At 61.5% G+C, this 56,117-nt stretch carries 55 protein-coding genes (1 of these 55 running past the window's edge); 30 read left to right on the top strand and 25 right to left on the bottom strand.

The annotated features are described in order from the left end of the window. Positions 1–44, top strand: the final stretch of a protein-coding gene (locus JQ624_RS13330) for a YkgJ family cysteine cluster protein (protein ID WP_212419347.1). 271 nt of this gene lie to the left of the window's left edge; 44 of the gene's 315 nt are visible here — the last part of the coding sequence; its start codon lies off the left edge, out of view; it ends in the stop codon at positions 42–44. Between the two features lie 113 nt (positions 45–157). On the opposite strand, the gene JQ624_RS13325 is transcribed toward JQ624_RS13330, so the two are convergent. Both JQ624_RS13325 and JQ624_RS13320 read right to left on the bottom strand, forming a co-directional pair. Next, positions 158–562, bottom strand: a complete 405-nt coding sequence (locus tag JQ624_RS13325) for a hypothetical protein (RefSeq protein ID WP_212419346.1) — start codon at positions 560–562, stop codon at positions 158–160. A 196-nt stretch (positions 563–758) separates the two neighbouring features. Further along, positions 759–1,112, bottom strand: coding sequence for a DUF3307 domain-containing protein (locus JQ624_RS13320; RefSeq protein WP_212419345.1), 354 nt, complete (start codon positions 1,110–1,112; stop codon positions 759–761). A 418-nt stretch (positions 1,113–1,530) separates the two neighbouring features. Between JQ624_RS13320 and JQ624_RS13315 the strand changes: the two genes are divergently transcribed. Further along, positions 1,531–2,931, top strand: a complete 1,401-nt coding sequence (locus JQ624_RS13315; RefSeq protein ID WP_212419344.1) for a TAXI family TRAP transporter solute-binding subunit — start codon at positions 1,531–1,533, stop codon at positions 2,929–2,931. A gap of 2 nt (positions 2,932–2,933) precedes the next feature. Here JQ624_RS13315 and JQ624_RS13310 read toward each other — a convergent pair whose 3' ends face one another. Together JQ624_RS13310 and JQ624_RS13305 are read right to left on the bottom strand one after the other, a co-directional pair. Then, the gene (locus tag JQ624_RS13310; RefSeq protein WP_212419343.1) at positions 2,934–3,809 is read right to left on the bottom strand and encodes a DUF6537 domain-containing protein; all 876 of its coding nucleotides are present in this window, start codon (positions 3,807–3,809) and stop codon (positions 2,934–2,936) included. 18 nt (positions 3,810–3,827) lie between these two features. Continuing rightward, positions 3,828–4,493, bottom strand: a complete 666-nt coding sequence (locus JQ624_RS13305) for a Crp/Fnr family transcriptional regulator (protein WP_212419342.1) — start codon at positions 4,491–4,493, stop codon at positions 3,828–3,830. A 313-nt stretch (positions 4,494–4,806) separates the two neighbouring features. Here JQ624_RS13305 and JQ624_RS13300 point away from each other — a divergent pair, with 313 nt between their 5' ends. Both JQ624_RS13300 and JQ624_RS13295 read left to right on the top strand, forming a co-directional pair. After that, positions 4,807–5,919 (top strand): cyclic nucleotide-gated ion channel, encoded by a 1,113-nt coding sequence (locus JQ624_RS13300; RefSeq protein ID WP_212419341.1) that lies wholly within the window; start codon positions 4,807–4,809, stop codon positions 5,917–5,919. A 118-nt stretch (positions 5,920–6,037) separates the two neighbouring features. Continuing rightward, a complete protein-coding gene (locus JQ624_RS13295) occupies positions 6,038–6,814 on the top strand; it encodes an enoyl-CoA hydratase/isomerase family protein (protein ID WP_212419340.1) in 777 nt (258 codons plus the stop codon). Between the two features lie 15 nt (positions 6,815–6,829). Here JQ624_RS13295 and JQ624_RS13290 read toward each other — a convergent pair whose 3' ends face one another. Together JQ624_RS13290 and JQ624_RS13285 are read right to left on the bottom strand one after the other, a co-directional pair. Continuing rightward, entirely contained in the window at positions 6,830–7,264 is a 435-nt protein-coding gene (locus JQ624_RS13290) for a DUF6157 family protein (RefSeq protein ID WP_212419339.1), read from the bottom strand. 25 nt (positions 7,265–7,289) lie between these two features. Next, positions 7,290–7,934 (bottom strand): glutathione S-transferase family protein, encoded by a 645-nt coding sequence (locus JQ624_RS13285; RefSeq protein WP_212419338.1) that lies wholly within the window; start codon positions 7,932–7,934, stop codon positions 7,290–7,292. A gap of 87 nt (positions 7,935–8,021) precedes the next feature. On the opposite strand from JQ624_RS13285, the gene JQ624_RS13280 reads away from it, so the two are divergent. Then, positions 8,022–9,050: a YafY family protein gene (locus JQ624_RS13280; RefSeq protein WP_212419337.1), complete on the top strand. Its 1,029-nt coding sequence runs from the start codon at positions 8,022–8,024 to the stop codon at positions 9,048–9,050. Between the two features lie 103 nt (positions 9,051–9,153). After that, the gene (locus JQ624_RS13275) at positions 9,154–9,399 is read left to right on the top strand and encodes a hypothetical protein (RefSeq protein ID WP_212419336.1); all 246 of its coding nucleotides are present in this window, start codon (positions 9,154–9,156) and stop codon (positions 9,397–9,399) included. 93 nt (positions 9,400–9,492) lie between these two features. Here the strand turns inward: JQ624_RS13275 and JQ624_RS13270 are convergent, their stop codons facing one another. The 3 genes from JQ624_RS13270 to JQ624_RS13260 form a co-directional block, all read right to left on the bottom strand. Continuing rightward, positions 9,493–11,403 (bottom strand): propionyl-CoA synthetase, encoded by a 1,911-nt coding sequence (locus JQ624_RS13270; RefSeq protein WP_212419335.1) that lies wholly within the window; start codon positions 11,401–11,403, stop codon positions 9,493–9,495. A gap of 171 nt (positions 11,404–11,574) precedes the next feature. Next, complete coding sequence (locus JQ624_RS13265) at positions 11,575–12,933, bottom strand: tetratricopeptide repeat protein (RefSeq protein WP_212419334.1); 1,359 nt, start codon at positions 12,931–12,933, stop codon at positions 11,575–11,577. 122 nt (positions 12,934–13,055) lie between these two features. Next, positions 13,056–13,820, bottom strand: coding sequence for a tetratricopeptide repeat protein (locus JQ624_RS13260; RefSeq protein WP_212419333.1), 765 nt, complete (start codon positions 13,818–13,820; stop codon positions 13,056–13,058). Positions 13,821–14,048: 228 nt separating this feature from the next. On the opposite strand from JQ624_RS13260, the gene JQ624_RS13255 reads away from it, so the two are divergent. Next, complete coding sequence (locus tag JQ624_RS13255) at positions 14,049–14,819, top strand: hypothetical protein (RefSeq protein ID WP_212419332.1); 771 nt, start codon at positions 14,049–14,051, stop codon at positions 14,817–14,819. A 113-nt stretch (positions 14,820–14,932) separates the two neighbouring features. Next, positions 14,933–16,477, top strand: coding sequence for a sodium:proton antiporter (locus JQ624_RS13250; RefSeq protein ID WP_212419331.1), 1,545 nt, complete (start codon positions 14,933–14,935; stop codon positions 16,475–16,477). 15 nt (positions 16,478–16,492) lie between these two features. Here JQ624_RS13250 and JQ624_RS13245 read toward each other — a convergent pair whose 3' ends face one another. The 4 genes from JQ624_RS13245 to JQ624_RS13230 all read right to left on the bottom strand — a co-directional run bounded on the left by JQ624_RS13245 (position 16,493) and on the right by JQ624_RS13230 (position 21,022). Further along, the gene (locus tag JQ624_RS13245) at positions 16,493–17,299 is read right to left on the bottom strand and encodes an SDR family NAD(P)-dependent oxidoreductase (RefSeq protein ID WP_212419330.1); all 807 of its coding nucleotides are present in this window, start codon (positions 17,297–17,299) and stop codon (positions 16,493–16,495) included. Positions 17,300–17,406: 107 nt separating this feature from the next. Beyond that, positions 17,407–17,820, bottom strand: coding sequence for a DUF1850 domain-containing protein (locus JQ624_RS13240; protein WP_212419329.1), 414 nt, complete (start codon positions 17,818–17,820; stop codon positions 17,407–17,409). Further along, entirely contained in the window at positions 17,781–19,889 is a 2,109-nt protein-coding gene (locus JQ624_RS13235; RefSeq protein ID WP_212419328.1) for a TRAP transporter permease, read from the bottom strand. The genes JQ624_RS13240 and JQ624_RS13235 overlap by 40 nt, the downstream gene beginning before the upstream one ends. Positions 19,890–20,074: 185 nt before the next feature. Further along, positions 20,075–21,022: a TAXI family TRAP transporter solute-binding subunit gene (locus JQ624_RS13230; protein ID WP_212419327.1), complete on the bottom strand. Its 948-nt coding sequence runs from the start codon at positions 21,020–21,022 to the stop codon at positions 20,075–20,077. A gap of 197 nt (positions 21,023–21,219) precedes the next feature. Between JQ624_RS13230 and JQ624_RS13225 the strand changes: the two genes are divergently transcribed. The 3 genes from JQ624_RS13225 to JQ624_RS13215 all read left to right on the top strand — a co-directional run bounded on the left by JQ624_RS13225 (position 21,220) and on the right by JQ624_RS13215 (position 25,925). Continuing rightward, positions 21,220–23,247 (top strand): TRAP transporter fused permease subunit, encoded by a 2,028-nt coding sequence (locus JQ624_RS13225; RefSeq protein WP_212419326.1) that lies wholly within the window; start codon positions 21,220–21,222, stop codon positions 23,245–23,247. Between the two features lie 26 nt (positions 23,248–23,273). Beyond that, positions 23,274–24,239 (top strand): TAXI family TRAP transporter solute-binding subunit, encoded by a 966-nt coding sequence (locus tag JQ624_RS13220; protein WP_249129780.1) that lies wholly within the window; start codon positions 23,274–23,276, stop codon positions 24,237–24,239. A 468-nt stretch (positions 24,240–24,707) separates the two neighbouring features. Next, positions 24,708–25,925 (top strand): EAL domain-containing protein, encoded by a 1,218-nt coding sequence (locus JQ624_RS13215; RefSeq protein ID WP_212419324.1) that lies wholly within the window; start codon positions 24,708–24,710, stop codon positions 25,923–25,925. Between the two features lie 7 nt (positions 25,926–25,932). Here the strand turns inward: JQ624_RS13215 and JQ624_RS13210 are convergent, their stop codons facing one another. Continuing rightward, complete coding sequence (locus tag JQ624_RS13210; RefSeq protein WP_212419323.1) at positions 25,933–26,412, bottom strand: hypothetical protein; 480 nt, start codon at positions 26,410–26,412, stop codon at positions 25,933–25,935. A gap of 200 nt (positions 26,413–26,612) precedes the next feature. On the opposite strand from JQ624_RS13210, the gene JQ624_RS13205 reads away from it, so the two are divergent. Then, positions 26,613–26,915, top strand: a complete 303-nt coding sequence (locus JQ624_RS13205; RefSeq protein ID WP_212419322.1) for a hypothetical protein — start codon at positions 26,613–26,615, stop codon at positions 26,913–26,915. A 133-nt stretch (positions 26,916–27,048) separates the two neighbouring features. On the opposite strand, the gene JQ624_RS13200 is transcribed toward JQ624_RS13205, so the two are convergent. The 3 genes from JQ624_RS13200 to JQ624_RS13190 form a co-directional block, all read right to left on the bottom strand. Beyond that, on the bottom strand, positions 27,049–28,245 hold the full coding sequence (locus tag JQ624_RS13200; RefSeq protein ID WP_212419321.1) for a hypothetical protein: 1,197 nt from the start codon (positions 28,243–28,245) through the stop codon (positions 27,049–27,051). A gap of 86 nt (positions 28,246–28,331) precedes the next feature. After that, the gene (locus JQ624_RS13195) at positions 28,332–29,312 is read right to left on the bottom strand and encodes a tripartite tricarboxylate transporter substrate binding protein (protein WP_212419320.1); all 981 of its coding nucleotides are present in this window, start codon (positions 29,310–29,312) and stop codon (positions 28,332–28,334) included. Between the two features lie 141 nt (positions 29,313–29,453). Then, on the bottom strand, positions 29,454–30,083 hold the full coding sequence (locus JQ624_RS13190) for a CoA pyrophosphatase (RefSeq protein WP_212419319.1): 630 nt from the start codon (positions 30,081–30,083) through the stop codon (positions 29,454–29,456). An 80-nt stretch (positions 30,084–30,163) separates the two neighbouring features. On the opposite strand from JQ624_RS13190, the gene JQ624_RS13185 reads away from it, so the two are divergent. From JQ624_RS13185 to JQ624_RS13175, 3 genes are all read left to right on the top strand, one after another. Next, entirely contained in the window at positions 30,164–30,589 is a 426-nt protein-coding gene (locus JQ624_RS13185; RefSeq protein ID WP_212419318.1) for a PaaI family thioesterase, read from the top strand. A gap of 139 nt (positions 30,590–30,728) precedes the next feature. Further along, positions 30,729–31,751: an aldo/keto reductase gene (locus JQ624_RS13180; protein ID WP_212419317.1), complete on the top strand. Its 1,023-nt coding sequence runs from the start codon at positions 30,729–30,731 to the stop codon at positions 31,749–31,751. A gap of 119 nt (positions 31,752–31,870) precedes the next feature. Beyond that, positions 31,871–32,116 (top strand): PilZ domain-containing protein, encoded by a 246-nt coding sequence (locus JQ624_RS13175; RefSeq protein ID WP_212419546.1) that lies wholly within the window; start codon positions 31,871–31,873, stop codon positions 32,114–32,116. Between the two features lie 102 nt (positions 32,117–32,218). On the opposite strand, the gene JQ624_RS13170 is transcribed toward JQ624_RS13175, so the two are convergent. Both JQ624_RS13170 and JQ624_RS13165 read right to left on the bottom strand, forming a co-directional pair. Beyond that, positions 32,219–32,509, bottom strand: a complete 291-nt coding sequence (locus JQ624_RS13170) for a hypothetical protein (protein ID WP_212419316.1) — start codon at positions 32,507–32,509, stop codon at positions 32,219–32,221. A gap of 325 nt (positions 32,510–32,834) precedes the next feature. Then, entirely contained in the window at positions 32,835–33,023 is a 189-nt protein-coding gene (locus tag JQ624_RS13165; protein ID WP_214489358.1) for a hypothetical protein, read from the bottom strand. 258 nt (positions 33,024–33,281) lie between these two features. On the opposite strand from JQ624_RS13165, the gene JQ624_RS13160 reads away from it, so the two are divergent. From JQ624_RS13160 to JQ624_RS13150, 3 genes are all read left to right on the top strand, one after another. Continuing rightward, on the top strand, positions 33,282–33,572 hold the full coding sequence (locus JQ624_RS13160; RefSeq protein ID WP_212419314.1) for a hypothetical protein: 291 nt from the start codon (positions 33,282–33,284) through the stop codon (positions 33,570–33,572). 224 nt (positions 33,573–33,796) lie between these two features. After that, positions 33,797–34,381 (top strand): LysE family translocator, encoded by a 585-nt coding sequence (locus JQ624_RS13155; RefSeq protein ID WP_212419313.1) that lies wholly within the window; start codon positions 33,797–33,799, stop codon positions 34,379–34,381. A 1,478-nt stretch (positions 34,382–35,859) separates the two neighbouring features. Continuing rightward, positions 35,860–36,156, top strand: a complete 297-nt coding sequence (locus JQ624_RS13150; protein ID WP_212419312.1) for a HigA family addiction module antitoxin — start codon at positions 35,860–35,862, stop codon at positions 36,154–36,156. Between the two features lie 119 nt (positions 36,157–36,275). On the opposite strand, the gene JQ624_RS39305 is transcribed toward JQ624_RS13150, so the two are convergent. Continuing rightward, positions 36,276–38,882, bottom strand: a complete 2,607-nt coding sequence (locus tag JQ624_RS39305) for an EAL domain-containing protein (protein ID WP_212419311.1) — start codon at positions 38,880–38,882, stop codon at positions 36,276–36,278. 627 nt (positions 38,883–39,509) lie between these two features. Between JQ624_RS39305 and JQ624_RS13140 the strand changes: the two genes are divergently transcribed. From JQ624_RS13140 to JQ624_RS13120, 5 genes are all read left to right on the top strand, one after another. Beyond that, entirely contained in the window at positions 39,510–39,770 is a 261-nt protein-coding gene (locus JQ624_RS13140) for a hypothetical protein (protein WP_212419310.1), read from the top strand. 442 nt (positions 39,771–40,212) lie between these two features. After that, on the top strand, positions 40,213–41,502 hold the full coding sequence (locus JQ624_RS13135) for a site-specific integrase (RefSeq protein WP_212419309.1): 1,290 nt from the start codon (positions 40,213–40,215) through the stop codon (positions 41,500–41,502). Continuing rightward, positions 41,499–42,278: a hypothetical protein gene (locus JQ624_RS13130; RefSeq protein WP_212419308.1), complete on the top strand. Its 780-nt coding sequence runs from the start codon at positions 41,499–41,501 to the stop codon at positions 42,276–42,278. The genes JQ624_RS13135 and JQ624_RS13130 overlap by 4 nt, the downstream gene beginning before the upstream one ends. Positions 42,279–42,374: 96 nt before the next feature. Next, positions 42,375–42,632, top strand: a complete 258-nt coding sequence (locus tag JQ624_RS13125; protein WP_212419307.1) for an AlpA family transcriptional regulator — start codon at positions 42,375–42,377, stop codon at positions 42,630–42,632. Further along, positions 42,629–45,109: an AAA family ATPase gene (locus JQ624_RS13120; protein WP_212419306.1), complete on the top strand. Its 2,481-nt coding sequence runs from the start codon at positions 42,629–42,631 to the stop codon at positions 45,107–45,109. Before JQ624_RS13125 ends, JQ624_RS13120 begins: the two co-directional genes overlap by 4 nt. A 66-nt stretch (positions 45,110–45,175) precedes the next feature. On the opposite strand, the gene JQ624_RS13115 is transcribed toward JQ624_RS13120, so the two are convergent. Beyond that, the gene (locus JQ624_RS13115) at positions 45,176–45,568 is read right to left on the bottom strand and encodes a hypothetical protein (RefSeq protein WP_212419305.1); all 393 of its coding nucleotides are present in this window, start codon (positions 45,566–45,568) and stop codon (positions 45,176–45,178) included. On the opposite strand from JQ624_RS13115, the gene JQ624_RS13110 reads away from it, so the two are divergent. Together JQ624_RS13110 and JQ624_RS13105 are read left to right on the top strand one after the other, a co-directional pair. After that, positions 45,555–46,121, top strand: coding sequence for a hypothetical protein (locus tag JQ624_RS13110; protein ID WP_212419304.1), 567 nt, complete (start codon positions 45,555–45,557; stop codon positions 46,119–46,121). The two genes, JQ624_RS13115 and JQ624_RS13110, sit on opposite strands and share 14 nt — an antisense overlap. A 98-nt stretch (positions 46,122–46,219) precedes the next feature. After that, positions 46,220–46,513, top strand: a complete 294-nt coding sequence (locus tag JQ624_RS13105) for a hypothetical protein (RefSeq protein WP_212419303.1) — start codon at positions 46,220–46,222, stop codon at positions 46,511–46,513. Positions 46,514–46,606: 93 nt separating this feature from the next. Here the strand turns inward: JQ624_RS13105 and JQ624_RS13100 are convergent, their stop codons facing one another. From JQ624_RS13100 to JQ624_RS13085, 4 genes are all read right to left on the bottom strand, one after another. Further along, positions 46,607–46,831, bottom strand: coding sequence for a hypothetical protein (locus JQ624_RS13100; protein WP_212419302.1), 225 nt, complete (start codon positions 46,829–46,831; stop codon positions 46,607–46,609). 240 nt (positions 46,832–47,071) lie between these two features. Next, complete coding sequence (locus JQ624_RS13095; protein WP_212419301.1) at positions 47,072–47,650, bottom strand: hypothetical protein; 579 nt, start codon at positions 47,648–47,650, stop codon at positions 47,072–47,074. 1 nt (position 47,651) lies between these two features. Then, positions 47,652–48,560 (bottom strand): hypothetical protein, encoded by a 909-nt coding sequence (locus tag JQ624_RS13090; RefSeq protein ID WP_212419300.1) that lies wholly within the window; start codon positions 48,558–48,560, stop codon positions 47,652–47,654. 743 nt (positions 48,561–49,303) lie between these two features. Continuing rightward, positions 49,304–49,618, bottom strand: coding sequence for a hypothetical protein (locus JQ624_RS13085; protein ID WP_212419299.1), 315 nt, complete (start codon positions 49,616–49,618; stop codon positions 49,304–49,306). 250 nt (positions 49,619–49,868) lie between these two features. On the opposite strand from JQ624_RS13085, the gene JQ624_RS13080 reads away from it, so the two are divergent. The 5 genes from JQ624_RS13080 (at position 49,869) to JQ624_RS13060 (ending at position 54,971) form a co-directional block, all read left to right on the top strand. Then, positions 49,869–50,378 (top strand): copper chaperone PCu(A)C, encoded by a 510-nt coding sequence (locus JQ624_RS13080; RefSeq protein ID WP_212419298.1) that lies wholly within the window; start codon positions 49,869–49,871, stop codon positions 50,376–50,378. Positions 50,379–50,486: 108 nt separating this feature from the next. After that, positions 50,487–52,274: a PQQ-dependent dehydrogenase, methanol/ethanol family gene (locus tag JQ624_RS13075; RefSeq protein ID WP_212419297.1), complete on the top strand. Its 1,788-nt coding sequence runs from the start codon at positions 50,487–50,489 to the stop codon at positions 52,272–52,274. Positions 52,275–52,408: 134 nt separating this feature from the next. Continuing rightward, a complete protein-coding gene (locus JQ624_RS13070) occupies positions 52,409–52,909 on the top strand; it encodes a c-type cytochrome (RefSeq protein WP_212419545.1) in 501 nt (166 codons plus the stop codon). Beyond that, entirely contained in the window at positions 52,909–53,556 is a 648-nt protein-coding gene (locus JQ624_RS13065; protein ID WP_249129779.1) for a hypothetical protein, read from the top strand. Before JQ624_RS13070 ends, JQ624_RS13065 begins: the two co-directional genes overlap by 1 nt. 548 nt (positions 53,557–54,104) lie before the next feature. Then, entirely contained in the window at positions 54,105–54,971 is an 867-nt protein-coding gene (locus JQ624_RS13060) for an SMP-30/gluconolactonase/LRE family protein (RefSeq protein ID WP_212419296.1), read from the top strand. Positions 54,972–56,117: the final 1,146 nt, after the last annotated feature.

The raw sequence follows: 56,117 nt of genomic DNA, 5'->3' as shown, positions 1-56,117 counted from the left end.
GCGCGATGGCGCGAAAGCGGCACGGAATGCCGGTGCTGGTGTGACGTTTCGCGCGGGGCAGTAGCCTGGATGAAGCGAAGCGCAATCCGGGACCGCTTTGGCCGGTTACGAGACCCCCCGGGCTACGCTGCGCTTCACCCGGGCTACGATAGCTGTGTTACGCCGTCACCGCTTCGGCAAAATCTTCGTCGTCGATCTCGTCCTCGATCGGCTTGAAGGTCGAGAGCGGCTTGGTCGAAAGTGTGATCGGCTTGCGGCCGCCGTGGGAGGACGACGAGGCGGAACGCGCGGCGGGCTCGCGCGACAGCGCATAAAGCGTGGAACCGACCCGGCCGCCGAGATGGACCAGCTCGCGTTCGGTACAACTCGCCGCGATGGCAACGGCCAGCGCGTGGAGGTGGCTGCGGCGGTAGCAGAATAGCGCCAGCATGGCGCGGACCTCGGACGAAACGCTCTCCACCAGCAGCGGCAGGCCGTTGGCGTTGGCGCGATACATCGCGCCGAGCAACTCGTCGCGGACCGGACAGAAATCGTTCTCGAAGGCGTCGCGGCTTGAAAACATTGCGGGTTCTCCCTTTGCGGAAGATGCAGTGCAATACTCTAATGAAAGGTTAACCACGCGCATCAGTAGTGTTCCGGGGGGACTTGCCAGCCACGCCTGAATTGGAATCGGGACATGATTCGCACCGGCGCGGATGCGCGGCTTCCGATGCCGGAGCAGGATTGAAACCGTGAGGCCGATGCCGCGGCGTGCGGGATCAGTTCGCCGCCATGAAGATCGACAGGCCGAAACCGGTGAGATGGTGCAGCGCCTGATCGACGCCGATCAGCGTCCAGAACCACGGATGCTCGTTCTCCAGCGTCACGCCGAACCGGGAAGCGATGATCCCCTTGATGCGGTCGACGGTGATGTGAATGGCGAAGTCGATGAAGGCGACGAACCAGAATCGCGGCGCGACGATCAGGATCAGCGCCATCGATACCGCGAGGTGCACGAGGCAATGCGCCAACAGCGGCAAGGCCCAGCCGGTCTTTTGATCCTTGCCGATCGCCATCCAGGAATTTTGCAGCATGAAGTCGGCAATGACGTGCTTCACGGTGAGAAGCAGCATCCATCCTATCAGCGCACCTACCGGGACCGCGGACGACATCGAAGGAAACAACAAAGCTGACGCCCTTTGCTGGGACTAGAGAGGTGGCGAAAAACCGGGACCTAGGCTGTCAGCACAATGTTCTTGTCAAACCCGGACTATTCGAACGTTGCCTTTATTTATGACACCTCCCGCGCCGGAATGCACCTGTGGGTAGTCTGAAAATCGTACGGTGTGGCGGAACTGCGATATTGCGGCAACGGCGCGCGGCGTAGCCCGCAAGGTAAGGTTACCGGCGGGCGCGCTTTGCAATCCCATAGGAGCGGGCTATCATCGGCCGGCGGGCAAAATTATCGTTCTTTTCTAGGCATTTACGAATTCATTCGGACGGCCTGCGGCCTGCTCGGCGGCGACACGTCCCTGACCCCGGGTACGAGCCATGAGTGCTGAAGCCCCAACGCCGCCTCCGGAAATGCCGCGTCGCCGGTTGCGGGTCGTCAAGAGCAACCGGACCCAGATCCTGCTGTTTTCCATCCTGACCCTGATCCTGACCGCCGCCGCGGTGTGGGGTGGCCGGACCTGGCTGCGCAATTCGGAGACGCTGGTGTTTGCCGTCGGCGAGGCCAATGGCCCCGAGGCGCGCTTCGCCGCCCGGCTGGCGACGGTGCTGAAGAATAATTCCTCGCGGCTGCGGCTCAAGATCGTGCCCAACGGCGACAACGCCAAGGCATTGTCGCAGTTCGACCGCAAGGAAGCCAACCTTGCGATATTGCGCACCGACGCCAGGATACCGCCCCGCGCCCGCGCAGTTGCGATCCTCGAACACGACCTGCTTCTGCTGATCAGCCCCACCGGCAAGAAAATCAAAACCATCGCCGAGCTGAAGAAAAAGAAGATCGCGGTCATCGCGGACGGCGAGAGCGGCGGCGCGCTAATGCGCAATATTCTCGAGCTCTCGGACACCCCGGATGCGGGCGCGCGGGTCCAGATGGCGCCGCCGGGCGCGACCTTCGACCAGCTGTTCGCAGCAGGCTTCGGCGCCGTGGTCAAGATCGCGCACGCTTCGCAGATCGTGAAGGACAAGAGCTACGAGCAATATACCAGACGCGGCGGCTTCACCCTGAATGCGATCGATTCGGCGAAAGCGATCGCCAGGAAATACCCGGCGATATCAGAGGAAACGGTGGCGACCGGAATGCTGTCCGCCTCCCCCGCCGTGCCCGCGGAAGACGTCGACACGATCGGGCTCGAATGGCTATTGGTCGCCCAATCCAAGCTTTCGACCACGACCGTGAGCGACCTGGCGCGGATCATCTACGAGAACAAGGCCGAGCTCTCGCTCACCGACGGCTTCGCGTCCAAGATCGAGCCCGCAGCAACCGACAAGGATGCCTTCATCGTGGCGCATCCCGGCGCCGCCGAATACATCAACGACGAAATCAAGTCCTTTATCGAGCGCTACAGTGACCTGATGTATGTCGCCCTGGCGGCGCTCAGTATCATCGGCACAATCTTTGCCGCCATCTACACCAAGGTCACCCGGATCGCGCCGGAGAAGGCCAGCCAGCTCGCAACCGCCATTCTCGATATCGGCGAGCGCATGGAATACGCCACGAGCCTCGACGCCCTCGACGAACTTCAGGACGAACTCGAAATGATCCTGCGCGGCGTAGTGATAGGCTTGCGCGACGGCACCATCTCCAGCGACGGGCTGGACACCTTCAAGCTCGGCTATGAATTCGTCCGCGACGAGATCGGCCTGCGCCGCGAACATCTCAAGCGGCACCCGCCGCCCCAGGATGACAAAGTGGTGGCGGTGAAGACCGCGCAGAGCGCTTAAAATCAGGTTACATACGAGCTTGCAGCCGCCCGCGCCCGGATTTCGGCGATCTTGCGCTTGAGCGCGGACTGCCGCGGGTCGGGCAGCGCGGTGGCGCGCGCTTCGGTCACCGCGTTTCCGAGATCGGGCAGCGCCAGCACGCCATCGAAGGTCGGCTTGACCAGGCCGTCGATGATCGCATTCCAGTCCGCCAGGCCCTGACGATAGACATCGCCATATCCCCCGATCATGGTCGCGGTCTGCACGATCGCCGGCGCGGCCTGAGGCTGCTTGGCCAGGCTGCGATCGATCATGTGCAGCCAGCGTTCGACCCAGACCCGCTCCTTGGCGTAACGCAGCGAAAGCAACCGCCATCGCCGCAGTCCCGCCTCGATCTTGAGGCGGCGGATGCCGAACCGGCTGGCCGTGCTGAAGCGGATGGAGACGCGCTTGTTCGTCCAGCCTACCCAATCGAGTGCATAGAGCACATACTCGGCGATGACGGCGGGAAGCGCGCCGATCAATTCCTCGAGCGTGAACTTCCTGATATCGACGGCGGGCCTGGCAGGATTGCCGGACGCCGGATCCAGTTCGGCAAGCTTCAGTTGCGCGATCCGGATCGGATCTTCATAGGCCATGCGCGCCGCCATCAGCCGCGCAATTTCGGTCAGCATGGCGTCATCGACGCCTTGCTTGCCGACGAACCGCCGCAGCCGGTGGACGTAAAGTTCGGCGTAGCTGGCTCCCTGGTAGTCGATCAGGAGATGGATGGCGTCGCTCGCCGCCGCCATGACCTGTTCCGGCAGCCCTTCGGGCAGGAATGGCGGCGTGGCGTCATCCTCGCCGATGAAATCCGCGAACAGATAACGCACCGACGACAGGATACCGCGGTCTGACACTCCCTTGGGCTCCGGCCTCTATGCGGGCTTCGGCGCCGCGGCGGACGCCGTTTGCTGGTTCAACTGCTGCTGCAGCGTCTCGAGATTCTGAAACAGCCGGGCGCTGGACAGGCGAAGGAAATAGAAGCCGAAAGCCGGGTTCTGCACGTAGAGCTCCTCGACCTTGCTGTAGCTGACGCTCAGGACGAGGCCGGCTTCCACGCATTCCAGCGTCTGGGTTCGCATGTTCGACGGCGACAGCATGCCGAGTTCGCCGACGATGGCGCCAACCGGCAGCACGATGCCCGACTCGACCAGCCTGAACTTGCCGCTGACGATATAGAGCATGTCCTCGGCTTTTTCGTCCTTGTAGAACAGGATCTCGCCGGCCGCGCATTGACGCTCCGTCATGAACGGCTTCAGCCATTCCATCGAGAGGTCGCTGTTGACGGATTTCTTCACGTCGCGCACCAGTTGCAGCATCTGGTGCAGGCGATAGGAATTGACCAGCAGCATGACCGCCTGAACCCCCATTACCAGGAAATTATGGGTCGGAATCGCGGTCACGATCAACACGACATTGGCGAGGATGCCGAAGACCCGCAAAGGGATCATGGTCCGCATCGTGGTGGTGGCGACCACAAAGATCGATGCAAACAGTGCGCCGGCCGTTCCGGCGTGCTCTGCCAGATGAGACGTATCCATTGGAAGCCAACCAATATCTAAACGTGTGCGTTTTCACGATTCTGTTGCAGCGCCCGCTATCGTAATATCCGCGGTGCCATTTTGATATACGAGGAAAGAACGACGATTTGTCGGGATTCTCACCATTCCCCGGTAAAATTCAGCCTCAACCCGGTGCCCGGCCGCGGCCGGGCCGGCTGCCAGGGGACGCGTGCGCCGTGTGAAGGCCGTCGTTGACGGCCTCCCCGCAGGCAGGCACTTTGCGGGCATCGGTCACGCCGCGGCTCGACCGTAATCCAGATTTTATTGCACCCATCAGGCCCCTCCTCATCCGATGTCCAAGCGGCTCGTCCTCTCGGCACTGGCTCAGTTCACCGCCAAGACGGCCGGCCGCAACATGACCAAGGCGGCCTATGCCGCTGTGGCGGCCGGCGTCGCTGCGATGGTGGTGCTCACCGCGGCCCCCGCCTACGAGGCGGCACACCGTTGGGTCGACGCGGTGCTGTGGACGTGCCTCGTCTATTTCGTGTTCGAATGGCTGGTGCGGCTGCGCCACATGGCGCGGCAAGGGCGGCTATCGCTCTACGCACTGTCCAGCAGCGGGGTCGTCGACGCGATCGGCGCCCTTGCGGTGCCGGTCGCGCTGCTCTCGGGCATCGAGCCCAGGACGGCGTGGCTGCTCAGTATCCTCTGGGTGCTCAAGGTCGTTCCGGGCATCCCGGGGCTGCGGCAGCTGCGGCGCGTGCTGGTGCTGGAATCAGGACCGCTGCTCAGCGTGCTCGTGATCTTCCTGATGGTGGTGTTTTTGGCGTCGGTCGCGGAATATTTCCTGGAGCGCGACGTGCAGCCAGCGACCTTCGGCAGCGTGCCGGCGGCGCTGTGGTGGGCGGTGGTGACGCTGACCACGACCGGCTATGGCGACGTGGTGCCGATCACGCCGCTCGGCCGCATGGTTGCGGCGCTGGTCATGATCTGCGGTGTCGGCGTGTTCGGGCTCTGGACCGGTATTCTGGCGACCGGCTTTGCCGCCGAGACCCGCCGCGACAATTTCCTGAAAACGTGGGAGACCGTCAGCAAGGTGCCGTTCTTCGCCACCCTCGGCCCGGCCGCGATTGCCGACGTCACCCACATGCTGCGAACGATGGACCTGCCGGCGCGCACCATGATCATCCGCAAGGGCCAGCAGGGCGACTGCATGTATTTCATCGCCGCCGGCGAGGCCGAGGTCGAATTGCCCGGCAAGAAAGTGGCGCTCGGCGAGGGTGCGTTCTTCGGCGAGATGGCCCTGCTCGGCAACAATGTGCGCGGCGCCAATGTCACGACCACCAAAGTGACGCGGCTCTTGGTGCTCGATCTCGTGGATTTTCGCCTGCTGATGGCGCGGCATCCCGATCTGGCCGAAACCATCGACGCCGAAGCCAAGCGGCGCGCGCAAGAGAACAAGTAACCAAAACCGCAAGCCGTCATTGCGAGGAGCGAAGCGACGAAGCAATCCATTCTTTCCTTGCGCGGCAAGATGGATTGCTTCGCTTCGCTCGCAATGACGGCTAACAATGGAGAAAATAATGTCCGACACAGCGAGCGCGCCGGTACTTGAAATCACGGGGGCGCGCGCCACCATCCGCCTCAACCGGCCGAAACATCTGAACCGGCTGCAGAGCGAGGATCTCGGCGATCTCGTCAAGCTGTTCGACCGGATCGAGGCCGATCCCGCGATCCGTGTGCTGGTGCTGACCGGCACCGGCCGCGCCTTCAGCGCCGGCTACGATCTCAATTCGGTGGCGGACCGCGCCACCAGCGCGACGGCGCAACCGAGCGCGGGATCGGCGTTCGAAGCGGTGGTCGACCGGCTGGAGGACCTTGGCGTGCCGACGATCTGCCGGCTCAATGGCGGCGTCTATGGGGGCTCGACCGATCTGGCGCTGGCCTGCGACTTCCGCATTGGCGTCGACACGGCTGAAATGTTCATGCCGGCGGCCCGCCTCGGCCTGCACTATTACAAGAGCGGCATCGCCCGCTACGTGTCGCGGCTCGGCGTCGACAACGCAAAAATGCTGTTTCTCACCGCGCAGAAAATCACGGCGCCCGAAATGCTGCGGATCGGCTACCTCACCGCCATGGTGCCGGAGGAAGCGCTCGACGAGGAAGTCGACCGGCTCGCCAACATCCTGGCCGGCAACGCGCCGCTGGCGATGCGCGGCATGAAGCGTGCCATCAACGAATTCGCCCGCGGCAATTTCGATGAAGAAGGCGCCGACCTCCGCCACCGCGAGAGCATGCGCAGCGCCGAGATCAAGGAAGGCATCAAGGCGTTTGCCGAGAAGCGCCCGCCGAAATTCTAAAAAGGCCCGGAAAGCTCAGGCTCGCTTCGTCCGCATCGCCCGCACCTGCTTGATATCGGGATCCCGCGCAAGCGCCTGGTAGCGCTTGCTGTCGACCGCATAGATCGCGACGCGCCCCTCGGCATCGGCATGCACACCCCAGCCGAAACGCTTGCCGAGCCCCGATGCTCGCAGACACGCCTGCCCCCTGGAGAAGAATTCGTCGCGGGCAAGACTTCGCGCCTTCTTCGTCGCCTTCGCATCGAGCTGCCGGCCGCGGGCGGAGGTCGCGAATATGACGTCGTCCGACGTGTACGTGTAGGGCGCTTCCGCAATCATCCTGTATTGCAGGCCCGCTACCGTCGGACTCCCGGCGCGCAGCGGCGGCTCCTCGCCGGTACGCGCAGGGCAATCCTCCGCGACCTGGATGAAGGTATCGAAGCAGTTGGTCGTGTGAACTGTCTTTGCCATCCAGGAATCCTACGCTCGTGACCGCTTACCCGCCGCAGGCCGCGGCGTGCTGGGCCGCCATGTCGGCATCGGCAGCGGTGATCCGCTGGAAGGCCGGCCGCGACGTGATGCGCTCGGCATAGGCCGCAAATACGTCCTTTCGCGGCACGAGGCCGAACATCATCGTCCAACTGAACGCCACGCCCCAGAGAATGTCGGCTGCCGTCATGCGGTCCCCAAGCAGATAAGGCCCCCTGGATAGCTGCGCCTCCAATGCGCCAAGCATGGTCTCGTAATCGGAATATGGCGATTGCGTTGGCGGCGCCGGCTCGCGCTTCATGAATTTATCGATCAAGGCAGGCTCGAAGGACGAACCATAATAGGCGATCCAGCGCAGATACGGGCCTCGGCAGGGATCGTCGAGCGCGGGTGTCAGGCCGGCTGCCGGAAACAGGTCGGCGAGATAGATGTAGATGGCCACCTGCTCGGTCACCAACGCCTCGCCATGGCGAATCACCGGCACCTTGCCCAGCGGGTTGATGGCGAGATAGGCCGGCTGGCGCTGCTCGCCCGCCTTCATGTTCAGGACATGGAGATCATAGGGGGCCCCCAGTTCCTCCAGCAGCACCCGCGTGCCCGTCGCGCGGGTCTGCGGCGAATAATAAAGCGTGATGCGGTCCCTGCTGGTCATTGGCAGTCTCCATTGGGCCTCGCGGGCAACGGACCTTGTATGCCCGACCATACCTGACATCCTGTGTCAGGTATGGTTTAAGGGACCATGCGCGCGAGCCGGCTGCTTTCGATCCTCACCACCCTGCAGGCGCGGGGACAGGTCACCGCGCCTGAACTCGCCGACGGTTGCGAGGTTTCGGTGCGCACCATCTATCGCGACATCGATGCGCTCGCGGCGGCCGGCATTCCCGTCTATGCCGAGCGCGGCGCGGAAGGCGGCTATCGCCTGCTCGACGGCTATCGCGTGCGGCTGAACGGACTGTCACAACCGGAGGCCGAGGCGCTGTTCATGACAGGACTGCCGGGGCCTGCAGCCGCGCTTGGCCTCGACGCTGCGATGCTGACGGCGCAGACCAAGCTGATGGCGGCACTGCCGGCCAATCTGCGCCCGAACGCCGGCCGGATGCTGGAACGCTTTCATCTCGATGCCCCAAGCTGGTTCGGCGAAACCGAGCAGCCGAAGCATCTGCGCGCCATTGCCGGCGCGCTGCTGCGCGAGAGCCTGATCGAAATCCGCTACCAAAGCTGGAGGGCCGAGAAACGCCGTTGCGTCGCACCGCTCGGTCTCGTGCTGAAAGGCGGCAGCTGGTATCTCGCAGGACACGTCGATGGCAGCGTGCGCACCTATCGTGTGGCGCGGGTTCTCGACTGCAACGTTCTGGACGAGCGCTTCGCCCGGCCCGCCGATTTCGATCTCGCCGCCTATTGGCAAGCCGCAACGATCCGGCTCGAAGCCGAGATGCATCCGAACTACGCCACCGTGCGGCTGTCGCCGTTTGGCATAAAACTGCTCAACGCCTTAAGTCAGCCTTACGTGAGAACGCGCACCCGCATCGAGGAGACCGCGGATGCCGCCGGCTGGCGGATCGCAGTAGTGCCGATCGGAAAAACGGTATGGCATGCGGCGGCCGAACTGCTGCGTCTCGGCGCGGAGGCGGAGGTGCTGGCGCCGGCCGAGTTGCGCGACAGGATGGCCGAACTCACCCAGGCCATGGCCGCACGCTACCAGACGGCGCAGGATGGTTATCAGGATCGAAAGGATATCCGCAGATCGCGCCCCACGAAACATTCCTGAAACACGATTCTCCCCGACGCGCGTGAACGCACGGCGCCCCCGCTCCGACTGATGGGCAGGGACGCAACAACGGCCTCGCGCCAATCAATGGAGAATATTTACAATGTTTCGCAAGATGACTCTCGGACTGATCGCCGCCGCCTCGCTCACCATTGCCGCCGCAGCGCCCGCTTCCGCCGGCGGCTTTTACCACGGCCATCATCACTGGGGTCATGGCTGGGGTCCCGCCATCGGCGTCGGCTTCGGCGGCGTCTATGTCGACACCGGTTTGAACGGCTGCCTGCAACAGCGCTGGGTCGAAACCCGCCGCGGCATGCGCCTGCGCACCGTGAACGTCTGCGCCTACTGATCGAACGTTTCTGCAATAAAGATCCCGGCCGCTTGCCACGCGGCCGGGATTTTTCCGGCCGAAGAGGCCGGCGATTGGCTTAACCCCGAAACCCTATACCCTGCCCTTCAGCGCGTCGCCGATTTCGTCGAGCACCTTGGGGTCCTCGATGGTGGCGGGCATGCTCCAGCTCTCGCCGTCGGCGATCTTCTTGATGGTTCCGCGCAGGATTTTTCCCGAGCGCGTCTTCGGCAGCCGGCCGACGGTAATCGCAAGCTTGAACGCCGCGACCGGGCCGAGCTTGTCGCGCACCAGCGCCACGATCTCCTTTTCGATCTCGATCGGCGCGCGGGTCACGCCGGCCTTCAGCACCAGGAAGCCGCAGGGCACTTCGCCCTTGATCGCGTCCTTGATGCCGAGCACCGCACATTCGGCGACGTCGGGATGCGAAGCCAGGATTTCCTCCATGCCGCCGGTGGAGAGCCGGTGGCCGGCAACATTGATGATGTCGTCGGTGCGGCCCATCACCCAGACATAGCCGTCGTCATCCTTGTAGCCGGCGTCCGAGGTCTTGTAGTAGCCGGGGAACTCCGTGAGGTAAGCTTCCTTGAAGCGCTCCTCCTGCTGCCACAGCGTCGGCAGGCAGCCGGGCGGCATCGGCAGCTTGATCACGATCGAACCCATGGTGCCCGCCGGTACGGGCCTGGATGCCTCATCTACTACGTCGACCTGATAGCCCGGCATCGGCACCGTCGGCGAGCCGTGCTTGACCGGCAGCATGCCCAGCCCCACCGGATTGCCGGCGATGCACCAGCCGGTTTCGGTCTGCCACCAGTGATCGATGACAGGCACCTTCAATTGCGCTTCCGCCCATTCCACCGTCGGCGGATCGGCGCGCTCGCCGGCCAGGAACAGGGTACGGAATTTCGACAGATCGTATTTGCGGATGAACGCGCCGTCCGGGTCCTCCTTGCGGATGGCGCGGAAGGCAGTCGGCGCGGTGAACAGCGCCACCGCCTTGTGTTCAGAGATCACACGCCAGAACGCGCCGGCGTCCGGCGTGCCGACCGGCTTGCCCTCGTACATGATGGAGGTGGCGCCATGAATCAGCGGCCCGTAGACGATGTAGCTGTGGCCCACCACCCAGCCGATATCGGAGCCGCACCACCAGACCTCGCCGGGCTTGACGCCGTAGAGATTGAACATCGACCATTTCAGCGCGACCAGATGCCCGCCATTGTCGCGCACAACGCCCTTCGGGATTCCCGTGGTGCCGGACGTGTAGAGAATGTAGAGCGGATCGGTCGCCAGCACCGGCGTGCACGGCGCCGCCTTGCCGGCAGCGAGCGCGGCGCCGCGCAGCGTTGCCCAGTCGTGATCGCGGCCGGCCGAAAGCTCACAAGTCTGCTGTGGCCGCTGCAGGATGATGCAGCTCTCGGGCTTGACGCTTGAAAGCGAGATCGCCTCGTCGAGCAGTGGCTTGTACTGCACGATGCGGCCGGGCTCGATGCCGCAGCTCGCCGAGAAAATCAGTTTCGGCTTGGCGTCCTCGATGCGGGTTGCGAGCTCCTTCGCGGCAAAACCGCCGAACACCACCGAATGCACCGCACCGATCCGCGCGCAGGCCAGCATCGCAAACACCGCTTCCGGCACCAGCGGCATATAGAGGATGACGCGGTCGCCCTTGGCAACGCCGAAATCGGCCATCACGGCGGCGAGCGTCTGCACCTCCTTGAGCATCTCGGCATAGGTGAATTTCGAGATGGCGTTGGTGAGCGGCGAATCGTGGATCAACGCGACCTGATCGGCGCGGCCGTTCGCGACATGGCGGTCAAGCGCGTTGTAGCAGGTGTTGACCACGGCGCCGGCGAACCAGCAGCCATACGCGCCCATCGAGGCATCGAATATCTTTTTGGCCGGCTCGATCCAGTCGATCTCGCGCGCCGCCTCCGCCCAAAAGCCCTCGGGGTCGCTGAGCGAGCGCGCATGGACCTCATGGTAGCGGCTTTTCTCGTGGATGTTCATGGCGCACTCCCGGTCGACGCGTTCTTGGGGCAGCTCTGGAAGACCCTGACATGGGCGGGCGCCGGGCACCTTGCCATTGACCAGGATCAAATTCAGGCCGCATTTCTTGAACGCATTGTCACGGGAAGCGGTGGGAGATCAAGCCGGAACAGACTCGCTCGAAGGGTAAATCTACTGCCGGGCAATCGTATTGAGCTTCTCCAGCCGGTCCTCCATCGCCTGACGGAGGTCATAACCGCGCTTGCCGAATGAGGCGTTTCGCTTTTCGATGAAGCCGCGCTGCTGCCGGGTCAGCGCCAGCGCCGCGCGATGGCTGTCGGATTCCGCACTCGCGATCACCCGCAGAAATGCGTCGTTGATGTTGCGGTCGAGCTGGGCGAGGCCCGGGTCGGCGCAGATCGCCTTTTCGACCTGGCGCTTCGCGGTGGCGCAATTGAAGCTCGGCAGATTCTTCTGGTACGAAAGCGAGCCCAGCCGTTCGATTTCCTGCGCGATCTCCTTGTGATTGGCGGCGGCGGTGGTGTCGGAAGGATTGAGACGGACCGCTTCCGCATAATCCCGCAGCGCACGGCCGCGGTCGCCCTTCTTGACCCAGGCCGCGCCGCGGTTGTTGTAGGCGCGAGGGAATTTTGGATCGAGTTTCAACGCAGCGTCGTAGTCCGCGATGGCACGATCGTAATCCTTCATCGCCTGATAGGCGTCGCCGCGGTTGGTCAGGAATTTCGCCTCGGGGCGGATCTTGATCGCTTCGTCATAGTCAGCGATCGCGCGCGCGTAGTCGCCATTGCCGGCAAGGTCGAGGCCGCGATTGTCGAAGAATTCCGGCTGCGTCGGATCGATCCGGATCGCCGTGGTAACGTCCTCGATCGCCCGTTCCGTGCGGCCCAGCTTGCGGTACGCCGCGGAACGGTTGCTGTAGGTGCGCGCGCGGTGCGGCTCGAGACGGAGGGCTTCATCGTAATCGGTGATCGCCTTCTGATACTCGCCCTTGAAGTACCAGGCGGCGCCGCGGTCGGAAAACGCCTGCGCGAAATCCGGCTTCAGCCGCAGCGCCTCGTTATAGTCCTCGATGGCGCGGTCGAATTTCTTGGCGTTGTTGAAGGCATTGCCGCGGTTTGCGTAACCATTGGCATTATCAGGCTCGAGCCGGATGGCCTGGTTCAACGCCTCGAAGGCGGCCTCCATGTTGCCGGTCTGGCGAAGGATTTCGCCGCGGGCGCGGAAGGCGCGGGCACGGTTGGGATCCCTGGATATGACGGTATCGATTTCGGCCAGGGCCTTGCCAGTCTGGCCGCTGTTATGCAATGCGGCGGCACGGGTAATCGTGGCGTCGAGCCGGTCACCCTCCGGCGTCGCCGGATTGTCGATCAGCGCGGTGCAAACCTCGATCAGCTTCGTGGGCTCGGCGGCCGAAAGCGCCGCGCAGACGACCGGCAATTCGGCGGCCGGCTGAGCGGAGGCGCCGAATGAAGTCAGGATTGCAATGGTTAACGCCGCGCTTGCGGCAAATGGCGAAACAAATGATCGCATGATAGGCTCTTCAACATGACTGAAGTACGCGCGGTCAGGCCGCGCCCGATCACTTGGTCGCCGCCGATCTTCCCAAGGTTCGAAGGCCGGTGGCGTCTACCGCCCGGCTCCCGCCCGCTGTTCTAATACCCGTCGATTCCATTGATCTGTTGCAGGCGGTCGCGCATCGCCTTTTTCAGATCGTAGCCGGGCCGGCCGTATTCTGCATTGCGGCGGGCGATGTACCCCTCCTGTTCGCGCCGCAGCTTGCGCGCCTGCTGTGGGGTCATCTTCTCAGCGGCCGCCCTGTCATACGACCCTTGGACCTCGCGATCGAGATCGGCGAGTTCGGGATTGGCGCAGATCGCTTTCTCCACCTTGCGGCGGGCGGTGGCGCAATTGAAGCTCGGCTTGCCGGCGACCGCCTTCAGCGCGCCCAACCGCTCCAGCTCCTGCGCCATGGACCTGTGGTTGGCTCTGGCCGCAACGTGGTCCGGGTTCAGCTTGATCGCCGCGGCGAAATCGGCCACCGCCTTCGGCAGGTCGCCCTTCTTGCGCCAGAGTTCGCCGCGCGTGTTGTGGATATCGGCGAGTGAGGGATCGAGCCGCAGCACGCCGTCATAGTCGGTGATGGCACGCTCGGCCATGTCCTTGCGCTCATAGGCGGCGCCACGCGCGATCAGCGCCTTGATGCGGTCGGCCTTTTCCGTCTTTGCGTTGTCAATCAGCGCGCCACAGGCCGCGACCGTCTTGTCGTCGTCACGCGCGAGGGCGGCGGCCAGGCAGAGCGCGGGATCGACGCGCAAATCCTTGGCCGGTTCGACGCCGGTCGCCGATACGCCCTGCGCAAACGCGATCCATAGCAAGGAAGCCGCGACCAGCCTGCGGATGTCGGAATAGAATCGCATCAATCGATCCGGGAAGCCTTGTGTCCGGGAAGTTTTGGATTAGCGCGTGATCCTAGCAAGCCACCGGCTTTTTCGACAACGGGCGCGTGCGCGCATCCGTTTTCGTACGGGGACAGATTCTGGCCGAAACGTGACATACGCGAAAACACCGTCGTCCGCACGCGAACGGATATGTTTGGTCACGAAATTTGTCTTGAACCTTTTGCAGGTCTCACAGACTCAACAACCATGACCACATTGACCGACTTCAATCCGCCGCGCGCCATTGCGCAATCCCAATCAGGTTACTTTTATTTTTACATGGCGCTGGCGTGCACGGCCGTCGCCTTTCTTGGCTTCGCGCCTACCTACTGGCTGCCGCTGGCCCATCGCTCGTTTTCGGCTTCCCCGATCGTCCATTTTCACGGGCTGCTGTTCTTCGCCTGGTCGCTCTATTTCGCATTCCAGAGCTGGCTTGCCGCGTCCGGCAGGGTCGCCCGGCACCGCGCCATCGGAATGATCGGCGTATCGCTGGCGACCGCGATGACGATCTTCGGCGTCCTGGTGGCTGTCAATGCGATGAAGCGCTCCGCCGCGGCGGGATTGACCGATGACGGAATCGCATTCGCGATTGTTCCGCTAAGCGGAATTCTGTTCTTCGCTGTGGTGTTCACGCTGGCCATTGCCGCCATCCGCAAGCCCGAGACGCACAAGCGGCTGATGCTGCTGGCCGGCATCTCGCTACTGGACGCCGCGGTCGCGCGCTGGTTTCTGACCTTCCTGGCCCCTCCCGGGCCTGTCGGCCCGCCGCCGGTGCCGGTGACGATCCCGCCGGCTTTCGTCGCCTATCTCTTGCTCGTGGCCGCCATCATTTTCGACTGGTGCACGCGCGGCCGGCCGCATCCGGTATATGTCTATGGCGGCATTGCGCTGATCGCCGTCAAGCTTCTGAACTGGCCGATCAGTGTCTCCCCGCTCTGGCATTCCTTCGCGGGCGGAATATTGGCGATGGCGCAGTAGCAAACTGGCGCGACTGGCGGCGCCAGGATCGGCTTTTATTCAATCGGGAAGATCTGCCGGTTTTGGTGCTAGATTGATAGCGACATCGATCTCGACCGGCAGGAATTCCAAATTTGCTAGCATTCGAATGGATCATCGGGCTGCTGCTTGGCGCGGTGCTGCTGTCCGCGCTGGCGCGGCGGCTCAAGGTGCCCTATCCGACATTTCTCGCGATCGGCGGCATGTTGCTGGCCTTCGTGCCATCAGGTCCATCGTGGACGCTGGAGCCTGAGTTGGCGCTGGCGCTGTTCGTAGCGCCGGTGCTGCTGGATGCGGCTTTCGATACCTCGCTGCGCGACCTTCGCAACAACTGGCTGCCGGTATCGACGCTGGTGCTGGTCGCGGTTGGGGTCACGACCGCCGCCGTCGCTGTCGTCGCACACTGGCTTCGCCCGGACATGCCATGGGCGGTTGCGATCGCGCTTGGCGCCATCGTGGCACCGCCCGACGCCGCGGCGGCCACCGCGATCCTGCGTCAGGTCAACCTGCCTTACCGCATCCAGAAGATCCTTGAGGGCGAAAGCCTCCTCAACGATGCCAGCGCACTCCTGATCTACCGCGTCGCGGTCGGCCTGGTTGCCGCCGAGCACATGAAGGTGCGCGAGTTCGTGCCGTCCGTTGCGCTGGCGCTGTTCGGAAGCCTCATTGCCGGCTTCCTGTTCGCACGGGTCTGGACGCAGATCACGCGCCGCATCACCGAGGCGCCGAGCGCAATCATCACGCAATTCGCCGGCACGTTCATGGTGTGGATCGTCGCCGAGCATATCGGGCTGTCCGGCATTCTCACCATCGTCGCCTATGCGATCACGATCGCCCGCACCGCGCCCGAGCGTACCCCGGCGCGGCTGCGCGTGGCCTCCTATGCAGTGTGGGAAACCGTCGTGTTCGTGCTCAACGTGCTGGCGTTCATTCTGATCGGCATGCAGCTCAATCCGATCTGGTCCGGGCTCGACGACGAGGTGCGGTTCAAATATTGCAGCTTTGCCGCCGCGATCCTCGCCGTCGTGATCCTCGCCCGCATCGCCTGGGTGATGCCATATGGCGCCTTGCTGCGCGCCTTGAACGCGCACGGCCTGCTTCCTGCGCATGTGTCTCCCGCGGTACCGACGGTGGAACGCGGCATCATCGTGTCCTGGTGCGGGATGCGCGGCATCGTCACGCTGGCAGCCGCCTTCGCGTTGCCCGAGGGCTTCCCGTATCGCGATCTCATCCTGCTGACGGCCTTTGCCGTGGTGCTGGGGACGCTCGTGATCCAGGGCCTGACGCTCCGGCCGATAATCCTCGCGCTGAAATTCGAGGAGGACGATCCGGTCGCGCGCGAGGCCGCTCAAGCCCGCTGCATCGCCTATCGCGCCGCGCTCGAGGCGATCGAATCCGATCCGTCCGAGGAGGCCGAAATCCTGCGGCTCGAATACCGCGCCGTGCTGCTGCGTGCCGAAACCGAACCCGAAATCGGCATCACGACCAGCGAGCTGCCGGCCGATCCGCTGCGCCGCCGCGCCGTCGGTGCGGCGCGAGAGGCGCTGTTGAGGATGCGTCATCTCGAGGAGATCGGCGATGACGCCTTCCATCAAGTAGAAGAAGAGCTGGACCGCGCCGAATTGAGCGCACAGGCATAGCGGGGCAATCGAGCGTCACGCGCCCGACTTGCTCGTAATCCCGCCGTCGACGATCAATTCGATCCCGGTGACGTATTTCGATTCATCGGACGCCAGAAACAGCGCGGCATTGGCGACGTCCCAGGCGTCGCCCATGTGCCCCATCGGCACCTGCGCATCGCGCGCCCGCCACATCGCCTCGACGTCGCCGGCCGAATAGCTGGCTGCCAGCCCGGCCGAGTGCGCGACCATCGGCGTCTTCATCAGGCCCGGCAGGATGCAGTTCACCCGGACATGGTCGCGCGCGAACTGCACGGCGGTCGTCTTCGTCATCTGGTTCATCGCCGCCTTCGAGGCGCCATAGGTGACGTAGGAAATGCCGAGGTGGCGGATCGAGGCGATCGAGGAGATGTTGATGATCGAACCGCCGCCCTGCTTCTGCATCACGGGAATGACGTGCTTCATGGCGAAGTACGCGCTCTTGAGGTTGACCGCGAAGACGTGATCCCAGCTCGCCTCGTTCACCTCAACGACATTTCCCATTTCGGCGATGCCGACATTGTTGTCGAGCACGTCGATGCGGCCATAGGCCTTGCGGCACGCCGCCACCATCGCCTCGACCTCGGCTTCGCGTGAAACGTCGGCGGTGAAAGCGGTGGCCTTGCCGCCCTCGCCGGTGATGATGTCCACGGTCTCCTTGGCTGCCGCAGCGTTGCGGTCGACGCAGAACACCTGCGCGCCCTCGCGCGCAAAGATCACAGCAGTCGCCTTGCCATTGCCCCAGCCGGGACCGATCGAGCCCGCGCCCACCACCATCGCCGTCTTGCCCTTGAGCCGTTCCATCGACTTCTTCTCCCTAATAGATGTTCTCTCTTGTAGCCCGGATGAGCAAAGCGAGATCCGGGATTCTCGTCCGGCAGCTTCCCCGGATGTCGCTTCGCTCATCCGGGCTACGGATTGTTGCAAGCTTTCATGGTTGTCAAATCGGTTCCGACCGGATGACCGAATATGTCAGACAATGTCCTGCAATTGCCATCATGGCACAGCCGCCATTCGCCGGCAGCCCCGGAATTGCCGAGCACCACTTCCGGCATGGCTGCGCGCTTGGGCTGCCATCGAAACCAGCCATCGATCAGGCGCGCCTCCGGCGGCGGCTCCATGCCGGCGCCGCTGCCCTTGACGCGCGCCTGCACCAGTTCCAGCCTTGCCCCCGTAATCCGCCAATCTTCCTGCCAATCGACCTTTTCGACCGAATGGGTCCACATCAAGGTGAATGCCGCGATTGACAGCGTCTTCACGACACCGGCCGAAACGAGGCACAGGCTCACGCCGCTGCCACCGCGTTGCGCGCACGCTGCCGCCATTGCCAGACCACGACAGCCGCCGCCAGCGCAAAGCCGACGGTGTCGCTGAACGCGAATTCGCCGAGCAGGCAGAGCGCTGCGACCAAGGCAGTGGCAATCTCTGGCCATGTCAACCGCGTGAACAGGAAGCCGATCGCGACGACGCCGAACAGGCCGATCGCGACCAGCGCCTTGAACGTCGCCAGCGCCACCGCGCCGTAGAAGCCGAGCTGGACGGCCATGGGATCGCCCGTCTGCAGCATCAGGGCCGGCGAGTAGACGAAGATGAACGGAATAACGTAGCCCGCGAGACCGATCCGCATCGCCTCCCAGCCGATCCTGTCGGGGTTCTCCTTCGCGATCGGCGCCGCCGCCAACGCCGCCAGCGCCACCGGCGGCGAGAGGTCGGCCATGATGCCGTAGTAGAACGCAAACATGTGGCTCGCGATCAGCGGCACACCAAGCTTGGCGAGCGCAGGCGCGGCAAGCGCTGCGGTAATAATGTAGGTCGGGATCGTCGGGATGCCGGTACCGAGCAGGATCGACAGCAGCATGGTCATAACCAGCGCCAGAAACAGGCTCTTGGCGCCGAGCCCGATGATCCAGCCGCCGAAGATGGTGCCGACGCCGGTCTGCGTCATCATGCCGATGATGGTGCCGACGATGGCGCAGGCCATGCCCACAGTGAGCGCCGATTTGGCACTGTCAGCGAGTGAATCGCGGCAGGCGGCGAGCGTTGCCCGGCCGCCGCGCGTGATCGCGGCAATCAGGACCAACCCGCCGACGACGCATGCGATCGGCATGATCTCCAGGCCGGTGCGCGACACCGCAGCCACCACCAGCGCCAGCCCGATCCAGAAGATGTAACGCACCACGGTGTGGGAGAGACCGAGCGTGATGCTGGCGCCGAGGATCAGGGCGACCGTCAGCGCAAGCCCAATGCTGCCGGCGTAAAGCGGCGTAAAACCCTCAAACAGCATGTAGACCAGCGCCGCCAGCGGCAACACCAGGTACCAGCGCGCCACCAGCGCCTTCCACGCGTTCGGGATTTCCGAACGCGTCATGCCGACGAGGCCGTGCTTGCCGGCTTCCAGATGCACCATCCAGAACGCGGAGGCGAAATAGAGAATGGCCGGGATCACCGCAGCTTTCACGATCTCCGAATATTGCACGCCGAGCGTCTCCGCCATGATGAAGGCGACCGCGCCCATCACCGGCGGCATGATCTGTCCGCCCATCGAGGCGGTGGCCTCGACGCCGGCGGCAAAGGCGCGGCGATAGCCGAACTTGATCATCAGCGGAATCGTGAACTGGCCGACGGTGACGACATTGGCGACGCCGGAGCCGGAGATCGTTCCCATCATGCCCGAGGCAAACACCGCGACCTTGGCAGGTCCGCCGCGGGTGCGGCCGAACAGGCCGAGCGAAACGTCGGTGAACAGCTGGATCATCCCGGCGCGTTCGAGGAACGAGCCGAACAGAATGAACAGGAAGATGTAGGTCGCCGAGACATAGATCGGCACGCCGTAAAATCCTTCGGTGCCGAACGAAAGATGCGTGATGACCTGATCGAAATCATAGCCGCGGTGGTTGAATGGCTGCGGCAGATACTGGCCGAAGAACCAGTAGAGCAGACAGGCGCCGCACATCAGCGGCAGCGCCAATCCCATCAACCGCCGCGTGCCTTCGAAGATCAGCACGGCAAGCAGCGTGCCGACCGCGAGATCCGCGCGGGTCGGGTCGCCGTCGCGGGCGATCAGGTCGGCGTAGAAAATCCACTGGTACAGCCCGCACAGAAAGCCTGCGCCACCGGTCAGCCAGCCGAGCGCCCGGCCGAAATCGCTTTTGGCGGTGAAGTTGCCGATCAGACCGAAGGTCATCAGCAGCAGGAAGCCGACGTGAACGCCGCGCACCACCTGGCTCGGCAGATAATTGAACGCGGCGACGTAAAGCTGGAAGGCCGCAAAGACGATGCCGATGGCGTAGGCGAGATAGCCCCAGCCGCCCGGACCGAAGCCAGCCGGAAAACCGTGCTCGAAATTGTCGAACCCGACCTTGACAGGCTCTTCCGTGCCCCCGGCTTGCCGCATGTCCGTCGTCCCCGCCCGTGACGCTTATACCTGCAGTACCCTTCTCCGGAAAGGCGTGTCGAAGAGAACCGTAGTCGCCGTCATTGCGAGCGAAGCGAAGCAATCCATGGCGCGGTAAGTGGAGGAATGGATTGCGTCGTCGCTACGCGCCTCGCAATGACGGTGATGATCGTGAAAGCAGCCCCCTACTTCATCACGCCCTTTTCCCTGTAGTAGCGGATCGCGCCGGGGTGCAGCGGCACCGGGCTGCCGGTCGCGGCCGTCTCAAGCTTGATGTCCTTGCCGGCGGTGTGCGCATTGACGAGTTCGGGGAGCGATTCGAAGATCAGCCTGGTCATCTGATAGGCCAGATCGTCGGAGACCGCCGAACTCGTCACGAGATAGTTGACCACCGCAGCCGTCGGGACGTCCTTGTCCTGGCCGGCATAGGTGTTGGCGGGGATCATAACCGGCACGAAGGGCGGACCGATCTTGTCGACGATGGCCTTCGGCACCGACACCACGGTGATTTCGGTCGAGGTCGAGAGATCCTTCAGCGAGGCCACGCCGAGGCCGGCCGACTGCAGCGTCGCATTGAGCTGGCGGTTCTTCATCAGGTCGACGGATTCGGCGAAGGGGAGATATTCGACCTTGCCCATGTTCTTGTAGGTCATGCCGGCGGCCGCCAGGATCGCGCGCGAGTTCAGCTCGGTGCCGGACTTCGGCGCACCGACCGAGAGGCTCTTGCCCTTGAGGTCGGCGAGCGTCTTGATGCCGCTGTCCGATGTCGCGACGATCTGGATGTAATTCGGATAGATCGCTCCCAGGGTGCGCAGCCTGTCCAGCTTCGACTTGAAGCCGGCCTCCTCGTCGCCTTCCCAAGCGGCTTTCAAGGAGTCGCCGAGCGTGAAGGCGAGTTCGCCGCGGCCCTGCTGCAGCAGGATCAGGTTCTCGACCGAGGCCTTGGTGGCCTGCACCTGGGTCTTCACGTTCGGAATCTTGTCGCTGTAGATCTTTCCGATGGCGACGCCGAGCGGATAGTACACGCCGGAAGTTCCGCCGGTCAGGATGTTGATGAATGACTGCGCGTGCGCGCCGGGGGCAAAAAATATTGCCGCCGTGGCAGCGGCGGCTGCAATCAATCGGGAGTTCATGAAAACCATTCTCCGATTATTTTGGCCGGGAAGTTGGACGGGCGGCGGCTCCGGGTCAAGCCGTCCGACGAGCTAAAAAGATGCCCCCGGCATACGCCTACAAGGCCCTTGCCACGGTTACCCAAATTGGACTGAATGCGCCCGCGAAAGACCCGCGGAAGCCCGGGTCTGGGAATTAACGGGTCCCCGGGGAAAGCATGGCAGCAGACAAGACAACGCCGCCCAATGACGAGGTCGTCGCAGTATCCGACGAAGCCCTGCAAAAGGCGGAATCCTTCGTCGAGGCGGAAGAAGGCGCGGCTAACCGCCTGATGGGATGGCCGGGAAGGATCTCGACCACGATTGCCGTGGTCATGAGCCTGTTTCATCTCTACGCGGCCTACGCGATCGTTCCGACCCAGGAACTGCGCTACACCCACGTCGCCTTCACGCTGGTCCTGAGCTTCCTGCTGTTTCCGCTGGCGACACGCTTTCGCAACCGCGTGCGCTGGTGGGACATCGTCCCCGGGATAGTCGCGGTCGCGACCATCGTCTATGCGCTGTGGGGCGGCGAGGATTTCACCGACCGCGCCACCACGCCCGACCGCTGGGACGTGATCGTCGGCATCATCTTCATCGTGCTGCTGCTGGAAGCGACGCGACGCACCACCGGCGCGATCATGCCCGTGGTGTCGCTGCTGTTCATCGCTTACGCCATGCTCGGCCCGTATCTGCCGGCGCCGTGGACCCATCGCGGCTACGACATCGCCCGCCTGGTCGGTCACCTCTTCATTACCCTCGAAGGCATTTTCGGCGTCGCGGTCGACGTCTCGGCGACCCTGATCATCCTGTTCACCATCTATGGCGCATTCCTGCAGCAATCCGGCGCCGGCAAGTTCTTCATCGATTTCTCGCTCGCCTTGATGGGCGGAAAGCCGAACAGCGCCGGCCGCACGGTCGTGCTGTCGTCATTCCTGCTCGGCGGCCCCTCCGGATCGGGCGTCGCCACGACAGTCATGATCGGCACCGTGGCCTATCCGATGATGGCCAAGGCGGGCTTCGAGAAGAACGCCGCGGGTGGCTTGCTCGCCGCCGGCGGGCTGGGCGCGATCCTGTCGCCGCCCGTGCTGGGCGCCGCCGCATTCCTGATCGCCGAGTTTCTCAAGATCAGCTATCTCGACGTGATCTGGATGGCGACCATCCCGACCTGTCTCTATTACATGTCGCTGCTGTTCATGGTCGAACTGGACGCCAAGAAGTTCGGCGCGAAGGATGTCACCTTCAAGCCTGAAATGACGCTCGGCCAGATGACGATGCGCTACGGCTTCCACTTCGTCTCGCTGCTCGCCGTCGTCGTCTTCATGGTGATCGGCTACTCGCCGACGCTGTCGGTGTTCTATGCCACGGCCGTCACCTTTGCATTGAGCTTCCTGCGCAGGGAAACCGCGCTGGTGCCGACCAAGCTGGTGAAGGCGCTGGCCGACGGCTCGATCGGCGCGCTCAATGCCGCGACCACCTGCGCCTGTGCCGGCATCGTCGTCGGCGTCGTGACGCTGACGGGCCTTGGCCTGAAATTCTCGTCGATCGTCATCAGCTATGCCGGCGGCAGCCTGCTGCTGACCGCGATCTATACCTCGCTGATCGTCTGGATCATTGGCCTCGCCGTACCCGTGACCGCCTCTTACATCATCTGCGCGGTCATCGCGGCGCCGGCGCTGATCAAGCTCGGCGTGCCCGACTACGCCGCGCACATGTTCATTTTCTATTATGCTGTTCTTTCCGAAGTGTCGCCGCCGACGGCGCTTTCGCCGTTCGCGGCGGCCGCCATCACCGGCGGCGACCCCTACAAGACCACGCTGCAATCCTGGAAATACACGCTGCCGGCGTTCCTGGTGCCATTCGTGTTCGTGCTCGACCCGCAGGGCGTGGGACTGCTGCTCTCGATACCCAAGGGAGGATCATGGATCGACATCGTCGAAATCACGATCAAGACGACCTTCGGCCTGTTGGCGCTGGCGGCATTTGCCCAGAACTGGGCGCTGCGACAAAATAGGCCGATCGAGCGCGGCCTGCTTCTGCTATCGGGATTGCTGCTGGTGTTTCCAAGCCTGATCGAGGCGATCGTCGAATGGATCATCGGCCGCGATATCAGCTACACCTATGTGCCGGGCCTGATCATCGGTCTCGGCGTGGTGTTGTGGCAGGCCAGAACGCGGGCGCCAACGCGACCGGCGCTCACAACTTAGTCAGGAAGCGATCGAGGATGAAAACAATGAAGAAGACCGTAGCCATACTGGCCATGACGATTTCCGCGGGCCTCGCCTTCGCGGGCGCAGCCCATGCCCAGCAGAAGACCATGTCGATTGGAACCGGCGGCACCGGCGGCGTCTATTATCCGCTCGGGGGCGCGGTCGCCAACGTGCTCTCGAAGAACCTCCCCAATGTGCAGGCCACCGCCGAAGTCACCGGCGGCTCGGTCGACAATCTCAAGCTGATCGGCGCAGGCAAGAGCGAATTGGCCTTCACGATGGCCGACGCCGCACTCGATGCGCTGAAGGGCGAGGACAAGTTCAAGAGCGGCAAGGTGCCGTTGCAGGCGCTGCTCGTGGTTTACCCGAACCGCATGCATGTGGTGACGGTGGAAGGCACGGGCATCCAGACCATGGCCGATCTGAAGGGCAAGCGCGTTTCGACGGGGTCGCCCGGCAGCGCCACCGAGGTGATGGCGTTCCGCGTCATCGAGGCCGCTGGCCTCGACAAGGACAAGGATATGAAGCGCGAGCGGCTCGGTGTTGCCGAATCCGTCAATGCGGTCAAGGATCGCAAGATCGATGCGTTCTTCTGGGTCGGCGGCATCCCGACTGCCGCGGTAACCGATCTCGCGGCGACGCCCGGCCTGAAGATAAAGCTGATCGACCATGGCGACCTGGCCGAGAAGATGAACGCCAAATACGGCAAGCTCTATTCTTCCAGCAAGATCAAGGCAGGTTCGTATCCGGGCCTCGACAAGGACAATTCCATCACCGACGTCTGGAACCTGATCGTCACCGGCGACAAGATGAGCAACGAGGACGCCTACGCCATCGTCAAGACGCTGGTGGAGAAGAAGGCCGACATTGTTGCCGTGCACAAGGAAGCCGAGAGCTTTTCGCTCGACAACCAGGTGCAGGAACGTTCGCCGATCCCGTTCCATCCCGGCGCGCTGAAATACTTCAAGGAAAAAGGTATCGGCGGCTAGGCTTCGCCGTCCGGGCGGCCGCCGAAGCGCCGTCCGGACGCAGGTTACAATGACCGCGGCCTACCGAGGGCCGCGGTCATTTTTTTGTTTTTGCCGAAAGAACAATTGCGTGCATCGCATCATTGCTGCTCCTGCGAAGGAAAGCTGAGGCGCCACGATCGAGGCCTCCTCAGTCACGAACATCGCGGCGCCGGCAAACGACCACAGGCATTAACATGCGCGGCTGTCCAAATATGCCTGGGCGAGGGCATCAATTCATGGAGCAGCGCGTGTCCCCATGAAATCCACGCGTGGACTGCCCGGTCCCGGGCCACGTGCCGCTCACGTCCGGCAGTTTCTCTAAAATTTTATTCGTGTCGGCGGCTTTAACCCTACTGAAGTAATCATGTGACCTCCCGCAAAATTCCATTATTGCGACCGCAACGCGGATGTACCACTAGCGCCGGGGTATCTGTTGGGAGGGCGGCCATGGAGCAGATCAACTTTAACGGGTATGTACGCGCAGCGCACTTCGGGCACCGGAAGCTGACGCCCAGAGCATGCGTGGTCGACAGCAAAAAGCACCTTCGATTGTTCCTTTCCGACGCTCTCGAGGATCTCGGCTTCGTCACCAGTGAATGCGGTCAGGCCGGCGATTTGGCAGGCGTCCTGCAGGCCGAGCAGCCGGACCTGATCGTGCTCAGCGTATGTGTCGACGGGATCAATGTCGGCGAAATTCTCGAGGTCATTGTCCGCAAGAATTTCGGCGGCAAGGTCCTCGTCATCGGTCAACCCGACTCGATTATGGTAAAGGCGGTCAGGCAAATTGGTGACGAATACGGCATTGCCATGCTGCCCTCGCTGCAGACGCCGTTCGGCGCGGCGAGCCTGCGCGCCAGCGTCGCGGAGCTGCTGCCGGCCGAGCCGGCGCCAAGCCCCGCCGTCGATGTCGCCGAGGCCTTGAAGGCCGGCTGGCTCGAATTGTGGTACCAGCAGAAGATCAACACCCGCACGCTGGTGCCGAGCGGAGCGGAGGCGCTGGTCCGGATGCGGCATCCCGCCTGGGGCGTGGTCCCGCCGGCCTATTTCGTTCCCGACGACAAGGATCCGCATTTTCGCAGCCTGTCCGAATTCGTGGTCGGCCGCGCCATCGAGGACTGGCGCTATCTGCTGGAGAGCCAGGGCCCGGTCGACCTTTCGATCAACCTGCCGGTATTGTTCTTCGGCAATGCCGCGGCGGTGCGCGATCTGTGCCGCGCCATGCCCACTCACCCCGCATTCGCAGGACTTTTAATCGAAATCAACAGCAGCGAGGTGATTGAGCATCCGGATCTCGCGGTGGACGCCGCAAGACGCCTGCGCCTGCACAATATTGCGATCGCCATCGACAATGTCGGCGCGGAATGGCCGTCGCTCCTGGAGCTCCGAAGCTTCCCGTTTGTCGAACTCAAGGTCGACCAGCAATACATCAACGGCTGCGCGGACGACCGGCTGAAGCAGACAGTATGCCGGCGCATCGTCGAGCTGGCCCGGGACAACGGCGCCCGCGCCATCGCCCAGGGCGTGGAGACCCGCGCCGACTTCCTCGCCGCTCACGAGATGGGGTTCGACCTGGTTCAGGGCTACCTGTTCGGCAAGCCGGTGGCGGTGCGGAAATTTGCTCGCTCCCGCCCTCAGCTCGCATCCGGCTCCGACAAACCGTCCTGAGCCGGGCTCACTCGAACTTCATGTCGATGCATTTCGAGATGTCGGAGCCGAGCCCGGACGAGATGGTGATGCAGCCGCGTACCTTCAGCGCATTGTTGTCGCTGGCCCACACCGCATAGCCGCCGGGACCGAAGAACGAATTGGTGTTCGGGCCCTCAGTTTCGGTGGCATCGAACGAATAGCTCGAATCGGCATCGAAGATGCGCGGCTTCTTGGCGCAGCCGCCGTCGGCCTGGACGTTGATGACTTCCTTGTTGTCCCGCGTCAGCGCCAGCGAGACCTGGCAGCGGAAATATTCCGACGTCTTGACGTTGAATACGTAAGCATAGGACTTGCAGGTCGCCGTGTTGAGCTTGCCCGGAGCCAGGCCCCGGCTGCAGGCAATACGCTGGTTATTGCTGAGCTTGAAATTCTCGGCTTCCGCCGCTTGTGCCAGCGTCATGAACGACAGCGCAACACCCAAACCGATCTTCATGACGTGGTTCATCCTGACCATCCCTATGACGTTTTTCGCAATGCAAAGCTTGTAGCCGGAAAGGCGAACATAGTCGCGAAGTCGAACGCGGGGAATCACAAAGTCTCAAGGGCGGCGTGATGCGTCGAAGGTGCCAATTGACGGCACAACACCGTTCGTGATTTGTTCAAAACGTGGGGCAAGACGCCGAACGGCTGTGGGGAGGATGGATGATGACGAGCATTTCAACGAAGACGGTTTTGGCGGCGGCCGTCCTGGCGGGGTTTTCGACGTGCGCGTTTGCCCAAGGCGCTGCAACTCCCTGGGAGCTGAAGTCAGACATGGGCTATGCCTACGGCAAGGACGGCAAGACACTGTCCTACAAGATGGGCACCAACAATGCCGGCACGCTGCTGAAGGGCGCCAAGAAGGTGCCGAAGGGAACGCTGTTCTTCATCGGCCAGAACGGACAGCTCTATATGCGCACCGGCCCCTATCTGGAGGGCGACGGCAAGTTCATGTTCGGGTCGGAGTGAGGGATTTGTTGCCATAAGGCCGGCTGTCAGCATCCGCGAAAGCGTATGATCCAGTACGCCGCGCTGCTCGCGGTGTTTTCTGACAGCGCGGAATACTGGATGACCCGCTAGACGATTCGGGGTCGCGGCACGACTAAAACGCCGCCGCCAGTTCCTTCGCGCCGGGCTTGCCAGAGTTGAAATCCATGCGCTCGTCGGTGACCGCGAGCAGTTTCGCCACGGTGTTGTGGCGGATCGCGACCGGGTTACGCTCATAGCCGCCGCGCTGGAAGAAATTCGAGGTCGGCACCTGCTCGCGCATCGCCTGCGGCATGGTCACCATGTCAAGGCCGGTGCCGTCGCCGGTCAGGTTCATCATTTCGAGTTCGGCGGCCGAAAGCGGGCGGTTGTAGCCCTTGGCGCGCGCGAAGATCACCGATGTCAGCAGCTTGTGGGTTTGCAGCATCGGCCCGACGTCGATATCGAGCACCATGGCGTGCACGGCCCAGCCCTGCGCCGTATTGGCGAGCTTCTCATGCTCGGACCACGTGTCCGGCACGGTGCGCGTAAACGCCACCATCTTTTTCAGCACCGCAAGCTTGTGGTCCATCGCCTTGCGCGGCGCACCCGACAGCGTCGCGGCCCTTGCCGTCAGCTCCTTGATGAATTCGTGGCCCTGCTCGGCCAACAATTCGACGCTGTTGGTGGTGAGCAACTGATTGTAGCCGATCGCGGTCGAGATCGCGCGGGAGCCCGGCCGCGAGGCGCTCAAGCCCGACTGCATGTCGTAATTGCCGCTGCCGCCGGTCTCGAACGAATAGACCCGCACCGCCTGCTCGCGCGTCAGGCCGGCAGCCAGCGCGTAGCGGGCATAGGCGCGCTTGAAGTCGACTTCGGCGGCCGGCCGCTGCGGTGTGAACTGGAAATGCTCGGCGGCGGCTTTCAGGAAATCAGCGACCACCGGGATCGGCTTGCGTTCGCGCGGCGGCTTCTCTTCCTCCGGCTCCGGACTCACCGGGCGCTTCGGACCGGTATAGACCGGTGGCTGCGTCAGCACGTAATCGGCCAGCGTAATGGCCTGGCGTTCCCGGCGTTTGGCGTTGCGGCCCTTTCGTTTCTCCGAGATCGAGGCCCAATAGGCCCCCGCCTCCTCTTCGAACGCGGCGCGCGCTTCCTGGTACTCTTTCAGCTTGCGGCGATATTCGGCGATCGCCTGCGGCGAGGCCGCTTGCGCCATCGCGTCGGCGGCAGAGGGAGCAAGTGTGCCCGCGTCTGTCGCCATTGCAGGCGCGCCCGCGAACAGCGCGAGCGTGACAAATCCGGAACCGATGCGAATCAATTGCAGGCGCATGGCTCCGTTGTAACAAGCGTGCCCGCGAAGTCAGCCCCGAAACGGCCCGGTCTTCTTCCCTTGTGGGAGAAGGGAGGGAGCCCGCGTCACTCCTGCTCGACGCCGCTGGTCTTCACCAATTGCGACCACTTCTTCTCGTCCTTGTCGATGAAGTCGGCATAGTCTTCCGGCGCGCCGGGCGTGATTTCGGTGCCGTCATTGCCCAACTGCTTCTTCACCTCGTCGGAGGCGAGCGCGTCGCGCAGCGCCTTGTTGAGCTTGTCGATGATCTGCCGCGGCGTGCCGGCGGGCGCGACAAGGCCGTAATAGAGCGAAGCGTCGAACCCGGCGAGCCCCGCCTCCACCAGCGTCGGCACGTCGGGCAACAGGCCCGAGCGGGCGATGCTGGTCACCGCGAGCGCGCGCAGCTTGCCGGCGGAGACATTGGCATGCGAGGCCGGGATCGGCGCGAACGCCATCGGGATGTGGCCGCCGAGGAGATCGGTCAGCGCCGGGCCGGTGCCCTTGTAGGGGATGTGCACCAGCTTGATGCCGGCGGCGCGGGCGAAATATTCGCCGGTGATGTGGCTGGCGGTGCCGGCGCCGGCCGAGCCGAAATTGACCTTGCCGGGATTGGCCTTCGCATAGGCGATCAGTTCGGCGACGCTTTTCGCGGGGAATGACGGATTCACCACCAGCGAATTCGGCGCGTTGCCGATCATGCCGATCGGCGCAAAATCCTTGCGCGGATCGTAGCCGGGGTTCTTGTAGAGCGAGGGACCGATCGCGAGCGTGCCGGTGTAGCCGAGCAGCAGCGTATAGCCATCGGGATCGCTTTTGGCGACCGCCTTGGTGCCGACCGTGCCGCCGGCGCCGGGGCGATTGTCGACCACGACCTTCTCGCCGAGCAGTTCGCTCATCTTGTCGGCAATGGCGCGGCCGACGATCGAGGTACTGCCGCCGGGCGCGAATGGAATGACCAGCGTGATGGCGCGGGCGGGATAGGTTTGCGCTCGCGCTGAATCGATGGTTACGCTCACACCGAGCAGTGCGGCGACAACACAAAAGCTCTTGATCCATGTGGACATGATGCGCGCGCTCCCAGGACTGTTCTTATTGTTGGCGCGGCCATCGTCGCTGAAACGATCCATATTCGCAAGTTGACTTCCGAATGAGGCGCCAACGTCGTCACAGCTTGGCATCTCACATCGTGAGATGGATGCGCGATCCTACCTCCACGCAAATACCGGCTGTTCCAGTTCCGCGACGCGGGTGTTTCTTCCCGCCAGCACTTCGGCAAATTGATAGATCAGCGCCGCCGTCGGCGCGTGGATATGCTGGCCGGCGTGGCGGAAACGGATCACCCGCCGCGTGCTTTCGGGAATCGTGGTGAAGCTGAAGGCGTCGTTTCGTTCGATATCGGCGAGCGCGACGCGATGCACCGAGGCGACCTCCGCGGGGTTGGGCTCGATATCGGCGCTGCTGCCGACCCAGACCACCACAGGCGTGATGAGATAGCCTGATCGCGTCGGGTAATCGTCGAGCAGGCCGAGCACATCGCCCTCGCCGAGGCCAACCCCGAGTTCTTCGTGAAGCTCGCGCAGCGCGGCCTGCGCCTGCGTCTCGCCCTGGTCGCAGCGCCCGCCGGGCAGCGCCCATTGGGCGGCGTGGGAACGCAGGCTTGCGGCGCGGCGGGTCAGCAGAAACGTGGTGCCTCCGCCGGCCTCGGCTTCCGTCAGCGCAATGGCCACCGCAGCGCGCTTCAGCGCCGGCTCCGCCTCACCGAACGGCGCCCGCGTGAATGCCGCGCAAAGCTCTGCGATATTCCGCCGGGTGGTATCGTCAAATGACCGGGCCATCCTGCTTGACTACAACACAAGCGCAGCCGATGAAATGACCCCGGACAGCATGACAGCCCGCAGGAAACGGAAAGCACGACATGACAGCCAGGGCCGCGGACAAACTCAAATCCGACGGCTGGAAGATCGTCGAAACGTCAGGTTTCCTGCACCTGATCGGCCCGCTATGGCAGCGCGTGGTCGACGGCACGCACGAGTACGCGCTCGCGACCGAGGACAAGCATCACAACCGCCGCGGCCTGGTGCAGGGCGGCGTCATCATGACCTTCGCCGACCGCACCTGCGGCATGACCGCCCGCTTCGTCTCGGGCAAGCCGACGCTGGCGACGGTGCAGCTCGATACGCACTTTGTCGAAGCCGGCAAGATCGGCGAGGTTTTGGTGTCGAAGCCGCACGTGGTGCGCTTCACCCGCAGTCTCATTTTCATCACCACCGAGGTCACCGTCGACAAACGCTGTATCGCGATGGCGAGCGGCGTGTTCAAGATCTTGAAGAGCGAGAGTTGAGGCCGTCATTGGCTGCGACAAACGCAGAGCGTTTGCGCAAGGGAGCGACAGCGACGAAGCAATCCATGCCACCGCTTGCGGCACTAGGGATTGCTTCGCTTCGCTCGCAATGACGGCGCAGAACCGGAGGAGGCCACCCATGCAATACCGTAACCTCGGCCGCAGCGGCCTGAAGATTTCGCCGATCTGTCTGGGCACCATGATGTTCGGCGGCCCCACCGACGAGGCGACGTCGTCGCGCATCGTGGCGAAGGCGCGCGAGGCCGGCGTCAACTTTATCGACTCTGCGGACGCCTATAATGGCGGCCAGTCCGAGCAGGTAGTCGGCCGCGCGATCTCGAACAACAGGCATAACTGGATTCTCGCCACAAAACTCGCCAACCAGATCGGCGACGACCCCAATCGCGGCGGGCTGTCGCGGCGCTGGGTGCTGCAGGCCGCGGACGAAAGTCTGAAACGGCTCGGCACCGACTTCATCGACATCTATTATTTGCACAAGGAGGACCACGCGACGCCGCTGGAGGAGACGGTGCGCGCGATCGGCGACCTGATGCGCCAGGGCAAGATCCGCTATTTCGGCGTCTCGAACTACCGCGCCTGGCGCGTCGCCGAGATCTGCAACATCTGCGACAACAACGGCATCGACCGCCCGATCGTCAGCCAGCCCTATTACAACGCCATGAACCGCATGCCCGAGGTCGAGCATTTTCCGGCCTGCGGCTATTACGGCCTCGGCATCGTGCCCTATAGCCCGCTGGCGCGCGGCGTGCTGACCGGCAAGTACAAGCCGGATGCGGCGCCCGACAAGGAGACGCGCGCCGGCCGCGCCGACAAGCGCATGATGCAGACCGAATGGCGGCCGGAATCGCTGCAGCTCGCGCAAGCGATCAAGCGCCACGCCGAGGCCCGCGGCATCACCGCCGGGCAGTTCGCGGTGTCATGGGTGCTGAATTCATCGTTCGTCTCGGCGGTGATCGCGGGCCCGCGCACCGAGGAACAATGGAACGACTACCTGAAGGCGCTCGACTATCGCTTCACGGCCGAGGACGAGGCGCTGATCGATCAACTCGTAGTGAGCGGCCACCCCTCGACGCCGGGGTTCAACGACCCGGCCTATCCGATCGAGGGACGGCGGGCGCGGACGGACGGCGCTGCCCGATGAACGGACGGAACGGCCCTGCGGCAGCCCACCACCTTTCGTTGCATCAGGGTTGGAACGTACCTTAACGGGATAGTAACCTCGACGGTCGAAAACTGCCCTCTTCAGGCGGAGGTCCAGTGGTGGACGAGCACAGAATAGCACCACGGCGGAGGCTGTTGAAGGCGGGCAAGATTTCGTTTGGCGGCGGGGCCGTCATCGATTGCACGATCCGCAATCTTTCCGAAACCGGCGCCGCACTCGAGGTGATCTCCCCCGTCGGCATTCCCGAACGCTTCACGCTGGTGATCGAAGCCGACCACAGCCATTTCTCATGTCGCGTCGTCTGGCGAAAAGAGAAGCGGATCGGGGTTCATTTCGAAACCTGACGCCACCGCACCGTAGGCGCACTTCACAGATCGCAGCGGGCCCGGCCTGAACCATCGTGACCAGACCCGCCGCGAAAATGATCGCTCTCGCGGCCTTGAACGTCAGTGTCTGGATTCGAGGCTGACGATAACGCCGGTGGGCTCGGGCTCGTGCGGCGACAGTTTCGTCAGCGTCTCATCGCTCCAATAGGCGAGGTTTACGATCATGCCGACCGGCGCTTCCTGCTCGGAGGCCTCGGCCGGTTCCAGGACATTGAGCCCGCCGCTGTCGATGAAGAACGTGTGATCGCCAAACATGCTGGCCAGTTGCGGAACCACCGGATGATCGTCGGGAAGCGCCTGGGCTTCGAATTGCATCAGAGCGCGTTCCACCTGTGCCGAGTTCAATTTCATGCACGACTCCTTACCTGGGTTCCTGGTTGGTTGAGACCGCGTGGGCGGCTAAGGCCGCACGCGGCTGCTTCCTGCGGAGGATACGAAAGGCGTCAAGGGTGTCGGATCCTGATCGCTCGTCTCCCCACCAGCACAGCGCGCTGGTTCGCAAGTTCTCCTTCAATCCGCACGCATCGCGAATTGAACACGGGACAGTGGTGCCTCTTTGCGCCCGTTCAACCCGGCAACGAAATTAAATTGGCAATGTTCCGCAGAAAGCCATGTTCGAATTCCTGCGGCCGCCGCGCGGAACCCTGCGGAACGCGCTCGTTAACGGCGCAGCCTGCTATCGCCCGTCGGGAATCGGATGCCGCCTCGCCAATTCATCGAGCGGCAGATGCGCTTCCGCATCGCTGAGCGCGAAACGGACAATGACGTCCTGACGGCCGACCTGCCCCCAAAGCCCGTCCGATGACCACTTCTGCGGCATGGGCCCGCGCAGGCCTTCGACCCAGACAAAATACCATTCCGTCATCGAACACCTCCTGGCCATGGCCCGGAACCAGATGCGTGATTGCCGGCAAGTGCGCACGTGAGCATACACCACTGCGATCCGTGCGGCCTGATCGTTCCTGACAGGGAGACCGCCTTTCTGCCGTCTTCTGCTCTGCACGAAATGGTCTACGCTGTTGGGATGAACTGGCTCCGGATCACGGCCGCTCGGGGATTCGGTTGAACCCTTTCCTGCCCGGTGACGACAAAATTCGCGTCATCGCATCAGGGACTGCCCGCCATGAATTCGCCAGAGCCAGCCGTCCGGACGGCACCGAACTTTAGCCCTGCCCGCCGCATCGCCGTGGCGGTGATTCTGAGCGGGCTGGTGTTTGCCGTGCTGTGGATCATGATGTTCAGCATGGTCACGTCGCTATTGATCGGATCCGGTTGCTGCGTCGTGATCGTTGCGGCGAGCTCCGTGTCGGATCTGATCGATATGCTGCTCGATGCGGTGGCTACCGTCATCTTTGGCGCGCTGGCCGTCATCGCGGCGATCTTCGGGGCGATTTTCAGTCTGTTCGGATTTTAGGTCCGCCGCTCGCATCGGGCGAAATCAGCCGCTTTGCGACGCCTCAGCACGCGCGGTCGTGCGCATACACGTGGCGTGCTTCAGGCAACTGAACTGGCTCACCTGCTTACCGCCGCGATTGGCCTGCAGCCTCAAACCGAAATCCACACCGACGGGCGCAGGTCTCTAAGCGAATGATGATCGAGATCAAAACGTGAGGGCCTTTGGTCACCTAGAATGATCAAATGGAGTTCCTTCCGTTCATTCTCGCCACCTTTTCGCTGCTGGCGATACCCGGGCCGACCAACACCCTGCTGGCTACATCGGGAGCCGGTGCTGGCGTCTCCCGCTCGCTGCATCTGCTGGCGGCGGAGCTGTGCGGCTACCTGACGGCCGTTGTCGCGCAACGGCTTGTCCTGGGTCCGCTCGTGATCGGCATCCCGATGGCAGGCGCCGTCCTTCGTGCTGCCATCACCATCTATGTGCTCTATCTGGCGTGCCTGCTCTGGCGCTATCGCATGCGTGAGCTTAAGGGCGCCATGCCCGTCACGTTTCGGGCAGTCCTGGTTACCACATTGCTCAACCCCAAGGCGGCCGTTTTTGCGTTCCTGCTCTTGCCGCCCGCGATCGGCTTTGTCGAGCTGGCGCCCTGGATCGCCATGATGGCTGTTCAGATCGTTGCCGTCGGCGCAGCGTGGCTCACCTTGGGCGCCACACTCGGGCGCGGCTTGCGCGGCCTTGGGCATCCCGAACTGATGTACAGGCTCAGTGCGATTGTGCTCGTCGTCATGGCGACGGTCATCGGTGCTCGATCGCTCGGGCTGACGTGAGGAGCCCATCCACGTCACCTTCGCCCGTCGTCATGGGTCATTGCTCGGATTCAACTGTCAAACAGCGAGAAGGTATGCGTCCGCGTTCTCGCGGCTGAAAAGCGCCCGAGCTTTGCGTAACTTCCGCCCTTCACGAAAATCAAGGGCGCAGGGAAAGCCGGGTGCACGCTGCACCCGCGGTCTCGTGTGCAATTTGCGCAGAGAACGCGCACACGAGCATACAGGGCAGCGGAGGCATCCCGGCTTTCCCTGCGCGATGGGTTACGGCTTACTTCGTGCTCTTCCCGGAGAACGGCTTTCTTGCCTCCGTCGCTCCACGAGATCGCGCTCGATCCGACAGGATCGATGCGCCACCGTGAAACTTAACGCCAGCACCGCGGCGCCCGAACCACACGACTTCGCCGTCCGCGTCAGGCGCTTAACGTCAGCCAGCGCCCTTCGCGTCCACCGCATCTCACCGCGCGTTCGTGACGTGGCCAACGCCCCTTGGGTGGATGAGATGCGCGGAGTTATGGCGTTGATTTGCCCTGCGTGCCAATTGGTCGCATGCCCCAAGCGGCAATTTGCGCTTGCGTTTGAGGCAAATCAGCCGGCAGCAAGTAGCTCGCATGAGCCAGGCGATATCCGGGATGGGCAACCAACGCCCGGATATCGCCTCCCTCATCCGGGCTACGCCTGCTCATCCGGGCTGCACTTGCTGGATTTAGCCCTGTCGAGAGGTTAGGATTTAGAATGGCCCGCGCCTTTCTCAGGAGGTCCGATCATGACACGGCACCTTTTTTTCGCGATTGCGCTCATAGGCACCGGGGTGCTCCTCAACTCACCTTCCGAAGCACAGCATTGGCGATGTGAAGACAGAGCCGCGAATTGCTTGGGCAGGTGTACCGACAGGGCAGCAGGGATAAGCGACTGGGGACGCCAGAACAAATGTTGGCGCTGCGACCGCCAAGTGATCAAATGCATGATCAACGCGAACATGCGCCGGTATAGTTATTACTGAATCCGATGGCTTGCCCGTGCGGGCGCGCTTGGAGGCAGTATGAGACCCTGGACCGCAAGTCTCGTCGCAGTACTGCTGGTGGCCTCGCCTGCCGTTGCGGACGCGCAACCGAATTGCGAGGCGATACCCCGCGGACCGGCACGGACCGACTGCTACCTCGGCCTAACTCAGTTCTATCGTGCGCAATCGGATCTCGCCGCGGCCAGAGCGCTCGCGCAATCAGACGCCGCGTGGTATCGGGCCATTACCGGAACAGCCCCTCCAAAACCCAAGCTACGTCGGCGACGATAAACGCTTCAGCAAGTCACCTATACGAGCGGGGCGATATGCGGGGATCGGCACAACCAAAACCTATCGCTCGCTTATCCGGGCTACGCTTGCTCAATCCGCATCAACGATCAGTCGCGGATCGTGTTCAGATGGACCAATGCGGGTCCTGAAGACGTGGAGATCATCGACTATCACTAGGAGCTTGCACATGGCCAAGAAACTTCCGCCGATTCATCCCGGCGAAATCCTGCGGGAAGAATTTCTCGTTCCACTCAAGCTGACACGCTGCGCCGTCGCGGCCGCGCTGCACGTGCCGCGCACCTGGATCGAACGCATCGCGCGCGAAGAAAAGCCCGTTACGGCCGACACCGCGCTGCGGCTCGGCAAGTTCTTCAGGACCGGCGCTGCGTTCTGGATGAACATTCAGGCGCGCCACGATCTCGAAACCGCCGACGACATGCTCGCGCCGCAGATCAAGAAGATCGCTTCATACGAGGCAGCATGAGCAAGTAGCCCGCGTGAGCGATGCGGGGGATCGGCACAACCGAGACCGGGGTGTCGCTTCGCTCATCCGGGCTACGCTTGCTTCGGTGAACCGAGCGGGCAAAAGGTCCCGCCGACCTGCTAGGCGACGGCTTGCCGTTCGCTCTCGGAAAGGGTTTGCAGCAATAGTTCGCCTGATGGCACGGGCTTGCTGAAAAAATACCCCTGGCCCAGGGCAATTCCAAGCGAGCGGATCTTTTCGACCTGCTCGTAGGTCTCGACGCCTTCGGCGACGACCGAGAGGTTCAATGTCTTTGCCAGCTGGACGATCGATCCGAGGACGGCAAGTGTCTCGGAGCGGCCGAGCCTGTCGATGAAGCACTTGTCAATCTTGACCTTGTTGAACGGAAAAGCGGTCAGATAGGACAGTGACGAATAGCCGACGCCGAAATCGTCGAGCGCAATGGAAACGCCAAGCCTCCTCAGACGTTCGAGCGTCTTGAGATTTTCCTGGCTGTCAGCCAGAAAAACGCTCTCGGTGATCTCGAGCTCCAGCCGTGTCTCGGCAAGTCCGCTGTCTGCCAGCGCAAACATCACGGACTCGACAAGATTGCCGCTCGCAAATTGCAGGGCAGACAGGTTGACCGCAACCTTGATGTCATTCGGCAGCGTGACGGCCTGGCGGCACGCCTTGGCGAGCACCAGATTGCCGAGCTCGACGATCAGCCCGCCCTCTTCCGCAACCGGAATGAATTCAGCGGGAGAGATCAAGCCTCTGGTCTTGTGGCGCCAGCGTGCCAGGGCCTCAACCGACTTCGCGCGGCCCGTAGAGAGCTCGAACACGGGCTGATAGAACACCTCAATCTCTTCGCGCCAGATCGCCTCGCGAAGCTCGATTTCAAGGATGTTGCGCTGGTCGGCCTCGGCCTTGAGCTCTGGCGAGTAGAGATTGAAACAATTTCGGCCGTCATTCTTCGACTTGTAGAGCGCAAGATCCGCATTGCGGAGAATTTCATCGACGCGCGTGCCATGCTCGGGTACCACGGCGACACCGATGCTGCATCCGATCACGACCGGGTGGCCGTCTATTTCATAGGGTTCGGCAATTGCCTGGACCAATCGCGCGGCGAGTGTTGCGGCGCCGTCCTGCAGCGCGGACAGCCCCGGCGCCACGATCAGCGCAAACTCGTCACCGCCGATCCGGGCCGCCGTATCGATGTCCCTGGCCTGCGCCTTGATTCGACGAGCGACTTGCTTGAGAAGCGCATCGCCGCATTGGTGGCCGAGAGCGTCGTTGACGGACTTGAACCTGTCGAGATCCAGCAGGAGCACGGCGAACGGCATATTAGCCTGCGAATACTTGTCCAGCGCTTCGTCAAGAGACCCCTTGAACAGGTTACGATTCGCAAGGCCGGTCAGGCTATCATAGTGAGCCAGCCTCTCGATCCGGTTCTCGGAAGCCTTGCGTTCAGTGATGTCTTCATGCGTCGCAACCCAGCCACCGCTCTCGCGCCGTCCATAGGAAATATAGATGACGCGCCCGTCCGGAAACTGCACCGTGTTCGAGGTGTGTTCCGATTTGGCGAGCCGGTCCTTCAGGTCAGCCAGATAGGCGTCGAGATCGCGCACGGCCTCCTGCTTTGCAAACACCTCCCGGAAATTCATGCCGATCCGAACGTTCTCCGGCGAAAGCTCATAGGCATCGAGCCATTGTCGATTGAACGCGATCAGGCGATCGCGGCCATCGAACATGCTCAACCCTTGCGGCAGGTTTCGCAGCGCGTCCTCGAATTTGCTTACGGAGTCGCGCAATTCGCGCTGTGCGCCGTCGAGAGCCTTCTGTCTTCGCCAGTGCAGCGCGGTCGCCGCCAGGATGATGAAGGTGAGCAGAAGCGCTCCGCCGAGATAGATTTTCTGCCTGGCTTGAGCGCGCGAATAGATCTCCTGCTCCGAAATGCCGGCGGTAAAGATCAGCGGAAAAGCGCGCGATCTGCGCGCGGTGATCAACCTGTTGCTCCGGTTCGGGCGACCTTCGCTCGCGCTCCAATTCCAGTATTGGCTATAGGCGCCATCCCGTAACTCGCCTTCAACGTGGCCGGGATTGCGCTGTCCCAGCACCGCGCGCTGGTCTATTCCCCGCGCGGCGAGCACGATGTAATCGGCATTTCTGAGAACAAGGGTTCCTCCGCTACCGAGCTTTGCGGTGTCGTAGAACCTGCCAATCACGTCCACGCTGATCGAGCCCACAATGACGCCCGCCGGATTTTTCCCGTGGTCGAACAGCTTTCTTGCGAGCTGGATGGTCCACTTGTTCGACGCCCGCCCGAGCACCGGCTTTGCCACATAGAGCCGATCTTCGGTCAACTCCATCGCCTTGATGAAGTGCTCCCGGTCCCCGAGATAAAGCGGCGGGCCGGAGTAGCCGGCCGTCGTTTCGAGCAAATAGCCGTCCGGTCCGATCAGCGCGAACTGAACAACGTCGCCGCTGGCCATCTGCGCTTTCTCAGCCCAGAATTTCAGGCTGAAGGCGGCCGGATCGTTTGCGTAAAGCGCGCGCGCGACCAGCAGTGACTGATCTACCCGTTCGAATATCCGCTCGGTATTTTCCTCGAACAGTTCGGCGACACTATTTCCGTGCGCCCGCGCCTGCTGCAGCGCTTCCTCCCGCTCCGAAGCCGTGATCGCGAAGTAGCCGATCCACACCAGCGGCAAAAAGAACAGCGCGATTTGCAGCGGGGCATTTCGCAAGATTCCCTTTGCAGCTTTGCGGATCAATCTGCGGGCGTGAATCACGGCGCGCGATTCCGCGCGAGCCGGAACCGCATAGTTGCGCGCTCAGAGCATGGCAACGCCATCAAATATGACATCAACTATGTCCGCCTGACCGCCCGAGGTCCGTATGGACGCGGCCGGGCACTGCCGAGATCTTGCAATCCTCGAACGTAGCGACAGCAGCCTTAAGTTTTAGTTTCGCGCAGGCTTAAGGTTTGTGTCTAAAACCCCCGTAAGATCACGGAGATAGCTGCGATCCTGCGCCTTGGCTGATCTGCATATTGCCGACCAACACGTTTGGGCGGGGCCGACAAAACGACACAGCCGATGAAAGAGGTGGATGAACCTGTAAAGCCGCTGAAGATTGGCCTCGCATGTTCGAGAGCGAGGCGCGGCTAGCTTCTGCACACGGGTGGGCGACAGGCCGCTGAGTCAGATTCTAAGGTAAGGCCGTGCCATTGCTTTCCGCATGTCCCCCATATAGTTCCAGGGACCCTATTGGAGGGTGAGATTTGGATTTTTGATTGCTGTTGCGTTGGTCGCACTCTGTCGAACGTTGCGGCAGCTCAACGGATGTGACGACCAATCAAGGGGGATCAAGCTGTGAAGAAAACGTTGATTCTGGCGGCGTTCATGACCGTTGCCGCCACGTCCAGCTCGTTCGCGGTTTCTTGCACCAAGCAGGGACAGGCTTGCCAGGCGTGGGCACGCGGGCAGGGCAACGAGGCGGCCAGCTACATCGCCGCATGCAACGCCGAAGTGCCAGCCTGCATCAGCCGATGCAAGGGCGGCACGAAGGTTTTCGTCGGCGTGGGCCGGGGTCCCGGCGGCGGCCAACATTACCCGATTGACGAGTGCAAGTAGCGCACGGATGCGGGCGTTCCTTCCCGCAGCGAGCATCATAATTGAGTGCACTGGCACCGTAATCGGAGATCAAAAAGATTGCGGCCTACGAGGCGGCGTGAGGACGCCAGTTCGGTTTTCGTCGCTACCCAGAATCCTACCCATGTGAGGCACGATCACGACTCGTCATGGCGCTGCATAGTGCGTCAGACCGGGAATCGAACCACCGACATTTTGTGGGTAGAAAGTCATGGTGCCCAGGGGCGGGATCGAACCACCGACACTGCGATTTTCAGTCACGTGCACCCCTATTTGCTAAGCTCCTGGTCGCACGCATTCTTCCACGCGCAAGCATTGAAACGTTAATTATATCAAGCCTTTCAGCTGGACGCGCCGGGACACTGGACGCACACTCACTGACATTCAAGTGAATTGGTTGTGCGGACACAGCGCGGACACCAGCATGGCGCCAGGAAATCTGAGCGAAGAAACGATTAAGCGGCTTCAAGCTCCGGCCAAGGGCAATTCCATCACCTATTTTGCCGGTGCGACGGTCCAGGGTGCCAAAGCGCCGCGCGGCTTCGGGGTTCGCGTCACGGCATCTGGGGCCCGCGCCTTCATTCTGAACTACCGCCTACGCGGACGTGAACACCGCTTTACAATCGGCGCATGGCCGGATTGGTCGGCACTGAAGGCTGTCCGAGAAGCTCGCAATTTGCGCCAGCGCGTCGACCGCGGCGAAGACCCGCTTACAGACCGAGCGATCATTCCTGCCGCTAAATCCGTCTCGAGCGTCATTGATGATTTCATGGCTAGATACGTGCTGAACAAGGAGAGACCCCTTCGGAGCGCAAATCAAATCCGCAGCGCATTTGAGCGGTTGGTCAAGCCGCGTATCGGCAAGATTGTCGTCCACGAACTTCGCCGCTCTCACGTAGCGGAGATGCTAGACAAGGTCGAAGACGAGGCTGGCCCGGTGCAAGCCGACAGAGTTCGAGCATATCTACGCAAGGCGCTAAGCTGGTACGCCGAGCGGGATGACGAATTCAACCTAAATGCCGCATTTGTTCGCGTAGGTGCAAGGGCAAATCCAAAGGAGCGAGCACGCACTCGAGTGCTTTCGGACGGCGAACTTCGCATTATCTGGCCGCTTCTTGGTGAGGCCGGAGTGTTCGGTGCTTTGCTCAAGATCCTGCTGCTAACGGCACAGCGCCGTGATGAAGTCGCAAATATGACTTGGACGGAGATTGATCCAAGCGGAATTTGGACAATCCCGGCTGAGCGATACAAGACAAAGCGATCCAACCATGTACCGCTATCGAACACTGCCCGGCGGGTGATTGAAGCCCAGCCGAAGATAGACGGCTGCGCCTACGTATTTCCGTCTCGCACCAAGACGCCCTTCTCCGGCTTCGGCAAGAGCAAGGCCAGGCTGGATAAGGCTGTCCTGTTATACATGCAGAAGCGTTCCAAAAAGGGGGCTGAAATCGAGCTCCTACCGAACTGGACCCTACACGATCTGCGGCGCACCGCTAAGACCCTAATGGCACGCGCTGGCGTGCGGCCAGATATTTCAGAGCGCGTCCTTGGACACGTCATTGCCGGAGTGGAGGGAACATACGACCGACATTCCTATGCAGAAGAGAAGCGGGAGGCCCTCGAAAGGCTCGCCGCTATTATCGTGCGCATTCTCAACCCGCTGCCAGCGAACGTCGAGAAGCTGGGTCAGCACCGTGCGAAGGTGCAGGTATGAGCGTCAAAAATACAGACCTTACGAACATTTTGGACATAGAGACTGTTGAAAGAACAAGCGCATGGCAATCGCCGATAGCTGCGGAATGTGCTGCATTTGAAGAACATAGAGATGTCCTCTTAGACAAGCTTCGCAACGGGCATAAGCTGGGGTCTAAGTCTGACCCGTTTGATGCAACTCAAACGTGGCATGACCTTTACCACCTTGCGAAATTCTATTTCCGTGAGCGGGTCATCACCCAACAAACAATGAGCGTCGCGGACTCCCTCAAGCGATTGCGCCAGCTTGCGAGAGCTTTACGCCATGCTCGCAACTTGGTCGATAGGGCAATGCGCGACGATGTGCAGGCCCCTTTGTCCAGGGCTTGGCTGGACACACAGAAAGTCACTAACCCCTCGCCGCTAATTCTTGAGATCAAAGAGAAGAAGGTGAATCTGACGTCAGAACTGATTCGTTCCATTGACAAAATGAAGGAAGCAGTTGAAGGCCTTGCCGCCTTAGAAACTGCGGCGCGCGGGGCGGTTTTGGCAACGGATATACTCTCGAAAATAGGACGTCCGCCCCTGTTAGGCAGGGACTGCATTCAGGGGCTGGCGCGCGTTTATCGAACAAGCACGGGGGCAAAACCGGGTCGGGGCGACGGACCGTTTGCCGATTTCGCCTATGAGTTCATGAGTGCAGTGGGCCAAACAGGTTTTGAGCATGGAAGCTTGACTGACGCCATCCAGGACGCACACCAGAAGTTCAAACCCTCCTGGTTTGACGAAGAGATGTAGGCGGAAAACTACCTCCCTATTAACCAAACCTTTCCCGCTGCCGGAATGTCATCGGGTGTGAAACCTTGCGCTGGAAATGGCGCGGAGGTGATCACCATGTCCAATGCAGAACCGATTCTCTCACAATTTTTGACAAAAGAAGAACTGGCCGCCGAGCTTGGTCGGAACGCGCGCACTCTCGACCGATGGGACGCACTCGCCATTGGGCCGCCGCGAACTTTTGTTGGCCGAAAGATCCTCTACCGGCGCGCGAGCTTACAGAGATGGCTTGCCGCGCAAGAGAACCCCAGCCGCAAGAATACTGCTGCGGCAAAGAAATCAAGCGCGCGCGAACTTCGAGGTGGTGCGCTATGAACCCGACCAGTGGCAGCTCAAGCACCGTGGACGCCGCGACTGACGCCCCAGCGCCACCCGTTTACATCCGGCCGAACTTTGACCGGATGCCGGCCGAGTTGAAGCTGTTGAAAAACTGGTTGCTGTGGGCTGCAGTCTGGAACGGTAAGAAATGGACCAAGCGCCCTATCCAGGTCTCTGGCTACGGGGCGAGCACTATCAACAAAAAGCACTGGTCGTCGTTCGACGCCGCGCAGCAAGCGTACGCATGCGCTGTCGCCCGCGGTTACATGGAGCTACGCGAGAGGGGGAAGCCCGTTCAACAGGCGCCCGTCGGAGGCATCGGGTTTGTGTTCGATGGTCAGCCCGGCGCGGACGGACTCGTTTTCGCTGGTGTGGACTTCGACAAAGTCATCTCGGGGGGTGAGATCGCCTCTCTCGCACAGGAACGCATTAGGCGTCTCGGATCCTATACTGAACAGAGCGTCTCCCGCGGAGGCTTGCACGTAATCGTCAAGGCACGACCTCTGGCAAGTGGCGTCGCCCACGGCGGCGTTGAAATGTACACGTCGGGTCGCTATTTCACCATGACGGGGCGGGCGCCGAAAACCGCTCGTATCGTTGATGCCGCCGAACCGTTCGCAGCGCTCGCTAATGAGCTTCAAGGCTTAGCTGGAAGCGGCGCACAAGACGGAGCCGGTACAACATCCGCAAATTATCAGCAGAAGGATGAGTTCGCCGCCTACCGTGAGCGCCCCCGAAACTTCGGGGACGCAGATGATTCGCTATCGGACGGTATCGAAACCAACATCGAAAAGATTCGATCCGCCGTATCGGCAATTCCTTCCTCGGCAATTTCGTCGGAGGCCGACTGGATGAGACTTGCGCGCGCGTTGGCGCACGAAGCCGCGATCTATAAAAAACAGTCTGAAGAATTGTGGAAGGTTCTAGATTCTGCGTCGCGTCTTGCCCCCGGTTACAACGAATCGGAAAACCGGTCTCGCTGGCTGAGATATATTAACGAGGCATTCGCCCGCGAGAAGCCAATCACCATAGCGACCGTGTTCGATTTGGCCAAGAAACATGGATGGCAGGCGGGGCCTTCACCGGGAGCAACCGAAAACGCAGCCGATGAGGGTGAGGCCGCAGGGGGACAGGCCGCGTCGGCGCCTCCCGATTTGAAATTTTCACTCTCGGACGTCCCACCGCATCGACCTTGGCTGTACAGCGTTGACCTAGTTCGTGGCGATCTCTCGGTCCTTGCTTCGCCCGGCGGAGCCGGAAAGACCTCTCTCGCGCTCGGCATGGCGATCTGTGTCGCGCTTGGCAAACCGCTCCTTGGTGAAAAAATTTGGGGAAGCGGCCCTTTCACATCGCTCTACATCAACGCTGAAGACAGTGGCATCGAAATGCGGCGACGTGCTCGGGCATTCTGCCAGCGACACACAGTAACGAATTTAGATCGGCTCTACATTGCCGGAACCGATGACCCACGAGTGCGCGGGCTCTCGCTGCTGCGCCCGGCGGGACAGAACTCGTCCGTTTTGAACCCAGATGGACTTGCACATTTGGATAGCCTCCTTGCCTCATTGCGCCCAGACCTTGTCATCATCGATCCACTCATCGCACTATGCGGGGGCATCAGCATCAATGACAACGCTGCGATGGCCTTGGCGATGCAAGAGATCAAGCGACTGGCAATTAAGTTCAATTGCTCGATATTGATTGTCTGTCACACGAAAAAAGGCGGCGAACCTGGAAGCGCAGAAGCTATCAGTGGAGCGTCTGCCATTAAGGACTTGGCTCGATGCGCTCGGATGCCAGTCACAATGACGGCGGCTGAGGCAACAAAATTTAATGTATTGCCATCTGAGCGCCATCAGCACTTTAAGTTGGTTGACGCAAAGTCCAACCTTGCTCTCCATACGGACGATACGTGGTATAAACTTGAAAGCGAAGAATTGCCAAATTCTGAACTGCCGACTTATCCGCACGGCGATCGGGTCCAAGCAGTCGTTCGGGTCAAACTGACACAGTCAAAAGCCTCGTCGGCTGCGGATTCCGAGCAGCAACGTATCAGGTTTGAAATTCTCAAGCTGATTGATCGCGGCCTTATGATCGATGGCGAGACGGTGCTTTATAGCCCGAACTCGACCGGCAAAAACAAGATCCGCGGCATTCTCGACGACGCAATGGCGGCGGTTGAACGAGTATCGGGCGACCGAACGTACTCGCCAAGCGATCTACGCGCGGTGGCGGAGCGCGAGCTTGAAGCCCTCAAGCAAGAGGGCTGGGCTATAGTCGAGAAGATTAAAAAGGGACGGTTCCGACGTACCCAAGGCTTGCGTCCCGTTTGGGAGCGCACCCCGTGGGCCAAGGAAAGAGAAGTCCTCCGTGAACATGGCGGCCCGACTGTTCGTACCGAAGAGGAGGAAGCTGAGTGGAAACGGCGGGATCTCAATGATTTTCTGCAGGGTGTCACGCCGCCCGGCGGTTAATGGGTCAATGGTGGGGTCAATTGATTGACCTTTCCCCATGGCAGTGGTGGTGGTCAATTGCCCCCTTTAAGGGGGCAATTGACCACCTGCCATCCGCACTAAGCTATTCACTGCCGGCATGCCGACGCAGGAAGTCGACAGTGCGTGCTGACCCGCGGCCGCTTCGCTAAAAGGTAGCAAGGTATCACCGCCCCTGCCTTTCCCGTCACCAGCGCACGACTGCTCCACGCCATCGCAGTGCTCACGTCCCACCTTGAAGTCTTCCTTTGAGATGTACTTCACGTTTAATCGGCCGGCGTGCCGAGGTCGCCAACAATCACGAATTTGTGCGCACCTATCCGCCAGAAAAAGCTTGTTGCCGAAGAAAGTCGTAGCTCCTTCCGAAGATACTTTGACAACAGCACTGATGCCGCGGCCGGACGGCTGCAATTCTTCGGAGAACAAAATGAACGCCAGCATTCAACGAGAAGCCCTTTCAAATAGGATCGCTGACGCGATCATCGAACTTGTAAAAAACGCAGACGGTCCCGTGACCCTATTGCAGGTCCAGCGTGAGGTTCGGGGATTTGGGACGAATACTCTTCCTGCTTGGTACTTCGCGATTCCCGGGGCCGTCGGGGATGTCTTCGTATGGGGAGGCATGACTGAGGCAGGGGAATCGGCTCTTCGCAAAATTATCTACGGCAAGAAAGTTGCCGTTCAGTTCGTCACCCCGCTACCCTACCTTCTAGATGGGCCAACGCCTTACCTCGACCGCGACGATTGGCAACCAATCATGCTCCTGCCCCCTCACGCAGCGAACATGAGCAAGCCCGATCTATTGGTACGCCTATCTCCACGATGTCTGGAGGATGCCTTGGCGGGCCCGCCATCCGGCAAGAAAGCCGATGTCCGCGTTCTAACACCTGGGCCCATGCGCTTTTCGGCCGACTATTTCTCAGTGGGTGATCCGCGAAACCACTTCTTCGCTCTAGTCACGCGCGAACCGCCGGCTAATTCACCTTCCAACTAAGACATTTCTGCAGAATCGCCTGAGACAGATCATCCGGCCAAAATGCGGTCGCTAGCTATAAGAGGTAGACCAAGGTGCCACTGCTGGAAAAACTGAAAATGGCCACGGCCGAATTTGCTTCGGGTCCAGCCGATCCGTGGCTGGCGCCTTTGCAGCGTATCCGCGGCAAGGTTGAGTTCGATGGCCAGGAGCGAGTGAGCAGCCAGACGCTCCTGGACATGCTTGAGGTTCCACAGCGCAGCCGCACTGCCGGCACATATCGACGTCTGGCGAAGCTGATGGCAGAGCTTGGTTGGTCCGCAATGCGCGTCCGCGACCTCACGCGCGGTGGCTACAAGGAGCAAGTCCGTGGCTATGTCCGTGACAAGCGAGGCTCCGGCCGAACCAATTGACAGGTAATTGAATGCCTCGCCGACGTTTCGGTCGAGGTCGCCGGATACGAAAAAAGAACTGCCCTCAGGCGGCGGTTCCTTCTCTGGTTGGAATTATTGACCGCGGGTGGTCCGAACGTTGAGCTCACGTCGAGAAAGGTCAACGCCGACGGGCGTGTCTCTGTTGATCATCAGGCGATTGTCGTGCGACGTGTCACGCATCCGCTCGGCGGCGCGCTGCTGCTGCCGCTTATAGACCTTGTCCGCATTCCGCATGTTCTGATGGGTCGCAGAAATCGAGGTGCCCTGTCGCAGTTCAGGGGTGGCATTTTTCTTCAAGCAATGGGGCGGCGTTCGCAAGAAGGTCGGCGCTATCGGGGCCGCACATTCGATGAGATGCCTCTCGGCGCGGCTTTGTAGAAGCCATACGATGATCCAAAGTGATCTTGGGAAGCGTCCGCTGCGGCTCTCAGCTAAGTCTTACGCCTTCACCCGAACAGCCGTTCTCGTAAGGTCGCGGCGGTTGGCCGTTGATTGAGAGGGCTCGCAATTCGACCAGTGTTCCCTGCCTTCGCAGCATCAGCGAATGGAATGAACGTTTCCGGATGCCGAAGGGCTGTTAGCTTCAAAGAATGCTGCCTGCCACACCAAGTCGTTCATCGCCGTGACTGCAGTAACTGCTTGCTTCACTGCGTAAGCGGTCCACATGAGGCACCCAGCAAAGATGAGGCGCGACAGCAATAGAGGAATATTTGGCAGCAGCGCGGAAACTAGGCCATTCGCAGTCGCGACCACCGCAACGACTTCAAAGATATGCATATAGGTGATGTGCAGGATGTAGTCGTTAAGCAGACCGTTCTTCATGAGGTACTTGCCGAACTCGCCTCGCAAAAGCACGTCGTATATGCGGGAGAAGGCGGCCCAGCCAAGCGCCAGCGTTAACCCATTGAATGTCAGAACGCCCGCATAGAAGGCTACGGACAACTCGCGCTTCTCCGGCGACCAGAAGGAGGCCGGAATAAAGCCTGCGACCGCACCTGAGACGCATGCGCATGCGATAAGGACGAAAGGAATGATAGCCAGCGCACCGCGCTGCTCGGACTCCTTCTGGATCGCGCTCAGCGCAGAGGGTAGAAATCTGGGTCTTTGGTCGTTCATGTTATTCTTCTGTTTCGTCATGGTGGAACTTAATCATAGCGCGCCCGGCAGTCCTTACTATGTCTTCCTCGTTCAAATCTTCATCATCAATGAAAACCCGCAATTCGCGGGGTCTTTCTTGGATTTTTTCGTTTTTGAGAACGTCGCGGTCGAACCGAGGCTTTTTGATCTCCGCGTCGATCCCATCAGCAGTTCGCCCCGCCACAGACATTTGGCCATACCCCGCCTCCACCAATCCGGCCGCAGCGGTAATGAAGCCTTCGTCGTCCATGTGCATGGTTGCTCCTGCCTTGGGCTGCGCGCTACCCGTTAGCTGGCCGATACCATCGCGCTTGAACAGGTCGCTCAACTCCTGAGAAAGCCGCGACACAGGTCGCGGATTATTCGGTTGGATCGTGAATTTGAACCGAGTCAGGTTCCAACTTCGTAATGCCTTTCTGACTTCGTCGGGCGTTGCCTCGAACACGACCGAGGTATCTGCACCCTCATGTGTCCTTACGACGGATCGAAACCGGTTGATCGCCTGCTTGCCTCCGAGATGCAACTCACCTGCACGGTCGTCCACCGCAAGCACCGACAAGGATGGCACCGCAATGAAGTCGTTAAACCGAACGCTGCCGTCGTTGATAAGCTCTAAATCGATTGTATCGGTAGCGCGGTGGTACTTGGCTCGGAGCCTCTGCTTTATCGTTACGCCGACTGACCAGAAAAACGCAGCATGCCTGTCAATCACCATCTTCTGTGGACGCATGAGCAGCGTGTCAAAATTTCTCTCCTCCTCTGCCTTAGGCCCATGTGCCACCGGCTGGCCTTGCAGCTCCGAGAGTAAATTGAACTGTGCGGTCGGTCCTAGCTGTTCATCCCCAACCGTTAGCGAGTAACGGCAAAACAGAAACGGTCGTTGCCCCATAATAATACAATTCCCCCGGGTTTTTCGAACAACATGCCACAACTGCAGCGCTAGTCAAACTCCCCGTGGTCGTAGCAAGTTGCAAAGATAGGACACCCTCCCCGCGCGACACTTGGATTTGTCGCGCTTGGGCCGTGTCCAAGCGAGGTCCGTTCATCCCTCAACAGCGGACATCCGGCGACTGCAACGGCATGTCCGTTTCGTGCCAACGCACTAAATCGCTGCGCGATAGCCCGCTGCTTGGGTAGCTCAACCGTGAGTGCGGTAACCGGAGGCAAGATCGTCAAAACATAAACTCGCTGCACGCTAGTTCGTCCGTTGAGGCGGTGCGGCTTGTCTGCGAGCATGGTTGTCGCGGATAGAACGGTTCGCAATTCCGCGTCCGAGATGCGGAAGGCTACATCTGCATCGTCAAGAATTTGAATGCGGACACCGTGCAATCGGAGAAGCAGTGAGCATCTTGACGAGTAGCTTGAGACAGTTTCGGTTAGACAAAATTGAGGTTTGTTGCCGCCTTCAAAAATTGGTTCGCCCTATGATGCTCCAAGGCTGTTGCAAGGCTGATCGCGCAGAAGTTGTCGAACGTGACCGTTTTGCAACGCCTAACTCTTTGAAATCATATGGGGAGAGAAACCTACTTTCCCCAGTTAGCAATACTTGTGCCATAACGCCAAAGTTGTGCATGCCTTCGAGGCCAGTACACCCTTCGAAAAATTACCCGGCACTCAAATCACGTACCGCGGCTAAATCTCCATAGCGCCCGCGGCACCGCCGGTGCCCCACTTCCCGCGATTTCGTGCCTTGGCGCTTTTCGGACGCCGGCCGCCGTAGCGCGTGGACAGCATCGTCATGCCGGCATCCGAAAACCTGCACAACAGCGGAAATGAAGCGGCTTGTTCGATCACCTGATCAGCGAGCAGCGTGGAGACGCAGAATTTGGTATGGCATCCAAGTGTGGGGCGAACGCCGCGGGCTCCTAGACCCAACTGCCCCGCCCCGTGCGGTAGCCGGCTCAGCCGCGCCCGAAACAACGTGGTGGCGCATTTTTCGTCGGTCATCGATTGGAAAGAAGTGCGGTAAGCGTGCTATTTAAAGGAATCTTTTTCCAGGCAATGGCCCTTTGCCCGCTTATTTGGGGATGATTTGTGCCTTCAAGGAGCGTAACTTGAGACGCTAAGAAGCAAGAAAAATTGATCGTGGGAGGATCGCGCCATGAGTCGGACGAAATTTTTCGTTTGGGCGTCCCTCGCTTGTAAGTCTCGACTGACCACGCATTTGCAGCATTGCGCTTTGGCCGAGACATAGCCGATGATCGCCATAGCGACATCGGTTCGCGATGGCGCGGGTCTTGACCGCGTCGGCCAGGCTGCGCTGTCTGGCAGATCTGGATCTCTGGCGGTCGGACTGGTTGTCGTTGGACTTTGGCTGACGCCCGGGTTCGCCGCGGCAGGTGACGCGCTGCAAGTGACGAATGCCCGGGTGCCGGCGTCGGACGAAGTTGGTATCGATCTCCCGCTTGTGATGACGATCAGGAACGATGCGACCGAAGCCGACGCCATACTGCGCGTCCGCTGTCCGTTTGCGAATTTCTCCGAAAAGCACACCGTCGATCGCGGCGAAGGCGCGCCCGCAATGCGTGCGGTCAAGTCCATTCCGATCCCAGAGAACAAGACGATTGAGCTCAAGCGCGACGGATATCACGTGATGCTGCTGCAGACGCGGCAGAAGCTCGTCGATGGCGAGACGTTTACATGCGCCGTCGTTTTCCAGAAAGCCGGAACCAAAGAAACGGAGGTGCAGGTTTCACGAACGCCCTGATCGCGACAGCGGACCGGAGAGTTCGCTGAACAAAAGGCTTCTCAGCTGAACGCCCGGATGTGCCGGACGCTCGATCCAGCATGAATTTGCCACAGGAGGGCATGACTCATGGAGCGATTATCAGGTTACACAAGAATCTCCACACGAGCACGTCTGCTCGCCATTGCCGTTGCTGCCGGAGGCATGCTGGCTGCACCGCCAGTCTCCGCTGCAGACGAGGTCAACCAGGAACGGCTGCTCAACGTCGACAAGGAGCCGGGCAACTGGCTTCATCATCATCAGAATTACTCGGCTCACCGGTTCTCCAGTCTGAAGGAGATCAACCGCGATAGCGTGAAGAACCTGAAGGTTGCCTGGACCATGCACCTCGGCGGCATCGAAGGCGGCGGCATCTGGAGCCATGGCGGGCTGGAAGGCACGCCGATTGCCGAGAACGGCTTTCTCTACGTCACCGATGGATGGGGTTCGGTCTACAAGATCGATGCGCATGGTGGCCGCGGCGTGCTGGTCTGGAAGATGGATCCTAAGACGGACCGTGACTGGGCTGGTGCTGTGGCCTGCTGCGGCGTCGACAACCGCGGCGTCGCACTGTGGGGTGATCTCGTCATTTCCCACACGCTTGATGGCCGGCTGATCGCGACCAACAAGGAAACCGGCCAGGTTGCCTGGCAGCGCACTGTCGCCGATCCGGACAAGGGCGAGGTGATCACCGGCGCGCCCTTGATCGTCAAGAACATGGCGATCACCGGCGTGGCCGGCGCGGAGTACGGCATCCGTGGCTGGATCGCCGCCACCGACCTCACGACCCAGAAGGAGGTCTGGCGCACCCACACAATCCCGGGCAAGGGCGAGCCCGGCAGCGATACCTGGAAAGACAGCAACAACGCGGCTGCCGCCGGCGGCGGTTCGACCTGGGTAACCGGCACCTACGATCCCGCAACCGACACCATCATCTGGGGCACCGGCAATCCCGGACCGGACTGGGATAACGCCTATCGGCCAGGCGACAACCTTTACACTGACAGCTCGCTGGCCCTTGACGCCACAACCGGCAAGATCAAGTGGCACTATCAGCACACGCCAAACGACCCCTACGACTATGACAGCGTGGCGGAAAACGTGCTGGTCGATATCCCCGGGCCCAGTGGTCCGCGGAAGCTCGCGCTCGAAGCGGACCGCAACGGCTTCGCCTATGCGATCGATCGCACCACCGGCAAGTTCGTCTGGGGCCTCCCGTTCGTCAAGAAAGTCACATGGACCAAAGGGCTCGACGCGGAGACCGGCAAGCCGATCGAGTATGACCCGAACAAGGCCGTGCAGACCTATATCGCGGCGGTGACGCCAAGCCGCACCAACATGGAAACCGACATCTGCCCCGGCAACATGGGCGGCAAGAACTGGCCGCCGACGGCCTACAATCCGGATCTGAAGCTCTGGTACATCCCGGTGATCGAGAGCTGCAATCGCATCAAGGTTGAGGTGATGACGCCGGACAAACTGAAACCGCGGGAGTTCTGGACCGGCGGCGGCCCGAGCCAGCCATTCACGATCACCGGCAGCGTGACTGCGATCGATGTGACTACCGGCAAGATCGCCGGCAAAATGGAAACGCCGTTCCCCAATTTGGGCGGCATCCTTGCAACTCCCGACCTCGTCTTCACCGGTCAGCCATCCGGCGAAGTGATGGCGCTTGACGCCAAGTCATTGCAGAAGCTCTGGGAGTTCAACACGGGCGGCGGCGTCAACGCACCGCCGATGACCTTTACGGTCGATGGCAAACAGTACGTCGCCATTTTGGTCGGCCTGGGCGGCGCTTGGGACAAGTGGTTCATCGATTCGACGCCCGAACTGAAGAAGATACAGCCGGGATCGATGCTCTACGTATTCGCACTCTGACCTCCTCGAAAACGGAGGGCCCGCCAACCGTCGGGCCCTCCGCTCCTTCGACACGGGAGGTAAAAATGAAACTCAACGCATTCCCTACGGCGGCGAGCATGCTGGTGGTGAGCATCGTCGCCCTGAATTGTTCGATGCCAGCCACTGCTTACGGTCAGTCGGCGCAAGCGCCACCTTCGGATCCGACCAATGCCGGCAAGGCGGTGTTCAGCAAGGCCAATTGCGTGGGCTGCCACAAATGGCACGGCCATGGCGGCGGCGGCTATGGTGGCGATGCGCTGTCGCTGCGCAAGACCGAGCTGACGCGGGATCAGATTATTGAAACCGTCGGCTGCGGGCGGCCGGCCACCGGCATGCCGTTCTTTATGCGCGGCGCCTACGATGAGGTGAAATGCCACGGCATGAACCGGCAGGATGCGGGGACACAGATGCCGCCCGAGGGCGGAACGTTTCTGCGGCCGAAAGATATCGAAGCGGTCGCCGACTACGTGATCGCCCACATCAAGGGAGCCGGCGAACCCACTTACGCGGAGTGCGTCGCCTTCTTCGCCAGCGCATCGCGGGTATGCGACGTCTACAAGACGCAGGGGCAGAAGCCGGAGGATGCCGTCGCCAACACGGGGAAGAACCAGTGATGGACCGACTGAAGCTGCCGGGAATTTTTGCCGCGGGTCTCTTGGCCTGGCAGGCGGTCGCGCTCGCGAACTCTCCGGCTCGGACGGAAGAATTCAGTGGCAACGACCTGCGTGACATCCGCCTCGGAATGGCCGCGAATGAGCTGGCGGAGGCCGGCTACGTCGACTTCGCCTGCGCGGCGGACACGAAGCATGCATTGGCTGGCTGGAAAAACTGGCGTGACTGTCCTCCCGACGCGAGTGGGACACGGGCGATCCGATTTGGTTACGATCCGTCGACCAGTCGGGATGGCACCATGGTGGCGGGTCATCCGGCGATCCTGACCTTGCTGATCGACGATACCGGGCACGTTGCCGGTTTGCAGATCGAGACCGATCCGAAGGCGCGTCTCTATATCCGGAAGAAGGCGTTTCTCCTGGGGCTACAGGCCAAATCGCGCTATGGCTCGGACGGCTGGGCATGCAGCGAGGGCCAGCCGGGTGCAGGAGACCAGCCAGTGGGAGGCATCTACCTCAAGGAGCGCTGCACCAAGACGATCAGTGGCCGTTCGCTCGTTGTCGAACGCAACCTGTTCCGCCGGCCCGATCAGGACAGCAAGAGTTTTGTCGACGAAACTCGAATCAGCATCCTGCGAGCCAAGAACTAGCAGCTCTCAATGATGCGGGTGCGGTGCTGAATTTGCAGCGTTCCCACCATCGACACGATGCAGTTCGGAAACACCGAGCTTCAACTCGCCTGTGCTGGAGATCTCTTCGGTTACGGTACGAGTGTCCGCAACGCTCGAGATGGCAAACTATGTAAAGGACATTGTCGACGGCCCCAGGCGGTCTTTCCCTGGAAACGGACATCGTCAGGGCCGGTCGCCGGTCTCAAAGGTGCCAAACTCAGACATCGGTCACGCCCTCGATCCGCATGGTAGTCGGCGCGGGCGTCTTGCTAGGCCACTGTTGATTGTTATTGTTTTCCGAGTGCAATCTAGTTCACCCGTGTTGAGGTCGCTGTAGCCGACCTTCAACATCGCGCACCTCAAATCGTTCGGTGCCGCACTTCTCCTTGAAGCGCAACATTCGAGCGCCGCACAAGAAGTCATTCGTTCCGTCTTCCGGGATGCGTGACAGAAATTGTGAAACGGACGGGAACATCTGCCGTGATAGGCTAGTTCCACCCTCTGGGGGCAATCACGAGGAGGCTACCATGAGGACACCTCAGCTCTCCGCATTAGTGTTTGCTGTGCTTACCTTCAGTGCCGTCGCCGCGGAACCTCAGAAGCTGTGGGAGGCGAGTGGCTTCAAGCAGCCCGAGTCGGTGGTCTTTGACCGAGCCGCGGGGGCTATTTATGTGTCGAACGTCAACGGCGATGCGATGAAAAAGGATGGCAACGGCTTCATTTCAAAGCTCGGGCCGGATGGAAAGGTCGTGACAATCGAGTGGGTCAAAGGCCTCGACAGTCCGACCGGGCTCGCGCTTGCCAACGGCAAGCTGTACGCCGCAGACGTGGATCGAATTGCGGAAATCGACATCGCCAAGGGCGAAATCATCCAGCGATACGAGGCACCCGGATCCAAGTTCTTGAACGACCTCACGGCTGACAAGACGGGACGGGTCTACGCATCCGACATGGTGACAAACAGCATTTGGGCGCTCGACGGCGGCAAGCTGTCTCTCCTGATGCAGGATGACGCGCTCGACAACCCGAACGGGCTCCTCGCCGAGGACGGGAGGCTTGTGGTCGCGTCGTGGGGCAAGATGGCCCCGGATTTCTCGACCAAGGTGCCCGGTCACATGAAGGTGGTCGATCTCGCGACGAAGAAAGTGTCTGCTCTTGGTGACTCGACACCGGCCGGCAATTTCGATGGTGTCGAGCCCGATGGCAAGGGCGGCTATCTTGTCACCGACTGGGTAAGCGGCGGCCTGTTCCAGGTTGCGAAAGATGGCAAGCCGACGCGCCTCCTTCCGCTAACGAAGGGGAGCGCCGATCTCGGCGTGGGGCCCGACGGCACCGTCATGATCCCGATGATGATGGACGGCACTGTTGTGGCTTACAAAGTCGATACGCACTGATGACCGGGGTGCAAGCAATGGGTTTCGCAACGAAGCTTTACGTCGCAATTTGCGCAGGGACGAAAGCGGCCAAGTTCTGACGTGGATCGTGCTGCACGTCTCACGTTGTCGAAAGTGAGGTGGTTCGCGGCATGACCGCTTTGGTAGAGTCGAGGATGGGCGCGGTAGCTTGGGGCCTATGGCCAACGCCCCGTTTCCCATCCCCGCTCATCAAACCGGGCGTGCCGATTTCCGGCACCCGGCTTTCCGACTGGCTTCACCGCAAGGCACACGACGGCCGGCCGCTCATTTCCTGGTGTCGGGCAACGACACCTCGGCACGTGACGGTCTTCGCCAAGCAGTAGAGCTTTCTCTGAAGGCTCCAGATCTTATCATGCGTTGTCAGGCTCATCACCAATCACCTTCACCTCACCATCTTCAAAAGCGCACCAGAAGTCGGGGCCCTTTGCTCCGCCGGCATTACTCGGCATCAACGCTCCTATTGCCCCGTCCGACTCCCGCCGTGACCACCGCCTGATGCGATGCTGAGGCCGCTACCCTCGTCCGCGACGGGTCTCCCCCTGTAACTGCGAACCACCCTTCCGACGTGCCGTGCCCACTACCCCGGCGGATCGCGTGGGTGCGCGTGTCGATTGCTTCCCCACACGTGCGGCCTTCCCCAAATGACCGGAGGGTCGGCATCCGCATTACAACTTTCGAGGCCTGCTCGGGCTTCACTTTTGTTACGGCCCATCGGATCGCTCAGCAGCCCAAGGCCGCCTTCGTCGCAGGGCTCCGACCCAGCCAGTCACCCGGCCGAGCCGCCTGCCAGCTTCCGGACCAATCGACAATTATCCGGGTGAGACCCTCCCTCACTGATAGCTCGCGCCCTCGGGGCGCACGGTCAATAGCGTCGTTTTGGCCATGTGCTGAAGCACTTCCGCTCTTCCCCCAACAACGGACATTGTGAGAAGCGGTCGGCATGTCTCAAAAGTGCCATTAGGCGATATTCGAATGAAAGAGGCCGCCAACTGAGGCGGCCTTACTTCGTCAACTCGCGGACGGCATCCAAGACTAGGAAGACGGCTTCGTCGGGCGGAGCGGCAGACCTTTCCTTGGTAGGACCTGGCTAATTCTTGGATCACCGGTGTGCCGAGCGGCGCGGCC

This window comes from Bradyrhizobium sp. AUGA SZCCT0283, assembly GCF_018130385.1.
In the GTDB taxonomy this organism is placed as follows: domain Bacteria; phylum Pseudomonadota; class Alphaproteobacteria; order Rhizobiales; family Xanthobacteraceae; genus Bradyrhizobium.
Note: the sequence above shows the minus strand (reverse complement) of the source record. Positions and strands in the feature narration are given on the sequence as shown.

Bases quoted from the DNA above. Each gene is read 5' to 3' on its own strand.
- JQ624_RS13165 (WP_214489358.1), bottom strand. From the start codon at position 33,023: ATGACGGAATGGTATTTTGTCTGGGTCGAAGGCCTGCGCGGGCCCATG.
- JQ624_RS13220 (WP_249129780.1), top strand. From the start codon at position 23,274: ATGAAGAAGACCGTAGCCATACTGGCCATGACGATTTCCGCGGGCCTC.
- JQ624_RS13160 (WP_212419314.1), top strand. From the start codon at position 33,282: ATGAATTCGCCAGAGCCAGCCGTCCGGACGGCACCGAACTTTAGCCCT.
- JQ624_RS13295 (WP_212419340.1), top strand. From the start codon at position 6,038: ATGTCCGACACAGCGAGCGCGCCGGTACTTGAAATCACGGGGGCGCGC.
- JQ624_RS13090 (WP_212419300.1), bottom strand. From the start codon at position 48,560: ATGGGGCAACGACCGTTTCTGTTTTGCCGTTACTCGCTAACGGTTGGG.
- JQ624_RS13180 (WP_212419317.1), top strand. From the start codon at position 30,729: ATGCAATACCGTAACCTCGGCCGCAGCGGCCTGAAGATTTCGCCGATC.
- JQ624_RS13130 (WP_212419308.1), top strand. From the start codon at position 41,499: ATGAGCGTCAAAAATACAGACCTTACGAACATTTTGGACATAGAGACT.
- JQ624_RS13135 (WP_212419309.1), top strand. From the start codon at position 40,213: ATGGCGCCAGGAAATCTGAGCGAAGAAACGATTAAGCGGCTTCAAGCT.
- JQ624_RS13280 (WP_212419337.1), top strand. From the start codon at position 8,022: ATGCGCGCGAGCCGGCTGCTTTCGATCCTCACCACCCTGCAGGCGCGG.
- JQ624_RS13095 (WP_212419301.1), bottom strand. From the start codon at position 47,650: ATGAACGACCAAAGACCCAGATTTCTACCCTCTGCGCTGAGCGCGATC.
- JQ624_RS13270 (WP_212419335.1), bottom strand. From the start codon at position 11,403: ATGAACATCCACGAGAAAAGCCGCTACCATGAGGTCCATGCGCGCTCG.
- JQ624_RS13225 (WP_212419326.1), top strand. From the start codon at position 21,220: ATGGCAGCAGACAAGACAACGCCGCCCAATGACGAGGTCGTCGCAGTA.
- JQ624_RS13150 (WP_212419312.1), top strand. From the start codon at position 35,860: ATGGCCAAGAAACTTCCGCCGATTCATCCCGGCGAAATCCTGCGGGAA.
- JQ624_RS13195 (WP_212419320.1), bottom strand. From the start codon at position 29,312: ATGTCCACATGGATCAAGAGCTTTTGTGTTGTCGCCGCACTGCTCGGT.
- JQ624_RS13240 (WP_212419329.1), bottom strand. From the start codon at position 17,820: ATGGCGGCAGCGTGCGCGCAACGCGGTGGCAGCGGCGTGAGCCTGTGC.
- JQ624_RS13200 (WP_212419321.1), bottom strand. From the start codon at position 28,245: ATGCGCCTGCAATTGATTCGCATCGGTTCCGGATTTGTCACGCTCGCG.
- JQ624_RS13190 (WP_212419319.1), bottom strand. From the start codon at position 30,083: ATGGCCCGGTCATTTGACGATACCACCCGGCGGAATATCGCAGAGCTT.
- JQ624_RS13105 (WP_212419303.1), top strand. From the start codon at position 46,220: ATGGCCACGGCCGAATTTGCTTCGGGTCCAGCCGATCCGTGGCTGGCG.
- JQ624_RS13230 (WP_212419327.1), bottom strand. From the start codon at position 21,022: ATGAACTCCCGATTGATTGCAGCCGCCGCTGCCACGGCGGCAATATTT.
- JQ624_RS13070 (WP_212419545.1), top strand. From the start codon at position 52,409: ATGCCAGCCACTGCTTACGGTCAGTCGGCGCAAGCGCCACCTTCGGAT.
- JQ624_RS13290 (WP_212419339.1), bottom strand. From the start codon at position 7,264: ATGGCAAAGACAGTTCACACGACCAACTGCTTCGATACCTTCATCCAG.
- JQ624_RS13275 (WP_212419336.1), top strand. From the start codon at position 9,154: ATGTTTCGCAAGATGACTCTCGGACTGATCGCCGCCGCCTCGCTCACC.
- JQ624_RS13315 (WP_212419344.1), top strand. From the start codon at position 1,531: ATGAGTGCTGAAGCCCCAACGCCGCCTCCGGAAATGCCGCGTCGCCGG.
- JQ624_RS13170 (WP_212419316.1), bottom strand. From the start codon at position 32,509: ATGAAATTGAACTCGGCACAGGTGGAACGCGCTCTGATGCAATTCGAA.
- JQ624_RS13255 (WP_212419332.1), top strand. From the start codon at position 14,049: ATGACCACATTGACCGACTTCAATCCGCCGCGCGCCATTGCGCAATCC.
- JQ624_RS13325 (WP_212419346.1), bottom strand. From the start codon at position 562: ATGTTTTCAAGCCGCGACGCCTTCGAGAACGATTTCTGTCCGGTCCGC.
- JQ624_RS13075 (WP_212419297.1), top strand. From the start codon at position 50,487: ATGGAGCGATTATCAGGTTACACAAGAATCTCCACACGAGCACGTCTG.
- JQ624_RS13120 (WP_212419306.1), top strand. From the start codon at position 42,629: ATGAACCCGACCAGTGGCAGCTCAAGCACCGTGGACGCCGCGACTGAC.
- JQ624_RS13235 (WP_212419328.1), bottom strand. From the start codon at position 19,889: ATGCGGCAAGCCGGGGGCACGGAAGAGCCTGTCAAGGTCGGGTTCGAC.
- JQ624_RS13205 (WP_212419322.1), top strand. From the start codon at position 26,613: ATGACGAGCATTTCAACGAAGACGGTTTTGGCGGCGGCCGTCCTGGCG.
- JQ624_RS13110 (WP_212419304.1), top strand. From the start codon at position 45,555: ATGAACGCCAGCATTCAACGAGAAGCCCTTTCAAATAGGATCGCTGAC.
- JQ624_RS13260 (WP_212419333.1), bottom strand. From the start codon at position 13,820: ATGCGATTCTATTCCGACATCCGCAGGCTGGTCGCGGCTTCCTTGCTA.
- JQ624_RS13065 (WP_249129779.1), top strand. From the start codon at position 52,909: ATGGACCGACTGAAGCTGCCGGGAATTTTTGCCGCGGGTCTCTTGGCC.
- JQ624_RS13320 (WP_212419345.1), bottom strand. From the start codon at position 1,112: ATGCTGCTTCTCACCGTGAAGCACGTCATTGCCGACTTCATGCTGCAA.
- JQ624_RS13245 (WP_212419330.1), bottom strand. From the start codon at position 17,299: ATGGAACGGCTCAAGGGCAAGACGGCGATGGTGGTGGGCGCGGGCTCG.
- JQ624_RS13300 (WP_212419341.1), top strand. From the start codon at position 4,807: ATGTCCAAGCGGCTCGTCCTCTCGGCACTGGCTCAGTTCACCGCCAAG.
- JQ624_RS13305 (WP_212419342.1), bottom strand. From the start codon at position 4,493: ATGGATACGTCTCATCTGGCAGAGCACGCCGGAACGGCCGGCGCACTG.
- JQ624_RS13265 (WP_212419334.1), bottom strand. From the start codon at position 12,933: ATGCGATCATTTGTTTCGCCATTTGCCGCAAGCGCGGCGTTAACCATT.
- JQ624_RS13115 (WP_212419305.1), bottom strand. From the start codon at position 45,568: ATGCTGGCGTTCATTTTGTTCTCCGAAGAATTGCAGCCGTCCGGCCGC.
- JQ624_RS13285 (WP_212419338.1), bottom strand. From the start codon at position 7,934: ATGACCAGCAGGGACCGCATCACGCTTTATTATTCGCCGCAGACCCGC.
- JQ624_RS13210 (WP_212419323.1), bottom strand. From the start codon at position 26,412: ATGAACCACGTCATGAAGATCGGTTTGGGTGTTGCGCTGTCGTTCATG.
- JQ624_RS13125 (WP_212419307.1), top strand. From the start codon at position 42,375: ATGTCCAATGCAGAACCGATTCTCTCACAATTTTTGACAAAAGAAGAA.
- JQ624_RS13155 (WP_212419313.1), top strand. From the start codon at position 33,797: ATGGAGTTCCTTCCGTTCATTCTCGCCACCTTTTCGCTGCTGGCGATA.
- JQ624_RS13085 (WP_212419299.1), bottom strand. From the start codon at position 49,618: ATGACCGACGAAAAATGCGCCACCACGTTGTTTCGGGCGCGGCTGAGC.
- JQ624_RS13185 (WP_212419318.1), top strand. From the start codon at position 30,164: ATGACAGCCAGGGCCGCGGACAAACTCAAATCCGACGGCTGGAAGATC.
- JQ624_RS13060 (WP_212419296.1), top strand. From the start codon at position 54,105: ATGAGGACACCTCAGCTCTCCGCATTAGTGTTTGCTGTGCTTACCTTC.
- JQ624_RS13215 (WP_212419324.1), top strand. From the start codon at position 24,708: ATGGAGCAGATCAACTTTAACGGGTATGTACGCGCAGCGCACTTCGGG.
- JQ624_RS13080 (WP_212419298.1), top strand. From the start codon at position 49,869: ATGATCGCCATAGCGACATCGGTTCGCGATGGCGCGGGTCTTGACCGC.